Here is a 56,228-nt window from a genome sequence, read left to right on the forward strand (position 1 = left end):
AGTTTCCCCGCGACCGTTCGTCGTCGCGCGAGAAGAAGCTGACCACGCGTTCGCTCGAAGAGCTAGCCAAGGGCGACATCGTGTACCACGTCGTTCCGCGTCGACGCGCCGAGTAGCGTTCCGCGTCAGGTCCCCGGCGGTGCGTTTGTGTCCGCCGCCGGTGTGGATAGCTCCCTCCAGCCGCTAGCCGAGAGCCGCTCGCGCCCAAGCTATGCATCCTCTTCGGCCCTACTCCGGCGAACACATTCTCCTCGGCGTCACCGGGGGGATTGCCAGCTACAAATCCGCCTGGCTCGCGCGTCTGCTCACCAAAGCTGGCGCTAGCGTCGACGTCGTGATGACGCCGGCAGCCACGGAGTTCGTTGGCGCAATCACGTTCGAGGCACTCACCGGACGCCCTGTTCATACAGGGTTGTTCGACGCCGGGCGCGCGCTCGATCACATCAAGCTCGCGCGGGCCGCGTCAGCGATTGTCGTCGCACCGGCAACCGCGGACTTTCTCGCTCGCGCCGCCGCCGGTCAGGCGGACGATTTGCTCTCCGCGTGCCTGCTCGCGGCGACCTGTCCGGTCCTGCTCGTTCCCGCGATGAACGATCACATGTGGGCTCACCCGCAGACGCAGCGAAACGTCGCGCACCTGCGGGAGCTCGGGTATCAGATCGTCGATCCGGACGACGGCATGCTCGCCGCGGGCGAAGGGGCGGGTCCGGGCCGTATGCCAGAACCAGAAGTACTATTTGCTCATGTCGGACGATTGCTCGAGCGCGGCGACGGGTTGCGCGGCAAGCGTGTGCTGATCACGGCTGGTCCGACGCGCGAGCCAATCGATCCGGTTCGGTTCATCTCGAATCACAGCAGCGGCAAGATGGGTGTGGCGCTGGCCGCTGCGGCGTGGCGTCGTGGGGCGAGCGTCGACCTCGTGGCGGGTCCACTGAGTGTTGCCGCTCCGCCAGGCGTCACGATCGAATCGGTCGAGTCGACGGCTGACATGGCGGCGGCAGTTGGGCGGTTGCTCCCGCAGGCGGATATTCTCGTCATGGCGGCGGCGCCGGCCGATTTTCGCCCCGCGACGCCGGCCAATGCAAAGATCAAGAAAACGGCGTCGCCCGAGCCGCTCTCGCTTGCAGCGACGCCGGATATTCTGCTGACGACGAAAGGCGCGCGCCGCTCTGGCGCCGTGGTTGTCGGCTTCGCGCTCGAGACCAACGACGCAGTCGCTAGCGGCCGCAAGAAACTCGAGGCGAAAGATCTCGACATGATCGTCGTGAACGACGCGACCGAAGAGGGTGCGGGCTTTGGTGTCGACACGAACCGCGTCACACTGCTCGTGCGCGGCGGTGATGACGAGCGCCTTCCTTTGATGCCAAAGACTGACGTTGCCGACGCCATTCTCGACCGCGTGGAGAGACTGATTAGTGGACGCTAGAGAACAGCTGCGCCGGTATCTCGAGCAACGTCGCGACATGGGCGAGACGGAACTCGTGCTCGACAGCATGTCGGTGGACGACGTGCTGCGGATCGTTGGCGGAAAGGGAGAGGCCGCGGGCGGGAAGCGCGAGCAGCGCGCCGCAGAGGCGCCGCGCGACGCACAACCAACGCGCGCCGTCGATACTGCGCGCGAAATTCCACCCGCGCGCGAAGTACCGTCGCCACGTGAAAGCGCCATTGGCGAAGTCGATTGGCGCGAGGCGCTTCGGGCGACCGGCGCCGGTCCCGGCTTCACGAAGCCAATCACTCCTGCCCCCGCAATCACCGAGAGTCCTGCCGCAATGACGCCACGGCCCGACGCTGCTCCCTCGCTTCCTGCCTCGCGCGTTCTGCTTCCCGCCGGCTCCGACACGCTCGACGCGATCGCGAAAGAAGTCGCCGGATGCCAGCGATGCCCGCTCTATGCAACGGCGACCAATCCGGTGCCAGGCGAGGGCGATCCAAACGCCGATTTGATGTGCGTGGGCGAAGCACCGGGTGCCACCGAGGATGAAACGGGGCGGCCGTTTGTTGGCGCGGCCGGACAACTGCTCACAAAAATTCTCGAAGCGATTGATTTGCCTCGCGAGAAGGTTTTCATCTGCAACGTTTTGAAGCATCGGCCGCCCGGAAACCGCAATCCAGCGCCCGATGAGGTTACTGCGTGCAGTCCGTATCTCGTTCGGCAAATCCAGATTGTTCGTCCAAAAGTGATCATCGCGTGGGGCACGTTCGCGGCGCAGACGCTGCTTGACAGCAAGGTCCCGATCGGCAAGTTGCGTGGCCAGGTTCACAAGTATTACGGTGTTCCGTTGATCGTGACCTACCACCCCGCCGCGCTTCTCAGGAATCCGGCTTGGAAGAGACCCACCTGGGAAGATGTCCAGCTTGCCCGCCGAATACTCGATAGCCCCAGCGCTGGGGCGTGATCCATACCGCGATCGGCGTCCGCCGTATTCCGAAGACGCCGAACAGGCGGTGCTCTCGGCAATGCTGATCGACCAGGACGCGGTGATGCGTGCCGTCGAGCATGTCGACGACACGATGTTCTACGCGGAAAAGCATCGCCGGATCTTTCGCGCGATGGTCTCGGTCACCGAGCGCGGCAGCGTCGTCGATCCGCTCACGATCTCCGAAGAACTTTCTCGGCGCAGTGAGCTCGAAGCGTCTGGCGGCAAGGAATATCTCGGCTTTCTCGTCGACGTCGTACCGACGTCGGCGAACATCGAGTATCACGCGCGCATCGTTCGCGAAAAGGCGATTCTCCGCCGCCTCATCGAAGTGTCCACGGCCATCGTCGCCGAGGCGTTCGAGGGAAAGAGCACCGCGACCGAACTGCTCGATGAAGCCGAGTCGAAGATTTTCCAGGTCAGCCAGCAGCAGACCAAGGACGGCTTCACGCGCATCAAGGAGCTGCTCTGGCCCACGATGGAGCGCATCGAAGCGCTGCAGCGCGGCGGCAAGACGGTCACCGGTGTGGCGAGCGGTTTCACGGATCTCGACGAAATGACGTCCGGCTTCCAGCCGGCGGATCTGGTCATCGTCGCGGCGCGTCCGTCGATGGGCAAGACGGCGTTCACGCTCAACATCGCGCAGCACGCGGCAATCGAGCACAACACGCCCGTCGCCTTCTTCTCGCTCGAAATGAGCAAGGAATCCCTCGTTCAGAGAATGCTCACGTCCGAAGCGCGCATCGACGCGCAGCGGTTGCGTAAGGGCATGCTGCGCGACGACGACTTCCCGCGTCTCGCGCGCGCCGCCGGCATTCTCAGTTCCGCGCCAGTGTGGATCGACGACACGCCAGGCATCACGCTTCTCGAGATGCGCTCGAAGGCACGTCGCCTCAAGACGGATTCTGGCGTCGGCATGGTAATCGTCGACTACCTGCAACTCATGCAGGGGCCGGCGAACTCCGAGAATCGCCAGCAGGAAGTCAGTCAGATTTCGCGCGGACTCAAGGCGCTCGCGAAAGAGTTGAATGTGCCAGTGATTGCACTGTCGCAGCTCTCGCGCGCACCGGAACAGCGCTCGGGCGACGACAAGGGTCGTCCGCAGCTCTCCGATCTTCGTGAATCGGGCGCCATCGAGCAGGACGCCGATCTGATCATGTTCCTCTATCGGCCCGAGATTTACTTCGGCCAGGTCGATAAAGACGGCAACTCCCTCGAGGGAAAAGCCGAAGTGATCGTCGGAAAGCAGCGAAACGGTCCGATCGGCAACGTGAATCTGTTCTTCCAAAAGCAGTTCACGCGCTTCGAGAACCTCTCGCAGCGATAGGCGCTCCGCGCGCTCGCTCGATCACGTGCGGGGCGATTCGATGTCGCTGAATCGGCAAGTGCAGCGTTAGCTTACGTCGATGGCGAAAACCAAGACCGCCTATCGCTGCACCGAGTGCGGCGCCGAGCACACGAAGTGGCAGGGCCGCTGCGACACGTGCGGCGAGTGGAACACGCTCGTCGAGGAAACGGTCGCGCCCAAACTCGTGTCGGCGAGCGCCGCTGGGCGACGGATGGGCGGCGCCCGAACACTCGCGGAGGGCGGGAACGTTGCGCTCACGCCAAAGCTGCGTGACGTCGTTGGCTCGAGCGCCAAGCGCTGGGCCACCGGCATCGACGAATTCGATTTCGTGCTCGGCGGCGGCATCGTCCCGGGCTCCATGATCCTCGTTGGCGGTGAGCCGGGCATCGGAAAATCGACGCTGCTCCTGCAGGTTGCGGCGCGCCTCGAGCAGGCGGGGCACGCAACGCTGTACTCGTCTGGCGAAGAATCGGCGCTGCAGGTAAAGCTGCGCGCGGAGCGATTGAGCGACGCCGCCGGCGACGTATCGCTGCTGAGTGAGACGAACCTCGAGACAATTCTCACGACGTCGAGCGCCGTCACGCCGGATGTGCTGATCGTCGATTCGATTCAGACAATCTTTACGGCCGATCTCGAAGGCGCTCCCGGAAACGTTGGCCAGGTGCGTGAGTGTGCCGCGCGGTTGATGCGCTACGCCAAGGAGAGCGGCACGACCGTGTTCGTCGTCGGTCACGTGACCAAGGGCGGAGGTATTGCTGGTCCCAAGACGCTCGAGCACATCGTTGACACAGTGCTGTACTTCGAAGGTGAGAGTACGCTCGACCATCGCGTCCTGCGCGCAACGAAGAACCGCTTCGGGAGCGTCGACGAGATCGGCGTGTTCAGAATGTCCGAGCAGGGACTCGAGCCGGTCGCCAATCCGTCCGAGCTGTTCATGGGTGACCGCGCGACGCACGCGTCAGGCAGCGCAGTCACCGCGCTGCTCGAAGGAACTCGACCATTGCTCGTCGAGATTCAGGCTCTCGCAGCAAAAGCCGGGTTTGGAACACCGCAGCGCGTGGCCACCGGCTTCGACGGCCGACGACTCGCGCTGTTGCTTGCGGTGCTCGACAAACGCGCAGGACTTTCGTTCGCGCAGCTCGACGTATTTCTCAACGTCGTCGGCGGCATGCAACTGCAGGAACCAGCGGGTGATCTCGCCGTCGCGGCAGCGTTGGCGTCGAGCGTGTACGACGTCGCGCTTCCCGCCAATGCCATCTTCATCGGCGAACTTGGACTCGGCGGCGAAGTGCGCACTGTGTCGCAGGTCGAACGACGCATCGCCGAGGCGGCAAACATGGGCCTCGAGCGTGTGTATCTCGCGGCGCGCGGCGTTCCGAAGCGTGCGTCGCGCGACGTCGAGCTCGTCGGTGTGGCCACCATTCAAGAACTCTTACGACGGCTGTTCACATGAACGAGTCGCCGCGACCGGTTCGTCGCGACGTTGGCGTCGTCATCGTCGCGGGTGGGAGTAGCACGCGAACTGGCGGAACCGAGCTGAAACAGTTTCGCTGGGTCGCGGGAAAACCTGCGCTGCTGCACAGCCTGCAGACATTCATGGCCCGGCCCGACGTGGTCTCGGTGGTGGTCGTGTTGCCACAGGCGTATGCGGCCGACCCGCCGCCCTGGATCTTTCAGTGCGACATCGAGCGATTGATGGTATCCACGGGTGGTCGGACACGTACCGAGTCGGTGCGCAACGGCCTCGAGGATTTGCCGGACGAGGCGAGCATCGTGCTCGTGCATGACGGCGCGCGACCGTTGGTTGGCGACGAGACGATTGATCGCGTCGTAGCGTCGGTCCGCGAAGGCCATTGCGCCATCGCGGCGCTACCGGTCGTTGACACGCTCAAGGAAGTCGACGAGTCCGGTCTGATCGTGCGAACGATCGAGCGAGAGCGGCTGTGGCGCGCTCAAACCCCGCAAGGCTTTCCGCGCGACGTCATCGTCCGCGTGCATCGCGACGCGAAGAACGATCGCGTGACAGCAACTGACGATGCGGCGCTCTGTGAGCGACTCGGAATTCCAGTCAAAGTCGTACGCGGCAGCGAGCGAGCGATGAAGATCACGGAGGAGGGCGACTTTGCGCGCGGAGAAGCGCTGTTTACGCTTCCTGAATGAGAACGGACACCCTCACGATCCCGTTCTGGTCTGCTGAAGAGGTCGAAGGTGCGCTACGTCCCGCACTCGCTCACATCGAGGCGCGACGCGTTCTCGCATATCCCACCGAGACCGTCTACGGGTTTGGCGGTGGCATCGACAGCGAGTCGGTCGACGCGCTCGTCGAACTCAAAAGCCGTCCTCCGGCCAAGCCGTTTCTGTTGCTGATCGCCGGCCCTCACATGATTGAGCGGCTCAACCTCTCTGTCCCGAGCTACGCGACCAATCTGATCGCGCGACACTGGCCGGGCCCGCTCACGCTGGTGCTCTCGGGCGGCGAGCGGCGGGTGCCGGAGCGTCTCCGCGGACCCGAGGGCGGCGTAGCCGTGCGGTGGACGAGTCATCCCGGAATTTCGCGTCTCATTCGGGCGCACGGCGACGCGATCACATCCACGAGTGCGAATCGCCCGGGGGTTCCGCCGGCCAAGTCGGCCGCTGAGATTCTGGAACAGTGGGGCGACGCGGTGGCGCGCGGACGACTGCGAGTACTCGACGCCGGAATGTTGGTTCCGTCGCAGCCGTCCACCGTTCTCGACTGCACAGGACGCTTTCCGCGAGTCATACGCCCAGGCGCAATTGCCGCGAGCACGTTGCGAGAGAGCGTTCCCAATCTGATCGGAGATGCGTAAGGGCGTGAAGATCCTCTTCGTGTGCACCGGAAATACCTGCCGTAGTCCGCTGGCCGAGGCGATCGCTCGAAAGATCGCGATCGAGCGCGGACTGACCGACGTCGAGGCAATCAGCGCGGGAACGAGTGCGCACGACGGCTCTCCGGCCAGCGACGGCTCGCTACTCGTTGGGATGGAGCGCAACATGGACCTCAGCCTCCATCGTGCGCAGACTCTGACTCGCGATCTCGTTCGCGAGTCGGATCTGATTCTCGCGATGGGGCCACATCATCTCGAGCGAATCGAAGCACTCGGCGGAGCAGGGCGCGCGTTTCTGCTCTCGGACTATGCGTCGCGCGGCGCTTCGTTGCGGGCGATCAGCGATCCGATCGGCATGGAGCTCGATGTGTATCGCGCTACCGCAGACGAGCTCGAGGAGGAGATTCGTCGCGTCGTCGACCGCATCACGGCGGAGCGCGGCACGGGAGCAGCCTGATGCACCAGCCGGGACGGCTGGTGTTGCTCGGGCACCCAGTGGGTCATTCGCTGTCGCCGACCTTCCAGAACGCGGCGCTACGCGTGGCAGGCATTCCAATTCGCTACGAAGCGGTAGACGTCGACGGCGCCGACTTCGAGCGAACCGTCAGTCAGCTTCGCGCTGAGGGCACGTGGGGAAACGTGACCGTGCCCTACAAGGAGCGAATGCGCGATGCGTGTGACGCCCTGACGCCGCTCGCCGAGCGCGTGGGTGCGGTCAACACCTTCTGGCTCGACGAGTACGGGCGTCTCGTGGGCGACAACACGGACGTCGGAGGTTTCAGCACAGCGGTTGAAACGCTCCTCGGCGCCGCGCCGCGCGATCTCACCGTCGGCGTGATCGGCGCGGGCGGTTCTGCTGCTGGCGTCCTCGCGGCAATCGAAGCGTGGCCGGGGTGTTGGGCGCACGTCTACAATCGCACGCCGGAGCGTGCACAGCTGCTCTGTGAGCGATTTAGCGCCATCGCGGAACCGGTCGATGACATCGGAGCGATCGCGGGCGCGCAACTTATCGTGAACGCAACGTCGATTGGCCTTCGCGATGAGAGTTTTCCTATGGATCCAGAAATGATTGCGCCAGAAAGCGCGGCCATCGACCTCGTGTATCGGCGCGGGGAAACGGCGTGGGTGCGTGCCGTGCGTCGAGGCGGACGGCGTGCCACCGACGGCATCGTGATGCTGGTCGAGCAGGGCGCGTTGGCCTTCGAGCGATGGTTCGGCGTTGCACCCGATCGCACGGCCATGTGGGAGGCGATCAGCGCCATCGGCGCGTGATCGCGAGCGCCACCAGCGCGCGCTGGCTCCAAGCCACACGCGAATATGCGACTCGCTTCGCTCCATTCGCACGTCGAAACGGAGCCGCCGCACTCGATCTTCTCCTTCCGCGCAGTTGCGTCGTGTGTGAGCGGTTGCTCGACCCCGGCGAGCACGAAATGGCGTGCGGGCGATGCTGGGCTCGGTTGCCGTTGCTTCCCGCGCCGCGGTGCGATCGGTGTGGACATCCCACCAGCGGCCACGTTTGTCGATGGTGCGAACTATTGCCGCCCTATATTCGAGCCGCGCGTAGCGTGTGTTGGGCGACAGACGGAATCGGACTCGGAATCGTCCACGCGCTCAAGTACCAAGGATGGCATCGCGTTGCACGAGACATGGGAGTCCGTATGTCTCGACTCGATTGGCCCGCCGACGTCGTCGAGGAGCGCGCGGCGCTTGTTCCCGTTCCGTTGTCGGCAAAGCGCGAACGACAGCGCGGCTACAATCAGAGCGAACGTTTGTCGCGCGAACTGGCAAACCGGTGGCAGCTGCCTATTTGGACGGATGTGCTGACGCGAACGCGACATACCGAGACACAAACGCGGTTGACACCAGGGGACAGACTCCGCAACGTTTCGGGCGCGTTTCTGGCGCGTCCTACACCGCAGAACGCACTTCGCGGCCGTCATATCATTCTGGTGGATGATGTCGTGACGACTGCCGCCACTTTGAACGCGTGCGCTGCCGCGCTCTGCGATGGCGGTGCACGCATTGTTAGTTTTGTGACCTTCGGCGGGCGCCCGCACTCGGCGACCGGTGGTAACGACAAGGAGACCGACAGGAATGGGAATTCGGGTTGGAATCAACGGGTTCGGCCGCATCGGACGTCAGGTCCTGCGCGCGGCCAAGCAGCAGGGCGTGGCGGATATCGACTTCGTTGCAGTCAACGACCTGACCGACACGAAGACGCTCGCGCACCTCTTCAAGTACGACTCGGTGCATCGCACCTATCAGGGCGACGTCGAAGCCGGCGCGAATTCGATCACCGTCGACGGCGACGAGATTAAAATCTTCGCTGAGAAGGATCCGGCGGCGCTGCCGTGGAAAGACCTCGGCGTAGATATCGTGCTCGAGTCGACCGGCCGATTCACAAACGCTGATCAAGCCAAGAAGCACATCGACGGCGGCGCGAAGAAGGTCATCATCTCGGCGCCGGCAAAGGGCGAAGACCTGACGATCGTGCTCGGCGTCAACGAGACCAAGTACGATTCGGCAAAGCACACGATCATCTCGAACGCATCGTGCACGACAAACTGTCTCGTGCCGATGGTGAAGGTCATACGCGACAACTTCGGCTTCGTGCGTGGATCGATGGTGACGATTCACAGCTACACCAACGATCAGAACGTGCTCGATCTGCCGCACAAGGATCTGCGCCGCGCGCGCGCGGCCGGCCTGTCGATGATCCCGACGACGACGGGCGCCGCAAAGGCGACGTCGCTCGTGATTCCCGAGCTCAAGGGCAAGATCGACGGCATCTCCATTCGCGTCCCAACGCCGGACGTGTCACTGACCGATCTCGCTGTGGTGGTCGACAAGGCGGTGACGGCCGAGCAGATCAATGCAGCGTTCAAGGCGGCTGCTGACGGCCCGATGAACGGCATTCTCGCCTACAGCGACGACGAGCTCGTTTCGTCGGACTACATCGGCAACCCGCACTCCTGCATCATCGACGCAAAGAGCACCAACGTCGTTGACGGTTTGCTCATCAAGGTGTCGGGCTGGTACGACAACGAATGGGGCTACGCGTCACGCTGCGTCGATCTGCTTCGCTACGTCGGCGCACGACTGTAACTGACAGGGCAAAGGGTGAAGGGTGAAGGGTCGCGAACGTCGATCCTCACCCTTCACCCTTTTCACCTTTACCCTGACTTTGATGCAAAAGAAGACCATCGCCGACCTGTCGGACGAGACCGTTCGCGGAAAGCGGGCGCTCGTCCGGGTCGATTTCAACGTACCGCTCGAGAAGGGGATCGTTGGCGACGATACGCGCATTCGCGCGGCCTTGCCGACTATCAGGGCGCTGCTCGACCGCGGCGCGCGTGTCGTGCTGCTGTCGCATCTGGGACGCCCCAAGGGAAAGCCTGAGCAGAAATACACGCTCGAGCCCGTCGCACGTCGATTGGCTGAGCTGCTCGAGGGGCAGGAGATTTGTTTCGTCGAGAGCACGGATACCGACGAGGCCATCAAGGCGACGCACGATCCGGCCAACCACGTCGTGCTCCTCGAGAACACCCGCTTTCTCGGCGGTGAAGAGAGCAACGAGGAGCGTCTATCGCGCGGCCTCGCGCTGCTCGGAGACTTCTACGTGAACGACGCGTTCGGCTCGGCGCATCGGGCTCATGCGTCGACTGAAGGAGTTGCGCGGTGTCTATCACCAGCCGTCGCTGGCCTGCTCATGGAAAAGGAGCTCGACTACCTCGGCGGCGCGTTAGAGAATCCTCAGCGACCGTTCGTCGCGATTCTCGGCGGCGCGAAGATTTCGGGCAAGATCGACGTCATCGAGCAGTTGCTGCCGAAAGTGGATCGCCTGATCATCGGTGGTGCGATGGCATGCACGTTCTTCAAGGCGATGGGCTTGGAGACGGGCAAGTCGCTCGTCGAGGCCGATCGCGTCGACATGGCGAAGGAGCTGCTCAAGCGCGCTGGCGACAAGATTCAGCTGCCGACGGACGCACTCGTAGGGTCGGCGCTCGACGCGCCCGACACTGCACACGCCGTTGCGCGCGACGCCATTCCGGCGAACGAGGCGATGTTCGATGTCGGGCCGGCCTCCGCGGCAGAGTTCGCGAAGACCATCGAGAACGCCAAGACCGTCGTGTGGAACGGCCCGATGGGCGTGTTCGAAACCAAGCCGTTTGATGCCGGCACGCGAGCGGTGGCCGACGCGCTGGCGCGGGCAACGAAGGCCGGCGCTACGACGATCGTCGGCGGCGGCGACTCTGCGGCTGCCGTTGCAGAATTTGGCCTCGAGGCCGAGATGAGTCACGTGTCGACCGGCGGGGGAGCGTCGCTCGAATTCCTCGAGGGAAAAGAGCTTCCCGGTGTTGCCGCTCTCGACGACCGAGCCTAACACAACCCAATGCAACGACCCGTCTTCGCGGCAAACTGGAAGATGAATCTCGGGCCTTCGGAGGCCCGAGCGTACATGGCATCGTTTGCCGCGCGGACGACTCCGCGGACGAACCGCACGATCATCTTTTTTCCGCCGGCGATCTCGGTGACGTCGGTCGTGCACGCACTCGGCGCGCGGAAGGATCTCTGCGTCGGCATGCAGAACATTTCTCCCGAAGACAAAGGCGCGTTCACGGGTGAGACGTCTGCGCCAATGGCGCGAGATGCTGGAGCGCGATACGTCCTCGTTGGGCATTCCGAGCGGCGACACGTCTTTGGCGAGACAGACCAAGAGACGGCGAAGAAGTGCGCCGCCGCCGTGCGAAATCGTTTGACCCCGATCCTGTGCGTCGGTGAACTCCTCGAGCAGCGCGAATCAGGGGCGACGAACGAGGTGGTGCTTCGCCAACTGCGCGCAGGCCTTGGCGAACTAACGCCGAGCGTCGTTGCGTCGATGGCGATTGCCTACGAGCCAGTGTGGGCGATCGGGACTGGAAAAACGGCGACGCCAGCGGACGCGTCCGCCGTACACGCGGAGATTCGAAGCTTTCTCGCCGACAAGTTTCCGGGCGCGGAGCAGATTCCGATTCTTTACGGCGGAAGCGTGAATGCCGGGAACGCAAAATCGCTGTTGGCGGCGGAGGGCGTGGACGGATTGCTCGTGGGCGGCGCGAGTCTGGACGTGGAAGGATGGGCGTCGATCTGCGACACTTGACTGGATCCTCTAAGTGTCGTGATATTTAAGGCTTACATACGCCCACCTGAGTCGCCGAAATGCTGTACACCTTTCTGCTCGTCCTTCTCATCATCGACAGCCTCGTGCTGATCGTCGCGGTACTTCTCCAGTCCGGACAGGGCGGGGGAATGGCAGCGTCGTTCGGCGGCGTTAGCAGCTCCGCGAGTTCGTTTCTCGGCACGCGTCAGACCGGCAACCTGCTCACCAAGGCAAGCTGGTGGTGCGGCGGACTCTTCCTCGGACTGTCCTTCCTGCTCGCGCTCGCGTCAACGCGCAGCCGCGCGCCAAAGTCGGTTCTCGATCAGACGTTCTCGCCAGCACCGGTGAGCGCCCCGGCCAACGCCGCTCCGGCGAGCCCGAACCAGGCCATTCCGCTGTCGCCGGCGACACCTGCGCCTGCGACCACGGCACCTGCGACGGCGGCTCCAAAGACCGAAACCAAGCCGGCGCCCGCTACCACGACTCCGCCAACCAAGAAGCCATAGGGCAAGCGTGACCTCTCGTCGCGGAAATCCAGGGTTCCTCCTCCTCGAGGATGGGGCCCTTTTTCGTGGAAGATTGTTTGGTCGGAACACGCCGACCGTAGCCGAGGTCGTGTTCACCACGAACATGAGCGGCTACCAGGAAGTCTTCACCGACCCGTCGTACCGTGGACAGACCGTGGTGATGACCGCGCCGATGCTCGGCAACTACGGCGTGAACACATCAGATCCCGAGTCGTCTCAGCCACAGGTCGCTGGCGTCATCGCCCGCGAGCTGTCGCGCAGCTATTCGAATTGGCGAGCCGAAGGCTCACTGCTCGATTGGTTCGAATCGGCTCAAGTACCGGCTCTCGAAGAAGTTGATACGCGGCGTCTCACTCGCCACCTGAGAACCGTCGGCGTATTGCGCGGCGTGATCGCTGGCGGCACCGAACCGACGCGTGAAGTGCTTGCCGCGCTCGACGCATGCCCGTCGATGGAAGGATTGGATCTCGCGACGGTTGTCTCGACGCCTGAGCGGTATTCGTGGGGCAACCCACGCGCGCCGTTTCACATCGTGGCGTACGACTACGGCATCAAGCGCAACATTCTCCGGCTCTTTGCCGATCACGAGTGCCGCGTGACCGTGGTTCCCGCGGAGACCACCGCCGAGGAGACGCTCGCGCTAGAGCCGAACGGCGTGTTTCTCTCGAACGGCCCGGGCGATCCGGCCGCCGTGACCTACGCGCCTGAAACGGTTCGCACGATCGCCGACAAAGGCGTGCCGATTTTCGGTATCTGCCTGGGGCACCAGATCTTGGGCCTCACGTACGGCGCGAACACGATCAAAATGGCCTACGGGCATCGCGGCGGAAATCATCCGGTGAAGGAGCTGTCGACGGGACGCGTGTTGATCACGTCGCAGAATCACGGATTCGCCGTCGAAGGAGCAGAGGAGTCGATTCCTGGCGCGCCCGAGCTGCAGGTCACGCACGTGAACCTCAACGACGGCACCGTGGAAGGGCTCAAGCATCGCGAAAAAGCAATCTTCGCGGTGCAGTACCATCCCGAGGCTGCCCCAGGGCCGCACGACGCTCGCCCGTTGTTCAACGAATTTCTGGAAACGGTCCGCTCGCACGCTGCCAAGAAGTGACTCAAACTCTTGACACGTAAGAGTTAACGTCGCTAAGTTCGGTATGCGACCCCCACTTTTCGGGCGCCTGAACACGAGGCATTTCGGATGACCAAAGCTGACCTGGTCGAGCGAGTCACAACCCAGATTTCGCGCACCGCTGGGCCGATGATCTCCAAGAAAGACTGCGCTCGCGTCGTCGACGCCTTCCTCGAGTCGATCAAGGAAGCGTTGCAGGGCCAAAAAAACATCGAAGTGCGCGGCTTCGGCACCTTCAAGATCCGACATCGCAAGACGCGGATGGCGCGCAACCCACGGACGGGTTCGCCAGTGGAAGTTTCCGCGCGCCCGGTGCCGGTCTTCAAGCCGTCCAAAGAGCTGCGCGCCATGGTTGCCGGCCTCGACATCTCAGAGCTCGAGGATGATGACGTCGAGGAAATGACCGAGGCATAAGCACTTCGGTCCTCTGCTTTCACAAACGGCTCGATGCGTCTACGCGTCGAGCCGTTGTCGTCTTCCATCCGGCGCGCGAGAGGGGTACATCTTCGACATGACGGTGACGGTTCTCCTTTTTGCCTCGTACGCTGACGCGCTCGGAATGAAATCGATGTCGCTGGACGTAACGCCCGAGTTCACGGTGCGCGACGTCGTCAGCTACGTGCGCGCCCTGCCTGGTGCAAGCCGATTACCGTCGCAACCACTTGTCGCGGTGAACGAAGCCTACGCAAAGGCGGATCGAGTCCTTCGCGCCGGCGACGAGGTCGCAATCATTCCTCCAGTCGCCGGCGGCTGATGCGAACGGCTCTCGTCGATGCTCCGATCGATGTCGCGGCGATTGCGGCCGAAGTTGGGCGCGTCGCGAATGGAGCGACGCTGCTCTTCGTCGGAACGGTCCGCGACATCAACGATGGCCGGCCGGTCTCTGGAATGGAGTACAGCGCCTATCGATCGATGGCGGAGCGTGAGCTCGCGGCGATCGCTGGCGAAGCCAGCGTCGAGTTCGGCACCGACGACATCGTGATCGAGCACCGACTCGGCGTGCTCGCACTTGGTGAAGCGAGCGTCGTCATCGCCATCGCGCATCCGCACCGCGCGCCAGCGTACGACGCGAGTCGTTTCGTGATCGAGCAACTCAAACAGCGCGTTCCGATCTGGAAGCTCGAGCAGTACGTCGACGGCACGCGTGAATGGGTCGGGGCGGGAAGTATCGCCGGCGAGAGCCAGCCGCGATGATTTCTCCCCCGCGTCCCGCGACGGACCAATTCGGCCGGAGCATCGAGTATCTGCGCATCTCGGTCACGGATCGCTGCAACTTCCGTTGCGTGTACTGCATGCCCGAATCTGGCATGTCGTGGCTACCCAAGGCCGAGATCCTCTCGTACGAGGAGATCACGGAGATCGTTCGACAGCTCGCGCCGCTCGGGCTGCGTCGCCTGCGCATTACCGGCGGCGAGCCAACGATCCGGCCGCAGATTCACGAACTGATTCGAATGTTGCGGTCCGTTCCGCACATCGAAGACATCGCGATCTCGACCAACGGCGTTCGCCTGCCAGAGATTGGCTCGCTGTTGCGCGAAGCCGGCCTGGACCGCGTGAACATGAGCGTCGACAGCCTGCGCCAAGATCGCATCGTGAAGATCGCGCGGCGCGATCTCGGCTTCGATCCGGTGCGTTCGGCGCTCGCCGCGGAAGACGCTGGCCTCGATCCGATCAAGCTGAACATGGTCGTCATGCGCGGCGTGAACGACGACGAGGTCGAGGCCATGGCGCGGTTGACGATCGATCATCCATGGCACGTGCGGTTCATCGAGTTGATGCCGGTGGGCGATCTCCGCGAGCTCACGTGGGAGCATGTCGTGCCGAGCGACGAGATCCTCGCACGCCTGCGCACGATTGCGCCGCTCGTTGCAGCCGCCGCACCTGCCAAGAGCAACGGCCCAGCCGCGTACTACCGCTGGGAGGGCGCGCGTGGAAGCATTGGGGTCATCACGCCGATGACCCACACGTATTGCGAGTCCTGCAACCGTGTGCGGCTTACAGCCACGGGGCGACTGCGCACGTGCCTATTCGGCGATCACGAAGTGGATCTCCGGACGCCGCTCCGCAACGGCGAGCCGCTCGAAGCGCTGTTCTACGACGCGCTCGCGAACAAGCCGAAGGAGCACGAACTACTGCAGATGAAAATCGGCGGTTTGCGGGCGCTGTCCCAGGTCGGCGGCTAGCGACACGTTTCGTTGCACGCAATGGCGTGCGCAACCGTTTTCCCAGTCGTCTGGTCCAATTAAGTTTCGCTTCGAACCTCACCTTCCAAGCGAAACACTCATGGTCAACAAGATTACGGTCGTCGGCGCTGGCAACGTCGGCGCGACGACCGCGCAGCGTGTGGCCGAGAAGGAACTGGCCCGCACCGTCGTGGTCGTCGATGTCGTCGAAGGCATTCCCCAGGGAAAGGGCCTCGATCAGTGGCAGTCGGCGCCAATTGAAGGATTCGATTCGCGTATCATCGGCACGAACGGCTACGACGAAACGGCCGGCTCCGATATCGTGATCATCACCGCCGGCATCGCTCGCAAGCCGGGCATGTCGCGCGACGACTTACTCAACACGAACGCCGGCATCGTGAAGTCGGTGGGTGAGCAGATCAAGAAGACGTCGCCGAATGCGATCGTCATCGTCGTCTCGAACCCACTCGACGTCATGTGCTACGTCGCCAAGGAAGCCACGGGCTTCCCGCGCGAGCGCGTGCTCGGCATGGCGGGCGTGCTCGACACCGCACGCTATCGCGGCTTCCTCGCCGAAGCGCTCGACGTTTCGGTGCGCGACATCCAGGCGATGGTGCTCGGCGGCCACGGCGACACGATGGTTCCGCTGATCTCGTACACGAGCGTGAGCGGCATTCCGGTCACGCAGCTCATGGCGAAGGACAAGCTCGACGCGATCGTCGATCGCACGCGCAACGGTGGCGCCGAGATCGTGAAGCACCTCAAGACCGGCTCGGCGTACTACGCGCCGTCGGCGGGCGCAGTGCAGATGGCCGAAGCGATCGTCAACGATCAGCGCCGCATCCTCCCGTGCGCCGCGTGGCTGCAGGGCGAGTACGGCATGAAGGATCTGTTCCTCGGCGTACCGTGCAAGCTTGGCAAGAACGGTCTCGAGAAGGTGATTGAAGTCGAGCTCACGGCCGACGAACGCGCTGCGCTTGAAAAGAGTGCAGAGGCCGTTCGCGAGCCGATGCGCGCGATCAAACTGTAGGGAGATCTGAGGTCACGGGTCCGAGGCCGTTGGCGCCTCGGGCCTACCTCCTCAGAGCTGCGTTCATGTTTCTCCTGTCGTTCTACCGATCGACGATCGGTAAGAAAATCATCATGGCGGTCACGGGGCTGATCGGCGTCGGCTTCGTCATCCTCCACATGGCTGGAAACCTTCAGGTTTTCATCGGCCAGGCCAAGATCAATTCGTACGGTGCCATGTTGCACGGGCCGCTCGCTGAGCTGACCTGGCTACTGCGAATTGTGCTGATCGTTGCGGTCGTCTTGCACGTGACCATGGCCGTGCAGCTCACGCGAATCTCGGCCGCCGCGCGCCCGATCGGCTACCAACATCGAGAGCCGCAGGCGTCGACGCTCGCCTCGCGCACGATGAAGTGGGGCGGCTTCCTGCTGCTCGTCTTCATCGTCGTCCACATTCTGCACTTCACCACCGAACGCTTCGATCCGGGCGGATGGCGCGGCATGACCGACTCGCAGGGGAACCGCGACGTCTACGGAAACATCGTCGCGAGTTTTCGCATCTGGTGGGTGGCAGCGTTCTACATCGTTTCGATGATGGCGCTGGGACTACACCTCTTCCACGGTGCGTGGAGCTCGGTACGTACGCTCGGCTACGCTAAACCGTCGGCCAACCCGCTGCACCGTCGCGTGGCACTGGCGATTGCGGCGATCGTATGGCTCGGATTCACGCTCGTTCCCGTCGGCGTCATCGTCGGCATTGTGCGCTAAATGATTGACCTCAAGTCGAAGGTTCCGTCGGGTCCGCTCGAGCGAAAGTGGGACAAACATCGCTTCGAGATGAAGCTGGTGAATCCCGCGAACAAGCGGAAACACACCGTCATCGTGGTTGGCTCCGGTCTCGCCGGCGGCGCAGCCGCGGCGTCGCTCAGCGAGCTTGGCTACAACGTCAAGTGCTTCTGCTTCCAGGACTCTCCGCGGCGCGCGCACAGCATCGCGGCGCAGGGCGGCATCAACGCGGCGAAGAATTATCAGAACGACGGCGACAGTGTGTATCGCCTGTTCTACGACACCATCAAGGGCGGTGATTTCCGCGCCCGCGAGGCGAACGTGTATCGTCTCGCGCAGGTGAGCGTGAACATCATCGATCAGTGTGTGGCGCAGGGCGTTCCGTTTGCGCGTGAGTACGGCGGCTTGCTCGCCAATCGCTCGTTCGGCGGTGCGCAGGTATCGCGCACGTTCTACGCGCGCGGTCAGACCGGCCAACAGCTGCTGCTTGGCGCCTATCAGGCGCTCGAGAAGGAAATCGCCAAGGGGGGCGTCACGATGTATCCCCGCGACGAGATGCTCGATCTCGTGGTCGTCAACGGCCGAGCGCGGGGCATCATCAGTCGCAACATGGTCACGGGCGAGATCGAAACGCATCTCGCCGACGCAGTCATCCTGGGCACCGGCGGCTACGGCAACGTCTTCTACTTGTCGACGAACGCTAAGGGCTCGAACGTCACGGCCATCTGGCGCGCATACAAGCGAGGCGCCGCATTCGCGAATCCGTGCTTCACGCAGATTCACCCGACGTGCATTCCCGTCAGCGGCGAGCATCAGTCCAAGCTCACGCTCATGAGCGAATCGCTGCGCAACGATGGACGCGTGTGGGTGCCGAAGCGGAAGGAAGATTGCCCGAAGCCACCCGCTCAGATCGCTGAAGCAGATCGCGACTATTACCTCGAGCGAAAGTACCCGAGCTTCGGCAACCTGTCGCCGCGCGACATCGCGTCGCGCGCCGCGAAAGAAGTGTGCGACGAAGGGCGTGGCGTTGGACCCGGCGGCCGCGGCGTGTATCTCGATTTCGGCGACGCTATCCGCCGACTCGGCCAGGACAAGATCGCCGAGCGGTACGGCAATCTCTTCGAGATGTATCAGCGCATCACGGACGAGAATCCGTACGAAGTCCCGATGCGCATCTATCCGGCGGTGCACTACACGATGGGTGGGTTGTGGGTGGACTACAACCTCATGAGCACCATCCCGGGGCTGCACGTGATCGGCGAAGCGAATTTCTCCGATCACGGCGCGAATCGTCTTGGTGCCAGCGCACTCATGCAGGGATTGGCCGACGGCTATTTCATCGTTCCGCTCACGATCGGCGACTATCTCGGCTCGAATAAGCTCGAGCCGATCACGGCAGACAATCCCGCCGTGAGAGCGACCGAAGCCGCGGTGCGCGAGCGGACCGAGAAGCTTTTGGCGGTGAAGGGAACGCGAACGGTTGCGTCGTTCCACCGTGAGTTGGGACGCACGATGTGGGAATACTGCGGCATGGCGCGCACGGCCGAAGGACTCAAGAAGGCCCTGGAGATCATTCCACGTCTCAAAGCAGAGTTCTGGAAAGACGTTCGCATTCCTGGCACGGGCGCCGAGCTGAATCAGTCGCTCGAGCACGCTGGGCGCGTCGCCGATTTCTTCGAACTCGCCGAGTTGATGTGCCTCGACGCGCTACATCGTGAGGAGTCGTGCGGGGGGCATTTCCGCGTCGAGCATCAGACGCCCGACGGTGAGGCGCTGCGCGACGACGAGCATTTCACGTACGCCGCCGCGTGGGAGTTCGCGGGAGAGGGCAAGGCGCCGGTGTTGAACAAGGAGCCGCTCGTGTTCGAGAACGTCGCGCTGTCCCAGCGCTCGTACAAATAGGCGCATACAGAGAGTAGCGATGAATCTCACTCTGCACGTTTGGCGACAGGCGTCGGCGAAGTCGGCGGGAAAAATGGAGCGATACGAGGCGCGCGACATCAGCCCCGACATGTCGTTCCTCGAGATGCTCGACGTCGTGAACGAAGGGCTCGTCGAGAGCGGACAGACTCCGATCGCATTTGATCACGACTGCCGCGAAGGTATTTGCGGGTCGTGCGGCGTGATGATCGACGGCGTCGCACATGGGCCGATGAAGGGCACGGCGACGTGTCAGCTGCACATGCGCAGCTTCTCCGATGGCGCCACGGTCTACATCGAGCCGTGGCGTTCCGGTGCGTTTCCAGTGATCAAGGATCTCGTCGTAGATCGCGGCGCGCTCGACCGGATCATCGCGTCGGGTGGCTACGTGAGCGTTGCGACCGGTGGCGCGCGAGACGCCAACAATCTCCCGATCGCGAAGCAGGATGCCGATGGCGCGATGGACGCAGCGGCGTGCATCGGCTGTGGTGCTTGCGTCGCCGCTTGTCCCAACGGCTCGGCGTCGCTCTTCACCGCCGCCAAAATCTCACACCTCGGCTTGCTGCCGCAGGGACAGCCGGAGCGGAGTCGTCGAGCGGGCAAGATGGTCGCCCAAATGGACGACGAGGGCTTTGGGCATTGCACGCTCTATGGCGAGTGTCAGGAGGCGTGCCCCAAGGGCATCAGCATCGACACGATCGCTCGAATGAACCGTGACTACATCGTGTCGACGGTTAGCGCGCGCGAGGAAAAACAGTTGGGCGGGACTGGCTGACTTCCACTTCGCGCAAGTTCGATCTGGAGTGGCCGGACCTGCGCAAGCGCGCGGGCCGGCCACTCGACGTTCTGGGACTCAGATTTTCGGGAGCGTGACGCCGACCTGACTCTGGTATTTGCCGCCCTTGTCCTTGTACGAGACTTCCGGCTCTTCTTCACCGCGGAAGAACAGCACCTGCGCGATGCCTTCGTTCGCGTAGATCTTGGCGGGCAGCGGCGTCGTGTTGGAAATCTCGAGCGTCACGAAGCCTTCCCACTCCGGCTCGAAGGGCGTGACGTTGGTGATGATGCCGCACCGGGCGTACGTCGACTTGCCGACGGTCACCGTCAGAATGTTGCGCGGAATGCGGAAGTACTCAACCGAGCGAGCCAACGCGAAAGAATTGGGCGGGACGATGCAGACGTCGCCCTCCCACTCGACGAATGACTTCGGATCGAACGCCTTTGGATCGACGATCGAGTTCAGCACGTTGGTGAAGATCCGGAACTCGCGCGCAACGCGCATGTCGTAGCCGTAGGAGCTCACCCCGTAGGAGATGACGCCCTTACGAACCTGGCGATCCTCGAATGGTTCGATCATCGCGTGCTCACGAGCCATGCGGGAGATCCAGCGGTCGGACATGATCATGGGAGGATGCAGAGAGGCGGGTCGGAGGAGGGAGTAGCGGAGGCCGCGGGAAGATACCGTGCCGCACGCGGAGTCCAAAGGCCAGGTCCGAGGTCTCTGGTCACAGGTCACAGGTCTCTGGTCACAGGTCTTTGGTCTCTGGGGAAACGGCGTCACGCGGTTGATGGCAGTTTCCCTGTGACCTCAGACCAGAGACCTGTGACCTGTGACCTGTGACCAGAGACCCCTTCAATCCAGAACTCCCCACTCGGGATTAGCGCGCGCCAAACGACACCCAACCTCAGTCGTTGCTTCTCGTTACTTATCCCGATAATTTTCCCGTGCTGGACTTAGTGAAAGTTTTCACGAAGTTGGGAGACACATGCTTCATACGTACTTCCCAGTCCTGCTCCTGCTCGGCTTCGTCATCGCTAACGCGGTGTTGATGCTTGGGCTCTCCCACCTCACGCTTCGCCCTCGGCCGTCCCCTGTAAAACAAACCCCGTACGAGTCGGGCATTCCACCGCTCGGAGACGCGCACGAGCGCTTCTCCGTGAAGTTCTACATGGTGGCCGTGCTGTTCATCATTTTCGACATCGAAACGGTGTTCATGATCCCCTGGGGCGCCTACTACAGGCAGCTCTCGTGCACGGTGCCGCTCGCCAATGGCGTGTGCCCGTCGGGACAGGTGTCGTTCTTTGGGCTGGGTGAAATGCTCGTCTTCATCGCGATTCTCGTGGTGGGATTTGTCTACGTGTGGAAGAAGGGAGCACTCCAATGGGATTGAGCCCGCGCCCCGAGCGAGACATTGTCGAAACCACTGGCGACGAGCCGTGGATCACGACGAAGCTCGACGCGTTCGTAAACTGGGGCCGCAAGAATTCGCTGTGGCCCATGCCGTTTGGCACGGCGTGCTGCGCGATCGAATTCATGGCGACGGCCGCGAGCAAGTATGACCTCGCGCGCTTCGGCATGGAGCGACAGGCATTCTCGCCGCGCCAGGCCGACCTTCTGATCTGCGCCGGCCGCGTGCCGTTCAAGCTTGCGCCGGTGCTGCGTCGCATCTGGCAGCAGATGCCGCAGCCCAAGTGGTGCATCTCGATGGGTGCGTGCGCATCGAGCGGCGGCATGTTCGACAATTACGCCGTGGTGCAGGGCATCGACAGCATCATTCCGGTCGACGTCTATGTGCCCGGCTGTCCGCCGCGGCCTGAAGGTCTGCTCTACGGGATCATGATGCTGCAGCGCAAGGTCGGCGCCGAGCGTTCGAGCGACAAGTCGCTTCGCAACGAGATGGAGCCGGATCCAAAGAGCCAACTGTACATCGCGCCCTCGGTGATCGACGAAGTGTCGGAACCGTTCGGCAACTCCATTCATCAGACACGTTCGGGCTTGTGAGCACGAGCTTCACACCGGTCGTCGCGGGCCACGCGCTCGGCACCAATGCCGCGGCGCCGGCGACGCCAAAGAACGTTCCGAATCGCGGCGGCGCGATGAATCCGTCGGTCGATGCGCTACGCCAGAAGTTCGGCAACGCCGTCCTCCGCGCCGACGTCGTCTGGGGCGAGACCACGGTGATCGTGGATCGCTCGCAGGCGCACGACATCATCGAATGGCTGCACGATGATTCCACGCAGCGCTACGACTATCTGTCCGACGTCACCGCGGTGGAGTTTCGAGATCTCGAACAGCCACTCGAAGTCGTGTGGCATCTTCGGTCGCTGCCGTTCCGTCGCTTCCTTCGCGTGAAGATTCAAATCGTGAAGGGCACCGCGCTGGAAGCGCCGAGCGTGTGGGACGTGTACAAGAGCGCCGATTGGCTCGAGCGCGAGTGCTACGACATGTTCGGCATCTCGTTCACTGGGCACCCGGATCTGCGCCGGCTCCTGATGTGGGAGCAGTACAAAGAGGGCTATCCGCTGCGAAAGGACTTTCCGCTGCGCGGGCGCTTCAGCCGCTCCGAGCAGCTGCGTCAGGCCCTCGCCGCCAATCCTGAAGCGCGCTACTCGAGAGACGAACTGTCGATCGCTGACGCGTTCGAGGATCTGCCTGACGACATGAAGCGCCGGCTCGGTACCGGCGAGAAGACGGGAGAGTAGACATGTCGACCAAGAAACGGACGGTCGAAGTCGAGCTCTCCACGACGGGCCTGGATGCGCAGGGGCGTCCGCGCCGCGTACCGCTGGTCGTGGACGAGAGTGGCGCGCCGGTGGCCGTCGAGGCGCCGCCATCGATCGAGCCCGATCTGTCGAGTGAGCACATGCTCATCAACATCGGTCCGCAGCACCCGGCAACACACGGCGTGTTGCGTCTGGTGCTCGAGCTCGACGGTGAGACCGTGGTGCGCTGCATTCCGCACATCGGCTATCTGCATTGCGGCTTCGAGAAGATCGGCGAGTATCGCCAGTACAATCAGATCATCCCGTGGACCGACCGTGAGGATTATCTAAACTCGCCCGGCAACAACGTTGCCTTCGCGCTCGGCGCGGAACGGTTGTTCGGGATCGAGATCACGGAGCGCTGCAAGGTGCTTCGCGTGATTGCGTGCGAGATGTCGCGCATCATCTCGCACCTCGTATGGCTCGGCACTACCTGCATCGACATCGGCGCATTCACGCCGTTCCTCTGGGCGTTCCAGCAGCGCGAGAACATCTACGACGTTCTCGAGGACTGGATTGGCGGCCGGCTCACGACATCGCTTACGCGCGTCGGCGGCATGGGTGCCGATCTGCCGGACAACGGCCTCGAGAAGCTCAACAGCTTCCTCAACGGCTTCCCCAAAGTCCTCGGCGAGATCGATCGCGTCGTGACGCGCAACGGCATCTGGGTCGGCCGCACGGTCGGACTCGGAGTGATGTCGCCGGAGGAAGCGGTGAACTACGGACTGTCCGGCCCCATGGGCCGCGCGTCGGGGGTTGGCTTCGACGTGCGAAAGGACTTCCCGTATCTCGACTACGAGACGTACGACTTCGACGTACCGGTCGGCACGAACGGCGACGTCTACGACCGCTATCTCGTCCGCATGGAAGAGCTGCGGCAGTCGCATCGGATTCTCGTGCAGGCCGTGAAGCGTTTGCCCGACGGTCCGGTGAACGTCGATGACCATCGCGTCATTCTGCCGCCCAAGAGCAAGGCGACGAGCGACATGGAATCCATGATCCATCACTTCAAGCAGGTGATGGAAGGTCCGCGTCCGCCGATCGGCGAAGCATACGTCGCCGTCGAAAGTCCCAAGGGGGAGAAGGGCTACTACATGGTGTCGGATGGATCGTCCAAGCCGGTGCGTTGGCGCATTCGTCCGCCGTCGTTCGTGAACCTTTCGGCAATTCCGCGCATGGTCGAAGGACACTTGCTGTCGGACGTCATCGCGATCAACGCGTCGATCGACATCGTGATGGGAGAAATCGACCGATGACGGACAGTACGCCAGAATATTTTCGCGCGCCCGCTGACTGGGCGCCGTCTGACGGAAAGGGTTTCGAGACGGATGGTGGTGCGCACGGTGGTCATGGCCACGCGGCGTATGTGCCGGTGTTCGCGTCGGGTAGTGCGCGTCGCAAGGAGCTCGACGAGCTGCTGACGCGCTACCCAACGAAGATGGCCGCGCTGCTGCCAGCGCTGTGGATGGTGCAGCACGAGCGCGGCTGGGTGAGCGACGAGGGCATGGCCGAAGTGGCCGGGCTGCTCGAGATCACGCCGGCGTACGTGAAGGGCGTGGTCACGTTCTACACGATGTACCACCAGCATCCCGTCGCGAAGCATTTCATTCAGGTTTGCACCACGTCGCCGTGCAACGCATGCGGCGCTGAAGCGGTCGTCGACGCGTTCCTGCGCCAGACCGGCTGCCAGGAGCTCGGCCAGACGTCGCCCGATGGCAAGTTCGGTGTGATCGAAGTCGAATGCCTCGGCGCGTGCGGCTTTGCGACGCCCGTGATGATCAACGAAGACTTTGTCGAATCGGTCACGCCGGAACGCGTGCCCGAAATTCTCGCGGGACTTAAATGATTTATTGCTTCTCCCCTCGACGCTTCGCGTCTACGGTCGAAGTTCCGACGTTCGAGAGCTAACGCATGGGATATCCGCACAAATCACACCCGCGCGAATCGGTCCTCCTCTCCAAGTACTTTGGAGACGCCGAGGCCATTACGCTCGACGGATGGAAGAAGCGCGGCGGCTACACGGCGCTGCAGAAGGCGCTGAGCATGGCGCCGGGCGATATCGTGAACATCGTGAAGGATTCTGGCCTGCGCGGTCGCGGCGGCGCCGGATTCCCGACCGGTATCAAGTGGTCGTTCATGAAGCCGGGCGACGGAAAGCCGCACTACCTCTGCTGCAACGCCGACGAATCCGAGCCGGGCACGTTTAAAGATCGCGAAATCATGCGCTGGACGCCGCACGCCCTGGTCGAGGGCTGCGCGATCGGCGCGTACGCGATTGGCGCCGAGACGGCGTACATCTACATCCGTGGCGAGTTCACCGAGCCGATCGTTAGGGTCGAGAACGCGATCAAGGAAGCGTACGCCGCTGGCATTCTCGGTAAGAACGCGATGGGCACCGGCAAGACGGTCAACGTCTGGGTGCATCGCGGCGCCGGCGCGTACATCTGCGGTGAAGAAACCGCGCTCATGAACTCGATCGAGGGCAAACGCGGGAATCCACGCATCAAGCCGCCGTTCCCGGCGGTGTCTGGCGTGTTCGCGCAGCCCACGACGATCAACAACGTCGAAACGCTGGTCGCGGTGCCGCACATCCTCAACAACGGCGCCGACTGGTACAAGCAGTGGATGCGGCCGGATAACCCGAAGAGCACGGGCACCAAGCTCTATTCGGTGTGCGGCAACATCGCGAAGCCTGGCAACTACGAAGTGCCCATGGGCTTTCCGTTCAAAGATTTCTTATACGATCTCTGCGGTGGGCCGCTGCAAGGCCGAAAGTTCAAGGCGATCATCCCTGGCGGCATCTCGGTGCCGATTCAGACGGTCGAAGAAGCCGAAGCGAGTCTCATGGACTACGAGGGCTTCGTCGCCAATGGCACGATGCTCGGCTCCGGCGGCGTAATCGTTTTCGACGACGCGCAGAATCTCGTGAAGCAAATCGCTCGCGCTGCGCGCTTCTTCGCGCACGAGAGCTGTGCGCAGTGCACGCAGTGCCGCGAAGGCACGGCGTGGACGACGAAGATCCTCGAGCGCATCGTTGCAGGCGAGGGAACTCCAGAAGACCTCGACACGCTGCTCGACATTGGCGAGAACATGACCGGCAAGACGATCTGTGTCTTGAGCGACTCATGCGCCACGCCGGTTTCCAGTGGCATCAAGAAATTCCGCGCCGACTTCGAGGCGCTGATCAAGAAGAAGAAGCATCACCTCGTGCCGGCGGTCGCATAAATGGCTGACACACCGATGGTGAACCTGACGATCGAAGGACGCGCAGTCAGCGTTCCCGCAGGGACGTCGATTCTCGAAGCGGCGAAGTATGCCGGCGTGCTCGTGCCGCACTACTGCTACCATCCGGGACTGCCGGTGGCCGGCGTGTGCCGCATGTGTCTCGTGGAAGTCGAGAAGGCGCCCAAGCTCGCTCCATCGTGCGCGACAGCAGTCGCCGAGGGGCAGGTCGTCCACGTTCACACCGAGAAGGCGCTCGAGGCCCGCAAGGGCGTGCTCGAGATGTTGCTCATCAATCATCCGCTCGACTGCCCGATCTGCGATCAGGCTGGCGAGTGCGAGTTGCAGGACTACACGTACCAGGAAGGACGCTCCGAGGGTCGCTATCGCGATCCCAAGCGCTTCAATCCGGTCGAAGATTTTGGCGGCGACGTGATGTACACGCCGAACCGCTGCATTCTCTGCACACGCTGCGTGCGCTTCATGGACGACGTCGCGCACGATCCCGTGCTCAACGTCAGTGAGCGCGGCGACCGTGCCTTCATCGGCAAGTTCGAAGGCAAGGACATGACGCATGCGTGGGCCGGCAACGTCATCGACCTGTGCCCGGTCGGCGCGCTGCTCTCCAAGGATTCTCTAAACAAGGCGCGTGCGTGGGAGCTCGACCGCACCGCGTCGGTCTGCCCCGGCTGTTCGCAGGGGTGCAACATCATCATCGAGACGCGCGACAACACGGTCATGCGCCTCCGCCCGCGTCCGAACGACGACGTCAACAAGTATTTCATGTGCGACCACGGTCGCTTGAACTACCGCTGGATGAACCGTCAGGACCGCGTCGACGTGCCGATGGTACGTCAGGGCGCAACACTCGCCGGCACGGATTGGTCGCTCGCGATCGCCGAAGCCGCCAAAGTGCTGCGCGGCAAGAAGGCGTTCGTGCTCGCATCGCCGTCGCTGTCGAACGAAGCGCTGTTCCTGCTCGCCGAGTTGGTCAAAAAGACGGGCGGTTCTGGTGCGTATCGCGTGGAGCAGGGTCCGGAAGCGCCGCTACCTGGCGTCGAAGATCTCTCGCTTCGCGCCGATCGCGCCGCGAACTCGAACGGCGCCGATCTGTTTGGTTTTACCCGCAGCGACAAGCCGCTGTCATCGCTCGGGAATGGCGATGTTCTGATCGTCGCCGACGAGGAGTTGGCTGGCATCGACGCGCCTGACGTAGCCAAGGCTGGTGCGATCATCGTCATCGGTACGACGCTGCCCGCGTGGGCACGCCACGCCGCAGCCGTGATTCTGCCAATCGCGAACTTTACGGAAGAAGAAGGCACGTTCACCAACATCCGCGGCCGAGTGCAACGCTTCATGCAGGCCAAGGCAGCGCCTGGGTTCGCGCGGCCGAGTTGGTACGCGCTGTCCGATCTCCTCGCCGTGCTCGGTGCCGGCACGCACTTCTCGTTGGCCAGCGAAGTGTTCGGCGCCATCGCGAAGTCGCACCCTGGCTTCGCCGGAATGAGCTATGACACGCTGGCCCTCAAGGGCCGCACGATTGCCGGAGCGACCGCGGGAGCTGCGTCATGACGCTCTTCGCGCTTCTCCAAACGGCAGCAGCCGTACCGCAGGCCGCGCTGGAACACCTGCCGCAGCCGCCGAGTGAAGGCTTCTGGTTTTTGATGACGCTCGTGAAGATGCTGATCACCTTCACGATCTATATGGTCGGCGTCATGATGGTGATCTGGCTCGAGCGTCGCGTCTGCGCGTTCATCCAGGATCGTCGCGGACCGAATCGCGTTGGGCCGCACGGGCTGCTGCAGTCGGTGGCCGACGGCGTGAAGAACATCATGAAGGAAGAGACCTACCCGGGCGAAGCGAACACTCCGCTGTTCATCCTCGCGCCGGTCATCTCCTTCATTCCGGCGTTGCTCACGTGGGCCGTGATCCCGTATGGTGCGTCGTGGGATTCCAAGTGGGGCACGATCGACATGGCGCTCGCGCCGCTGCCAATCGGCTTCCTGTACATCCTCGCCATCGGGTCGCTCGGCGTATACGGCATCGTGCTCGCCGGCTGGGCATCGAACAACAAGTACTCGCTGCTCGGCGGACTTCGCTCGAGCGCGCAGATGATCTCGTACGAAATTGCGATGGGCATGTCGACGATCCCGGTGCTGATCCTCGCCGGCAACGTGTCGCTCAGCCAGATCGTGAAGCAGCAGGGCGGACACGGATTGCACTGGAACGTCATCAATTGCACGATCGCGTTCTTCGTCTTCATGGTGGCGGCGTTCGCGGAGACGAATCGCCTGCCGTTCGATCTTCCTGAGGCCGAGTCCGAGCTCATCGCCGGATATCACTCTGAGTACAGCGCGATGAAGTTCTCGATGTTCTTCATCGCCGAGTACGCGAACATGATGACGGCGAGCGCGCTGATGGCGACGCTGTTCTTCGGCGGGTGGGACATTCCGTTCACGCAGTGGGACAACGTCGCGCCGCATCTCTTGATCAAGACGCTGGCGACGTTCCTGTTCTTCTGGCTGAAGATCATGCTGTTCGTGTTCGTCTTCATCTGGATCCGCTGGACACTGCCGCGCTTCCGCTACGACCAGCTCATGTCGCTCGGCTGGAAGTTCATGCTGCCGACGTCGCTGGCGTACATCGTCGTCGTGGCAAGCGCCACGCTCGGCATGTCGATGGCGGGGATCCAGTACGACAGCTGGCAGTTCGCGCTGATCATGCTGGCGATCAACATCGTGCTCGTCGTGCTGCTGTTCGGTGTTCTCGATCGCGGACGCCTGATCAGTCCCGCGTATTCTCGACTCGACAAACAGAATCTGGCCAAGGTACGCGCGACTCGGTACGAGCGCATACCTCTGAAGCCGGCAACTACGGAAGGGGGAGCCGACTGATGGCCATCGGCGTAAAGGTGCTCGAACGCCCGATCGCGGAGACCAGCTACGTGCGCGCCACGCTCAAGGGCATGGCGCTCACACTGAAGCATCTCCTCGATCCTCAGAAGGTCACCGTTCAATATCCGGACGAAAAGGCTCCGCTGTCGCCGCGTTGGCGCGGCACGCACCGGATGCTCACGACGGAAGACGGCAAGGCGAAGTGCGTCGCGTGCGGCCTATGCCCAACGGTCTGCCCGGCAAACTGCATCAAGCTGGTGCCCGGCGAAGACGAACTCGGGAACCGCTATCCCCTCGTGTTCGAGATCGACGAGTTCCGCTGCATCTTCTGCGGCTACTGCCAGGAAGTCTGCCCAGAAGAGGCGATCCACGTCGGCCGGCACTATGAGAACTCTGAATACAGCCGCGAAGGATTCGTCTATGACCTGGAGCGGTTGATGGCCCAGACACATCCGGTGTGTGAGATGTGGGATCCCGCTGACCCGAAGGGCGAGTGATGCAAGCGAACGTCATGCCGCACGGGACGCTCCCGCTGCTTTACACGTTTCACTTTTATCTCTTTGGCCTCATCGCCATCGTCTCGTCGGTGCTGTTCGTGACGAGAAAGAGCCCAGTCGCCGCGGCACTGTGGCTCGTGACGACGATGTTTTGCCTCGCCGCACTGTACGTAATGCTCGACGCCCAGTTCATCGGCGCCATTCAGGTGCTGGTATACGCCGGCGCGATCATGGTCGTATTCCTGTTCGTGATCATGTTGCTCAACCTTGGCAAGGGCGAAGCGACCGACATGCGCGGGCTGGGATGGAAGATTGCCGCCGGCGGGGTTGGGATAGGCATTCTCGCTCAGGTCTTCGCGCTAACGCGCGCCAAGACGCCGGTGATGCTCACGCTGCCGGCGGGGTTGGTCGCCGAACAGGTGAAGCAGTCTGGCGCGATCGCGCCGATCGCCGGTCCGTTGTTCAATGAGTATCTGCTGGCGTTCGAGGTGACGAGCATTCTGCTCCTCGCTGCGATCGTTGGGGCGGTGGTGCTGGGCAAGCAACGCGGGGAGGGCGGCCATGTTAGCTGAAGCAATTTTCTTCTCGGCCGTGCTATTCGTGATCGGCGTAATCGGCGTGCTGATTCGCCGTAATGCCATCATCGTGTTCATGTGCGTGGAGCTGATGCTCAATGCCGTGAACCTCAGCTTCGTGGCGTTCGCGCAGGCCTACGGCGTCGCCGGTCAGGTGTTCGTGTTCTTCGTGATGACGGTGGCTGCCGCTGAGGCGGCGGTCGGTCTGGCAATCATCATCGCCCTCTTCCGTCATCGACAGACGGTCAATCTCCAGAACATCAACCTGCTCAAAGGCTGATGCTGCTTCCTTTGCAAGACGTGGCCGTCGCGACGCACCCGCTCGCCGGGACCGCTGCCCAGTGGCTTTGGGCAGTGCCGCTGCTGCCATTCCTCGGTTTCCTCATCAATGGCGCGCTGTCGCTGGGCGACGCGTTCCACAAAGGACCGAGCGACCCGACCGGGCAACATGGCGACGACCATGGCGCGCACGAAGAATTCATCGGACACGAACACGATCACGACGGTGATCATGACGCGTCGCACACACCGGTCCGCCACAAGTTCGCGAACCTGACGAGCATCGTCGGACCGGGCGTGCTCCTGCTGTCGTTCATTCTGACGGCAATGATCTTCTTCGCGATGCGCGGAGCGGGGGAGATCCACACGCCGTTCGTTCAGCGGTACTTCTCATGGATGCCGGCCGGCGATCTCAAGATCGACGCCGCGTTCCAGTTGGATCAGCTCTCGATGATGATGATGCTCGTCATCACCGGCGTCGGCACGCTGATCCACCTGTTCAGCGTCGGGTACATGCAGGACGACCCGGGCTATCCGCGATACTTCGCGTATCTGAATCTGTTCGTCTTCTTCATGCTCGTGCTGGTGTTGGGCGGCAACTATCCGCTGCTCTTCGTCGGCTGGGAAGGCGTCGGACTCTGTTCGTATTTGCTCATCGGCTTCTGGTTCAGCGAAAAGGCGAACGCCGACGCGGGCAAGAAGGCGTTCATCGTCAACCGCATCGGCGATTTCGGCTTCCTCGTCGCGATGTTCCTGATGTTCGCCAACATGGGAACGTTGGACTTCGGCGGCGTTCGCGAAGCGGCTTCGTCGCTCGCGTTCAGTGGCCCTGTGGTCACGGCCATCTGCCTGTTCCTCTTCCTCGGCTGCGCCGGTAAGAGCGCGCAGATTCCGCTGTACGTCTGGCTGCCGGACGCCATGGCTGGCCCGACGCCGGTTTCGGCGCTCATCCACGCCGCGACGATGGTTACAGCCGGTGTGTACCTCATCGCTCGTAGCAGCACGCTGTTCTCGATGGCGCCGATCGCTCAGATCGTCGTAGTCGTCATCGGTGCGCTCACGGCGGTGTTCGCGGCGTCGATCGGATTGAAGCAGTGGGACATCAAGAAGGTCCTCGCGTATTCGACCGTCTCGCAGCTCGGCTACATGTTCGTCGGCGTTGGATCGGGCGCATATGTGGCAGGGGTGTTCCACCTCGTGACGCACGCGTTCTTCAAGGCGCTGCTGTTCCTCGGATCGGGCTCTGTGATCTACGCGATGCACCAAGCGTATCATCACACGGGCAACCATGACGATGCGCAGGACATGCGCAACATGGGTGGGCTCAAGCAGTACATGCCCGTGACGTTCGGCCTGATGTGGATCGCGACGCTCGCCATCGCCGGCATTCCGCCACTCGCCGGATTCTTCTCGAAGGACGAGATCCTCGGCTCCGTGTTCGCGCGAGCGCACGAAGGTTCGACGATCGCGTCGGCACACCTGTTCGGAATTCCGGGTAGCGCTTGGCTGTACTTCGCCTACGCGCTCGGACTCGCCGCTGCGCTCATGACGGCGACGTACATGACGCGCATGATGATCTACACCTTCCACGGCCCAAACCGGTCCGGCGAGAAGGAGCGCGGCCACCTGCACGAGGCGCCGTGGATCATGACCGGTCCGCTCGTGGTGCTGGGGTTGGCCACGGCATTCGGCGGATGGCTGAACATTCCGGAGTTTGCAAAATTCCTCGGCCCGGTCGGCGGTTTGGAGCATTGGCTCGAGCCCGTCGTCGGCGAGGCAACGACTCGCGTCGTTCCTGGCGGGGCGCACCTGCCTGAAGGCCTCGAGCTCGCGCTCGTCGGCGTCGCGGTGCTCATCGCAGTCACTGGTATCGCGATCGCCTGGACGCGGCTCAAGCCGGAAGCACTCGTGCCCAAGGCTCAGGCGCCGCAGGAAGAGGGCTTCGAGCGCGTGCTGCTCGACAAGTACTACGTGGACGAGATCTACGACGCCGCCATCGTGACGCCGGTCGTGTCGACGTCGCGCGGCTTGCTCTGGCGCGGGATCGACACTGGCCTCATCGACGGGCTTGGCGTGAACGGCAGCGCCTACCTGTCGCGCTTCATCGGGTTCCTTGGCTCACAGTTGCAGTCGGGCCGCATGGGCACCTACGCATGGGTCTTGACGCTCGGCGTTCTAGCAGTCCTCGGCGCGTTTAGCCTCCGTTAATTCCGATTCTCGAATTCATGAACTCTCTGTTGACGTCCATCGGTTATTCCCACTGGGTGCTGATTGCGCTCCTGGTGATCCCGCTCGTTGGCGCGGGGATCATCTGGATGCACGGCGCAACGGCCACGGTGGCGGAGGGCGACGAGGTCGGCAGCGGCGCCGCCAACGCGCCGCGCATGCTCGCGCTGCTCACCTTCGCCGTGGAGTTCGTCGTTTCGCTCGGGCTCTGGTGGAGCTTCGATCCGGCAAACGTCGATTGGCAATCGGTGATCGACCTGGCGTGGATTCCGTCGTGGGGCATCCGGTTCACGCTCGGCGTGGACGGCATTGCCGTCATGATGATTCTGCTCACGACGTTCATCATGCTGCTGTCGGTCGGCGGCAGTTGGACGAGCATCCGTGCGCGCACGCACAGCTACTACGCGCTATTGCTCGTGCTCACCACCGGCATGCTCGGCGTCTTCATGGCGCTCGATCTCTTCCTGTTCTACGTGATGTGGGAAGTGATGCTCGTCCCGATGTACTTCATCGTCGGCATCTGGGGCGGTGATCGGCGCATCTACGCCAGCCTCAAGTTCTTCATCTATACCATGGTCGGGTCGCTGCTCATGCTCGTGGCGATCGTGTACCTCGGTATGGCGAGCCGCAATCCGGGCACTGGCGCGCCGAGCTTCAATTACGACTTCATTCTTGCGAATGCGGCGGTGACGCCGACCGCGGCCAAGTGGCTCTTCGGTGCCTTCTTCCTCGCCTTCGCGGTGAAGGTGCCAATGTTCCCGTTCCACACCTGGCTGCCGGACGCGCACGTCGAAGCGCCCACGGCCGGTTCGGTGGTTCTGGCGAGCATCATGCTCAAGCTCGGCACCTTCGGATTTCTGCGCCTCGCCGTTCCGCTCTTTCCGGCGGCCGCGATGAGCCCGGCGATTCGTTCAGCCATCTTGTGGCTGGCCGTCATCGGCATCGTATACGGCGCGCTCGTGTCGCTGGTTCAGCCAGACTTCAAGAAGCTCGTCGCATATTCGTCGGTCAGTCACCTTGGCTTCGTCATGCTCGGCATCTTTGCACTGACCGTGCAGAGCGTGCAGGGCGCGCTGATGGTGATGATCAATCACGGTATCTCGACGGGCGCGCTGTTCTTCCTGATCGGCATGATCTACGAGCGCCGTCACACGCGCTTGATCGAGTCGTACGGAGGCATCGCGAGAGTGGTCCCGATGTTCGCCGCGCTGCTCACGATCGTATCGTTGAGCAGCATTGGCGTGCCAGGTACCAACGGATTCGTCGGCGAGTTCCTCGTGCTCATCGGTGCGTTCCGCACCGAGCCGGTGCTCGCCGTGATCGCCTCGACCGCCGTCATCATTTCCGCAGCGTATCTGCTCTGGGCAATTCAGCGCATTCTGTTCAACGCGCTCGACAAGCCTGAGAATATGCACATACCGGATCTGAATCGACGCGAGCTTGCGGTGATGATCCCGCTGATCGCGTGCATCGTGTGGCTCGGTGTGTACCCGGCGCCGGTGCTTCGACGCATGGAGGGCGCGGCCACCAAGTTCGTCACGATGGTGAACGCTCGACGTGACGTCATGACGCAGCAGCAGCTTTCGGAGGCGGGCCGGTGATAACGACTCTCGATATCTCGGTTCCGTCGCAGCTGATGCTCGCCCTGGTGCCCGACCTCGTGCTCATGGGCGGAGCAATGATCCTGCTCGTGATCGCCGCGTGGTACCCGGAGAGCGACACGCATCAGCGCAACATCGGCATCCTCAGCATCCTGCTCGCCGGTGTCACGATCCTGCTGTGCCTGACCTGGGTTGGCCGATATCAGGCCGGCCCAGGACCGATTGCCGTCGATAATTTCCGTTGGTTGGTCGACGTCATCATTCTGCTCGGAACCGTGTTCGCGATCGCGCTGAGCATGGACGACAACATGCGCACGCGGATCAAGACGGCTGAAACCCACGTGCTGATTCTGCTCGCATCGTCGGGCATGATGCTCCTCGCATCGGCACGCGACCTGATGATCGTCTTCCTCGGCGTCGAGCTGATGTCGATCTCGGTGTACGCGCTCGCTGGCATCAACCGCCGCAGCGAGCGCTCGGCCGAAGGCGCGCTGAAATACTTTCTGCTTGGTGCGTTCTCTACGGCGTTCCTGCTCTACGGTATCGCCCTCGTTTATGGTGCCACGGGAACGACGAATCTCACGTTGATCGCCGGACGCATCGCGGTCTACAATCTCGCTACGAGTCCGCTGCTGCTGGCCGGCGTCGCGATGATGCTGATCGGATTCGGCTTCAAGGTTGCGACCGTTCCGTTCCACATGTGGGCGCCGGACGTCTACGAGGGCGCGCCCTCGCCGATCACCGCGTACATGGCGGCGACGGTCAAGGCGGCTGCTTTCGCTGCCTTCATTCGCATCTGGCTCGAAGCGTTCCCACTGGCGTTCACCAGTTGGCAACCGGTCCTGAGCGGACTCGCGATCGCCACGATGGTCTTCGGCAACGCAATCGGTCTCGCGCAGAAGAACCTCAAGCGACTGCTCGCATACTCGAGCATTGGCCATGCCGGATATCTGCTCGTCGCCATCGCCGCCGGGACCTTCCAGGGTTTCTCGGCGATGCTGTTCTATCTGTTCGTCTACACGCTCGCCACGTTCGGCGCTTTTGCGATCGTCGTGACGCTCACGCGAGAGGGTGAAACCGGTGTGATGCTCGAGGAGTTGACCGGTTTGTGGTCGGAGCGCCCATGGCTCGCCGTGTCGATGGCAGTCATCATGCTCGCCATGCTCGGCTTCCCGATCTTTGGTGGCGCTGGCTTCTTCGCGAAGTGGTACGTGCTTCAGGCGGCGCTTCAGGCTCCAGTGCAGCAGACGACACTGGCGATTGTCCTCGCGCTCACCACAGCACTGTCAGCAGGCTACTATTTGCACGTCGTCATGCTGATGTTCATGCGTCCCCGACCCGAGAACGCACTGCGCATCGAACGCTCGGGCGGCCTCACGCAAATGGTGTTGGCCGTCACCGTCGCGTTGATCCTCATCCTCGGGTTCTCGCCCGACTACCTCGTGCGCGTGGCGCGAAACGGACGCCCGCGTATGGAGATCGAAGGGTCCATCACACAGCTGCCGACACGATCGGCGGTCGCTCCGCCCGACTCGGCTCAGCACGTCGCTGATACGCGAGCCGCCGAGCGAAGCCGCTGATCCAACGGGGCCGCAACGCGGCCCCGTTCACTTTCGTGGGGGAGAGAGGATCGATGCCGATTGCAGCAGGGATCTTTCGCCAATACGACATTCGCGGGATCGTCGACAACGATCTCACGACCGAAGCTGCCTACGCAATCGGCGGAGCATACGCCGCGTACATGGTCGAGCACTCGATCGCCGGAACGGTCGTCGTTAGCCGCGACAATCGTCCGAGCGGGGCCGCGCTGCGCGACGCGCTCGTGGGTGGATTGAATGACGCTGGCGTCGACGTCATCGACGTTGGCGTCGTGCCGACGCCGCTCAACTACTGGTCGCTGCACCATCTTCCCGTCGTCGGCGGAATCCAGATCACGGGTTCGCATAATCCGCCTGAGTACAACGGCTTCAAGCTGTCGGTCGGTACGGCCTCGATGCACGGCGACGAGATCCTTCACCTGTACGATCTCACGCAGCAGCAGCGCGCCAAGGCGGCGAAGAAGGGAAGCGTGCGCGAAGAGCCCGTCATCGAACGGTATATCGATGACGTGATGCAGCGTATTGGAAAACTCTCACGGCCCATGAAGGTCGTGTACGACTGCGGGAATGGAGCGGGCGCGCTCGTGGCGCCGCAGCTGTTCGCGCGCCTCGGCACTGAAGGGCGCGGATTGTTCTGCGAGAGCGACGGAACGTTTCCGAATCACCACCCGGATCCGACCGTCCCCAAGAACCTCGAAGATCTGATCGCGGCCGTGAAGGCCGACGGCGCCGAGATCGGCATCGCCTTCGACGGCGACGCGGACCGCATCGGGGTCGTAGACGCGAAGGGCGGCATCGTTTGGGGCGACCGCATTCTGATTCTCTATGCGCGCGACGTCCTCGCGCGAACGGGACGCGGCCAGCCCATCATTTTCGACGTGAAGTGTTCGCAGGCTTTGCCGACGGCCGTCGAGAACGCCGGTGGAAAGCCCGTGATGTGGAAGACGGGACACTCGCTCATCAAGGACAAGATGCGCGAGATGAAGGCGCCGATTGCCGGCGAGATGTCTGGGCACATGTTCTTCACGGAAGGATTCTACGGCCACGACGATGCGCTGTACGGTGCAGCACGTCTCCTGCGCATTCTCGCCGACTCCGGCCGTACCGTTGAGCAAATGCTCTCGGACGTTCCCGACTTCGTATCGACACCGGAGTTGCGTATCGATGTGCCCGAAGAGCTCAAGTTTGGTCTCGTCGAAAAGGCGGTGAAGCATTTCCGCTCTAAGCACGACGTCATCGACGTTGACGGCGTTCGCGTGCTCTTCGGCGACGGGTGGGGATTGATCCGCGCGTCGAACACACAGCCAGTGATTGTTGCCCGCTACGAAGCCACCACGCAGGAGCGTCTCGACGCCATCCAAGGCGAGATGGAAGGGTGGCTGCGCGAGCAGGGCGTGCGAGTGTGACATGACCAAGCGGCGGTGGCTGATGCTCGCGTTGGGGACCGCCGCGGTCCTGCTGATCGTCGGCCGCGCCGTGGCCGGTGTGTATGCCGACTACCTGTGGTATGACTCGCTCGGAGCCGCGGCGCTCTGGCGAACGCGCCTTGGCGCCATCAGCGCGCTGCGCATTGGATCCGTACTCGGCGCCGGGCTGTTCGCGTTTGCGAACCTCTACGCCGTTCGACAGTCCGTGGTGTCGCTCGTGTTCCCGCGACGCATTGGAAATCTCGAAATCGGCGAGGAGGTGCCTGGGCGATACCTGATGGGTATCGCCGTCGGCATGTCGCTCGTACTGGGGATTCTGCTCGCGCTGCCGCAGCAAGACTGGACGTCGGTCGTGCTCGCGATGTCGGGGCGGCGCTTCTCCGAATCCGATCCGTACTTCGACACGGACCTCGGGTTCTTCGTCTATCGGCTCCCGCTCGAGAACGCGTTGTGGACGTGGGCGTTCCTGGCGGTCATCGTCGTCATCGTCACGGTCATCGCGCTCTATGCGCTGACGCCGAGTCTCAAGTGGCAGCGCGGGTCGTTATACGCGTCGACGTACGTGCGGCGTCACTTCACCGTGCTCGTCGGCGTGCTGCTGCTGATGTTGGCGTGGAGCTTTCGTCTCGACATGTACGCGCTCCTGCTCGACGGCAGCGGCGTCGATGGCGCGTTCAGTTGGGTCGACTATCGCGTCGGGATTCCTGGCAATCTCATTCTCGCACTCACCACACTGGCCGCGGCGCTGATCGTGCTGTGGGCCGGATTCGTCGGTCAGCTGCGGCTCGCTGGTATCGCGGTGCTCAGTGTCGTCGGCCTATCACTGCTCATTCGTGAAGTGGCACCGGCCATCGCTCAACATTCCGGAAGCGACGCCGCACGCACCCAACGTGAGCTGGCGTTTCTCGGAACGCGCGCGACCTATACGCGTCGTGCCTTTGCCGTCGATCAAGTTCCGCGTGCCGATTCGACAATCGCCTTTCCGTCGCTCACGGCTGCACTGCCATGGGTACCGGCGTGGGATCCGCCGGCCTTGGCGCGCGCAATCGACGGTGGTCGCGCCGGCGACGTTCAGAAGGTGAAGATCGGCTGGCGCTGGTCGGAGAACGGACTGCTGGCCGACGTCGTGGATCCGCCGCCGCCTGGCGCATCGGTGCGAGCGCCGTGGACGCTCGCGCGCATCGTCGCCGCGACGGCAGACGACCGCGGCGCACCAGTACGGGTGGCCGGAGCTGCCGCGTCGGCAATCGACGATACGCCGATCGAAGCGCCGCTCATCTATCCGGGCGCGCCTCCGTACACCGTCATCGCCGACTCGCTCACGCATAGCGCCGGCACGTCGCTCGAGCCCATCCTCGCCCGCTTGGCGAATGCGTGGTCGTTACAGAATTTTAGAATTCTCTCAACGGATTCAGCGCAGCCGCATCCGACGATCATCGCGCACCGTGACGTTCGCGATCGAATCGCGTTGCTCGCGCCGTTCTTTGCACAGGGGCGGCAGCTCGAGCCACTGCTCGCCGGCGACTCGTTGTACTGGGCCGTCGACTTGTACTCCACGTCGTCGACATATCCGCTCAGTCGCCACATCAACTTCGCCGGCGAAGATCGCACGTATCTGCGCCACGCCGCCGTCGCCATCGTGCAGGCGTCGACGGGAGAGATCAGCATCGTTCCGGACTCGACGCTCGATCCGATCGCGTCGACCTGGGTGCGGCGCCTGCCGTCGATCTTCGCGACGTGGAACGCTCTACCGCCGCGACTGAGCACGCTCCTCGCTCCGCCGATCGATGGACTCGGCGCGCAGGCCGTCGCCTTCGGTCGATACGGCGCGCGCACGGACACCGATCCGGTGCGACACGTGCCAACGCTCGATGGCGCCGACACGAGCCTCATGACCGATCCGCTGCCGATGGTGCTTCCTGGAACGAAGACCACGGCGATCGCCTTGCCGCTCGTTGACGAGACCGATCGTCTGCGCGGACTGTTGATCGGAACAGGCGGATCGGCGCGTCGGCTGATGTGGTATCCGCTCGCAGCGCCTGGGCCACGCTGGAGCCCTGTGCTCGACCGCCTCCGCTCCGTCGACAGTTCCGGCTCCGCTGCGCGCGAAGGCGTGCTGGCGCCCGGCCGCGTCCGCGCTGTGCCGATTCGCGGTGGCATTGGCTTCGTGCAACCGAAGTATCGTTGGCGCCCGCAGACCGTTCCCACGCTCAGTCGAATCGCACTGTTCGCCGGAGACACGGCGCGATCGATCGTTCCGGGCGCCGGACTGCCGACGCGACCGAACGAAGCCCCCGTGGTTGCTGGCGACCTTCGGACCACGGTCGGCGGGCTCTATTCAGCGATGCGCGCCGCGCTACAGCGGGGCGACTGGGTCGCATTCGGCCGCGCGTTCGACGCGCTTGGCCTTGCACTCGGCAGGAGTGTCGTTAACCCAGGAAGTACTCCGCCATGAGCGCCTCGCGCGCCGACCATCGTCATCGACGGACCGCCGTGATTGCGCTCGGCGGCAACGCGCTCGCCCCAACAGGCGAGCGTTCGACCGTCTACGACCAGTTTCGTCATACGCGCGAGAGCCTTGGCCCGATCGTCGAACTAGCGCTCGCCGGTTGGAGCGTGTGCGTCGTCCACGGCAACGGTCCGCAGGTGGGCGATGAGCTGGTGCGCAACGAGATCGCACGCGACGAGGCGAGTCCGCTGCCATTGGGCGTGCTCGTGGCCGCGACCGCTGGCTGGATTGGCTACATGATCCAGCAATCGTTGGAGAACGCCCTCCGCAAAGCGAATAGCCCGCGGAGCGTGGCGACGATCATCACGCAGGTGGTGGTCGATCCCGCCGACCCGGCGCTTCGGCACCCGACGAAGTTCATCGGCCGGGAGCTGACCGCCGAGCGCGCGAAACAGTTGGAAGCGGAGGGCTTCATCGTGAAGCCCGATGGTCACGGCAAACTCCGTCGGGCGGTTGGCAGCCCAGCGCCGCAGGCGATTCGCGAGCTGCGCGTGATCAGGGCGCTCGTTCGAAAGGGGGCGCTCGTCATCGCCGCGGGTGGCGGTGGGGCGCCCGTCTACGAGCATCCTACGCTAGGTTGGGAGGGCATCGACGCGGTGGTCGACAAGGATCTCGCAGCTGCGGTCCTGGCGCGCGATCTCGGTGCAGAGCTGCTACTGATTTTGACGGACGTCGACGCGGTCTATGTCGACTGGGGCACGCCGCAACAGCGGCCTGTCTCGCGGCTGTCGGCTGACGCCGCAACGCTAATGGATACGCAGGGAGTATTCGGAGAGGGCAGTATGGCGCCGAAGATTCGCGCGGCGGTGGATTTTGTCCGCCGCACGAAGGGACGAGCCATCATCACGTCGCTGAGCCAGGGCCGATTGGCTGTTCGTGGCAAGGCGGGAACGACCATAACCGCAACCGCGGAGAACGAGTGAACATCCACGAGTATCAAGCGAAGGACATCCTTCGAAAGGAAGGCGTGCCGATTCCGCCGGGTGAAGTGGCTGGCACGCCCGAGGAAGCCGAGGCAATCGCCAAGCAGTATGGTGGAACGGTGGTCGTGAAGGCGCAGGTGCACGCGGGCGGTCGCGGTAAGGCCGGCGGCGTGAAGCTCGCCAAGAGTCCCGCCGAAGCCAAGGAGATCGCGACGAAGATTCTCGCGCTCCACATCAAGGGACTTCCAGTGCAGAAAGTGCTCGTGACGCCAGCGGCGGACATCGCCTCTGAAGCGTACGTGGGCATCATTCTCGATCGCGCGTCGAAGAAGCCGGTGTTCATGGTCAGTCCGGCCGGCGGCATCGACATCGAAGAAGTTGCCGCGACGACGCCTGAGAAAATCCTCAAGATGCCGATCGACACGCGCTACGGTTTGCAGCCGTACCAGGCGAGTCGCCTCGGCTTCTTCCTGTTCGACGACGTGAAGAAAGTTCGCGCCGCCGCGAAGATCATGCAGCAGCTCTATTCGGCATTCATGAAGAGCGGCTGCTCGCTCGCCGAGATCAATCCGCTCGTCACGACGCCGGCGGGCGACGTCGTTGCGCTCGACGCCAAGATGGTCATCGACGACAACGAGCTCGATCGCCACACGGAGATTGCCGCGCTCCGCGACGAAAGCGCCGAAGCGCCCAGTGAAGTCCTGGCGCGCAATGCGAACCTCACGTTCATCAAGCTCGATGGCGACGTCGGTTGCGTCGTAAATGGCGCCGGTCTCGCGATGGCGACGATGGATCTGGTGAAATACTACGGCGGCGAGCCGGCCAACTTCCTCGACATCGGCGGTTCGTCGAATCCGGAAAAGGTCGTGAACGCGCTGAAGATCATTACGGCTGATGCGAACGTGAAAGCGATTCTGTTCAATATTTTTGGCGGAATCACGCGAACGGATGACGTCGCAAATGGCATTGTGACCGCGACGAAACAGAATCCACTCAAGGTGCCGATCGTCATTCGGCTCACCGGAACCAACGAAGAGATCGCCATGCAAATCCTGAAGGACAACGGCTTCTCGGCGTCGTCCGACATGGATGAAGCGGTGCAGAAGGCCGTGGAGCTCGCGAAGGGAGGAAAGGCCGCGTGAGCATCTTCATCGACGAGAACACGACGCTGATCGTGCAGGGCATCACGGGCCGCGACGGCTCGTTCCACACGAAGCAGATGATGGAGTACGGCACCAAGGTCGTTGGCGGTGTCACGCCCGGAAAGGGCGGCCAGAAGTTCGAAGAGAAGGTTCCGATCTTCAACACGGTGGCCGATGCGGTCGATGCGACCCAGGCCAACACGTCGGTGATTTACGTGCCGCCGATGTTTGCCGCCGATGCCATTCTCGAGGCGGCGGACGCGGGCATCAAGTTGATCGTCGCGATCACGGAAGGAGTGCCCGTGCTCGACATGACGCGCGTCTATCCGTACGTAAAAGAAAAGGGCGCCCGACTCATTGGACCGAACTGCCCAGGACTCATTTCCCCAGGGAAGTCCAAGGTTGGCATCATTCCGGGACGCATCTGCACGCCGGGTAACATCGGCGTCGTCAGTCGTTCAGGAACGCTCACCTACGAAATCGTATATCAACTTACTAGTGCCGGACTCGGACAGTCGAGCTGCGTCGGTATTGGCGGCGATCCGATCAACGGCACGAACTTCATCGACTGCCTCGCGGCGTTCGAAGCCGATCCGAACACGAAGGCCGTCGCGATGATGGGTGAAATCGGCGGCACCGACGAGCAGGAAGCAGCCGAGTACATCAAGAAGCACATGAAGAAGCCGGTCGTTGGCTTCATTGCCGGGCAGACGGCTCCTCCAGGACGCCGCATGGGCCACGCCGGAGCGATCATTTCCGGTTCGTCAGGCACGGCGGCTGAAAAGATCGCCGCATTCGAAGCCGCGGGCATGGGCGTCGCCAAGCGCCCGATCGACTTCGTCGGTCTGCTCAAGGCTCGTCTGTAAAGGAAGGTGAATCGTGCGACCGGCGCGGGTAAACCGCGCTGGTCGCCGATTCGGCCACGTGTTGCGGCCCGCTACATTTACGGACCTCTTCACCTCGACCTGCTTTCGTGAGACTTGCTGACTACCTGGCGCCGTCGCGGGCGCTGGTGCCTCTGGCCTGCGACACGCTCGGCGACGCGCGCGCGGCGCTCCTTGAGCGCTTGAGCGCGTCGGGTGCGATCGAGGATCTGGAGCGGCTCAGTGGGCGACTCGCGGAAGAGCGAGGCGAGGATATGGTCGCGATCGCCGATCGCGCATTCCTGCTGCACTATCGGACCGACACGGCGTCGTCGCTCCAGGTTGCCATTGGCGTCTGCCCCGATGGCGTTCGCCGCATGCTCGACGACGGATCCGAGCAACGCGCGAGCGTCGTCGTGATGGTCGTCGGCCCGCCGCGCTCGGCGGCGCGGCAGCTCCAGGTGGTTCGCGCGTTCGCGCGACTACTCCCCAAGGAAGAGGTGATCGACGCCCTCGTCGCGTCACCGAGCCCTGAGGCGGTGGTTACGCTGTCGACGTTCAGCGAATACGAGATGCCGGAGCAGTTGCTCGTCCGCGATCTGATGACCGAGCGTCCGCGCACGACGAGGGGTGACGTGTTGCTCCCGCGCGCAGCGCGCGAGCTGATTTCCACGGGGCTCGGTGCGCTGCCGGTCGTGGACGACGATCAGCGTCTGCTAGGTATGTTGAGCGAGCGCGAACTCATGCGACATTTGTTGGTCACGGAAGTGCTGTCGGATGGGAATCTCCGGCACGCCGCTCCCGTGATGCACACCAAGAAGACAGTGCGCGACGCGATGACGCGCCAAGTATTATGCGTCGCGCCGGAACAACCGGTCGCCGAAGTGGCGGCTTTGATGGCAAACAAGGACGTCGAACGCGTGCCCGTGGTTCACGAGGGAAGACTCGTGGGCTTCCTCACCCGCGGTGACATCGTTCGCAAACTCATAGGATCCTGAGCATGGCTGGCAATTACACGTTGACGATCATCAAGCCCGACGCCTTCAACTCTGGCAAGGCTGGCAAAATCATTGGCCATCTCGAGGCGCAGGGATTCAAGGTCCTCGCCGCGCGCGTGATGCACCTGTCGCAGGATCAGGCCGGCGAGTTCTACGCCGTGCACAAGGAGCGGCCGTTCTACGGTTCGCTCGTATCGTTCATGACCTCGGGTCCGTGCATGCCCATGGTTCTCGAAAAGGCTGACGCGGTCGCCGCGCTGCGCACGGCAATCGGTGCGACCGATCCGGCCCAGGCCGATGCGGGGACAGTTCGGAAGCTGTTTGCCGAATCGAAGGAACGGAACGCGATTCACGCCAGCGACAGCGACGAGAACGCCACGCGCGAGTCGCGCTTCTTCTTCTCTGAGACGGAGCTGTTGGCCGCGCGCTAGGGCGCTGCAGGTCTCTGGTCACGGGTCCCAGGTCTGAGGGAAAGGACGACTGTCCGCTCAGACCCGAGACCTGAGACCAGGAGTGCCTCCGCCGCCGCCCAACTCCATTACTTACACGGACTTGTAGCGACCCAGAAATCCGAGTAGTTTTCCGGGATGTTGTCCTTTGACATTCGGTCGCTCGAGTCGCATGCTGTCGTCGTTGACGAGGATCTTCCGGCCAGCGATGACGTGTGGGAAGCGGGTGATCCGAAACCGATCGGCGCGGTGCACGTGACCGGCCGTCTGTCGGCTGCAGGGCCGGGTCGATTTTACTGGCACGGGCGAATCGAAGGGGACGTTGCTCTCGAGTGCAATCGGTGTCTCGCAGACACTCAAGCCCACGTGAGCGACGAGTCACACGTCATCTTCGTCGAAAGCGGAGATGAAGACATCGATGATCCTGACGTGTATGAGCTCGACCCAAAGAATCCGGAACTCGATCTGAGGCCGGCTCTCCGGGAGGAGTGGCTACTCGTCGCTCCAACATTTGCACTCTGTCGGGAAGACTGTAAGGGGCTGTGCCCGCGCTGCGGTGTGGATTTGAATGACGGTCCGCACAACTGCGCTCAGCCTGAAGTCGACCCGCGCTGGGATGGTCTGACAAAGCTCGATCGCTCGGGCAAGTAGTATCGCACTCACGCTTTTTTCGTATTCACGTACTCACGTACTCACGCAAATAGTCCCATGGCCGTCCCGAAGCGAAGAACCTCGAAACGGAAGAAGCGCGCTCGCAACACGCACAAGACTGCGCCCGCCATCGCGATCCAGAAGTGCCCGCGATGCCAGGCGATGAAGCGCCCGCACCACGTATGTGAGGAGTGTGGGTATTACGCCGGTAAGCAGCGGGTCGAAGCCAGGGAAGCGTAGCCTTGGCGCGCATCGCGTTGGACGCCATGGGGGGCGATTTCGCTCCCCGGGCGACCGTTGCCGGCGCGTTGCTCGCCCTCGGCGAGCTTGATTCGACACACTCCATCCAGCTCGTTGGGCGCACCGCGGTTATCACCGAGCAGCTCGACGCGCTTCTCAATGACGCGAACGGCGAGTATTCGGCGCTGCGGGACCAACGTGGCCGCCTAGAGATCGTCGAGGCGCCCGACGTCATCGAGATGGCCGACAAGCCAGGGTCCGCCATCCGTAGCAAGCCAAAAAGCTCCATGATCGTCGGCCTCAAGCTCCAGGCCGACGGGGAATCCGACGCGTTCGTCTCCGCCGGCAACACCGGCGCACAGATGGCCGCGTCGATGTTCGTGCTCAAGCTGCACGCCGGACTCAAACGTCCCGCCATCGCCACCGTATTCCCCACGTCGCGTCAACCCGTCGTCGTGCTCGACTCTGGCGCAAACGTCGATTGTGGCGCCGAAGAGCTCGTGCAGTTCGCGCAGCTCGGCGTCGTCTACGCCGAGGATCTGCTCGGGCGGCACAATCCGGCCGTGGGACTGCTCAGCATTGGCGAGGAAGCGGAGAAGGGCAACGCCGTCGTGAAAGAGGCGCATCAACTGCTCCAGTCGGCAGGCCTCAACTTCGTCGGCAACGTCGAGGGACGCGATCTTCCGACCGGCCAGTGCGACCGCGGACCGATCGACATCGTCGTCTGCGACGGATTCGTCGGCAACGTGGTGCTCAAGTTCTTCGAGGCAATCGCACCGTTCATCATCGGCATGCTGGCCAAATCCGGCATCGATGAGAAAACCATGATGAGCGCCCTCAAACAGCTCGACTACTCCGAGCACGGCGGCGCGCCGCTGCTCGGCGTCAACGGCGTCAGCATCATCTCGCACGGAAAATCCTCACCTCGCGCGATCAAGAACGCCGTCAAGGTCGCCGTGCAGGCCGTCGAGACGAAGATGGACGAACACATTGGTCGCCGTCTCGGCGAAGGGAAGGGATCCGCATGAAGCGACCGATCGCCTACTTCGCCGGCACTGGACGACACGTGCCCTCGACGGTGTTCACGAATTTCGACTTTGCGAAAGTGGGCATCGAGACGACCGATGAATGGATCGTCGAGCGCACCGGTATCAAGCAGCGGTACATCGCCAAGACCGAGTCGGCCACCGACCTCGCGGCCGGCGCGGCGATGAAGGCCATGGAGCGCGCCGGCGTGCAGCCCGGTGAACTCGACATCATCGTGCTTGGCACTGCCTCGCCGGATCGCCTGCTGCCCAGCGCAGCCGTCGATCTCCAAGCGGCGCTTGGTGCAGGCCGTGCCGCGGCGTTCGACGTTGGCGCAGCGTGTTCCGGGTTCATCTACAGCGCCACGATCGCCGAAAGCATGATTGCGATGGGCAATGCCGACACGGCGCTCGTCGTCGGCGTCGAAAAGCTCAGCGCAATTACTGACTGGACCGACCGCTCGACGTGCGTGCTGTTTGGCGACGGCGCTGGCGCGGCCGTGCTCAAGCGTTCCAAGCAGCACAAGGGAATCATCTCCACGTTCCTGCGCAGCGACGGAACGCTCGGCGATCTGCTGTGCCGTCCCTCCGGGGGCGCGGCGCGCCCATTCAGCGAGGAAGTGCTGAACGAGCGGTCGCAGTACATCAAGATGAACGGCCGCGAAGTGTTCAAGAATGCGGTTCGCTCGATGTCGGAAGCCGCGACGCGCGCGCTCGATTCCGCGAAGCTCACCGGCGCCGACATCGACCTGATGATTCCGCACCAGGCGAACATTCGCATCATCGAAGCGACCGCGAAGCACGCGAACATCCCGATGGACAAGGTCTACGTGAACGTCGATCGCTTCGGCAACACGTCCGCGGCATCCATTCCTATTGCGCTCGACGAAGCGCTGGAAAACGGAGTGATCGGCGAAGGCGCAACGGTGCTGCTTGTGGCATTTGGCGCCGGGTTCACGTGGGGCTCTATGGTCATCCGGCTCTAGCATGGACGTCGTACTGTTGTTTCCGGGCCAAGGCTCTCAGAAGCCGGGCATGGGGAAAGACCTAGCCGACGCGTTTCCGGCGGCTCGCGACGTCTTTGAGCGCGCGGATGCTGCGCTGGGCGCTCCGCTCAGCCGCCTCTGCTTCGAGGGTCCCGAAGAAGAGCTGACGCTCACGCACAACGCGCAACCGGCTCTTCTGACCCACAGCGCTGCCGTCTGGGCGGTCACCAGAGCGACGATCGGTGCGTCGGTCATGGCAGCGGCAGGGCACTCGCTCGGCGAGTTCACAGCGTACCACGCGGCCGAATCGCTGAGCTTGGAGGACGCGGTGCGGATCGTCCGCCGCCGTGGCGAGCTGATGCTCGAGAGCGGCGTCAAGCGCCCCGGCGCCATGGCGGCGATCCTTGGCGAAACGAATCGGCCCATCGAAGAGATTTGCGCCGAGGCCACGCGCGAAGCCGGACTTGTCGTTCCGGCGAACTACAACTGTCCGGGGCAGCTCGTCATCAGCGGTGAAGAGGCGGGCGTCGAGCGCGCGATGGTGTTGTGCAAAGAGGCCGGCGCCAAGCGCGCCATGCGCCTCAAAGTAAGCGGCGCGTTCCATTCGCCCCTCATGGAAAGTGTAGCCGGTGGACTCGCCGAAGCGCTTGATAAAGCGTCATTTGACGATCCGCATTTCACGGTTTACGCGAACGTGAATGCCGAGGCCGTCACGACCGCCAATCGCGCGAAGGTGCTGCTGCTCGATCAACTCTCAAAGCCCGTCCGCTGGATCGACGAGATCACGACGATCACCGCTCGATTCCCGGACGCGCTGTATCTCGAGATGGGGTCGGGAACCGTGCTCGCCGGGCTCGTCAAGAAGATCGCGCCGAACGTAAAAACTGCGCCCTTCGGAACCGTCGCCGACATCGAAAAAGCTCAGGAGTTGGTGGCCGCGTGAAGATCGATCTGTCGGGCCGTTCGGCCCTCGTCACCGGCAGCACGCGCGGGATTGGACGTGCCATCGCCGAGTCGCTTACCGAGGCTGGGGCGCGTGTTGGCGTCGTCGGGCGCGATCTGGCGCGCGCGGAAGAAGCCGCGGCAGCCATTTCGTCGGACGCGCGCGGCTTTGCCTGCGACGTCAGTGATCCGGCCGCGGTCACAGCGTTGGTCGAGAACGCAGAAAAGGCATTTGGCGCCGTCGACATTCTCGTCAACAACGCGGGACTCACGCGTGATAACATCCTTCTTCGATTGAAGGATGATGATTGGGATGCCGTACTAGACGCGAATTTGCGCGGCGCATTCGTCGCCATTCGCGCGGCCACGCGCGGCATGATGAAGCGCCGCTGGGGACGAATCATCAACATCGCCAGCGTCGTTGGCCTCGTTGGCAACAAGGGTCAAGCGAACTACGCCGCGAGCAAGGCGGGATTGATCGGCTTGACCAAGTCTGTTGCGAAAGAATTCGCGTCGAGAAACATCCTGGCGAACGTCGTCGCACCGGGCTTCATCGAGACCGACATGACGGCGGCCATGACGGACGACGCGAAAAAAACGCTGTTCACGCAGATCCCGCTCGAACGACTCGGACAACCCAAGGATATTGCGAGCATCGTGACGTTCCTGTCGTCCGATCACGCCGCGTATATCACGGGTCAGGTTTTCGTCGTCGACGGCGGCATGGTGATGTGACAAGCCCTGCCGTTCCAAGCTAGATTAGAGACTCAAATCACCTTCACAGTAGAGAGGAACGTTTCCCATGGCCGACAACGCTCAGAAGGTCCGCGACATCATCGAGAAGGAGCTCGGTGTGGAGCGTGAGAAGCTCACCGACGAGGCCAGCTTCATCGAGGACCTCGGCGCCGATAGCCTCGACATCGTCGAGCTGGTCATGGAGTTCGAGAAGGAATTCAACATCGACATCCCGGACGAAGATGCGGAGAAGCTTCGCACCGTCGGTGATGCGATCGGTTATTTGAACACGAAGATGGGGAGCAACGCGTAATGTCCTTGAAGCGTCGGGTCGTCGTCACTGGAATGGGGGCGATAACGCCAGTCGGCAACGACGTGGCGGCGACCTGGCGTGCGATCACGCAGGGCGTGTCTGGGGGCGCTGATATCACGAAGTTCGATCACAGCACCTTCCCGGTTCATTTCGCGTGCGAAGTCAAAGGCTTCGAGCCGCTGCTCTATCTCGAGCGCAAGGAAGCCAAGCGCGCCGACCTCTTTGCGCAGTATGCGATCGCCGCATCCGTGCAGGCGATGGCCGATGCGGGATTCACCGATCAGACGAAGTACGACCCCGAGCGACTCGGCGTCATCATTGGCAGCGGCATCGGCGGACTCAAGACGTTTGAAGAGCAGCACGACGTCTATCGCGAGCGCGGACAGAGCAAGATCAGCGCGTTCTTTATCCCGATGTTCATCTCCGACATCGCCGCGGGTCTCGTGTCCATGCGCTTTGGCGCGAAGGGACCGAACTACGCGACGATTTCGGCATGCGCCACGAGCGCCCATGCGATCGGCGATGCGTTTCGCACGATCCAGTATGGCGACGCGGACGCAGTGATCACCGGTGGTTCCGAAGCGACGGTCACGCCAATGGCGATCGGCGGCTTCGCGAACATGAAGGCGCTGTCGGAGCGCAACGACTCCCCGGCCACGGCCTCGCGTCCATTCGACAAGACGCGTGATGGTTTCGTGATGGGTGAAGGCGGCGGCATCGTGATTCTCGAAGAGCTCGAGCATGCGCGAAAGCGCGGCGCGCGCATCTACGCCGAGATCGTCGGCTATGGCGCAACGGGCGACGCGTATCACCTCACGGCGCCGGCGCCCGAAGGGGAAGGTGCTCAGCGCGCGATGCGTATCGCGATGAAGGATGCCGGCCTCACGCCCACCGACATCGATTACATCAACGCGCACGGGACCTCCACGCCGGCCGGCGATCTCGGCGAGACGCAGGCGATCAAGAAAGTGTTCGGCGAACACGCGATGAAGCTCAACGTCAGTTCGACCAAGTCGATGACGGGACACATGCTCGGCGCCGCCGGTGCAGTGGAGTTCATCATCGGCGCGCTCGCGACGCGCGACTCGATCATTCCGCCAACGATCAATTACGAAACGCCGGATCCCGAGCTCGATCTCAACTACACGGTGAACACCGCGGTGCAGCGCGACGTGCGCTATGTGTTGAGCAACAGCTTCGGCTTCGGCGGCCACAACGTCACGCTCGCCATCAAGAAGTACGAGGAGTAACCGTGCCCATGTCAGTTCGACTCGAGCGTTCGTTGATCAGCGATCCGTCGCTCCAGCCGATCGCCGACAAAGTCGAACGCGGCGAACGGCTGTCGGAAGCTGACGGCGTCGCGTTATTCGAGAGTTCTGATCTCGTCGGCCTTGGACATATGGCCGACGCGGTCAATCGCGCCAAGAACGGCGATCGCGTCACCTTCGCGGCGAATCAGCATATCAATCCCACGAACATCTGCACGCTCAGAAAGACGTGCGTCTTTTGTTCGTACGCGCGCTTGCCAAAGGAAGACGGCGCGTATCGGTACACGATGGATCAGGTGTGGGCTGAAGCTGCGACGGCGAACAGCACGCTGACGCGCGAGTTCCACATCGTGGGCGGTCTCGACATGAAGGCCGGCCTGGCCTACTACAGCGAGATGTTTCGCGGGCTCAAGGAACGCCATCCGCAAGTGCACATCAAGGCGCTCACGGCGGTCGAGATCGCGCACATCGCGCGCATCGAAAAGATGACCGTTCGCGATACGCTGATCGCACTGCGCGAGGCGGGACTCGACACCATGCCAGGCGGCGGCGCGGAAGTGTTCAGCCCGGGAGTGCGTGCAACGATTGCCGACAAAAAGCTGTCGGGTGACGAGTACATCAACGTGCATCGCGAAGCGCACAAGCTCGGCATTCGCACGAACTGCACGATGCTGTATGGCCACGTCGAGACGTTCGCCGATCGCATGGCGCATCTCGCGATGCTGCGCGATCTCCAGGACGAGACGGGAGGCTATCTCGCATACATCCCGCTCGCGTATCATCCGGACAACAACGAGCTCGGCGAGACCTTGCATCGCACGGGAACAGCGACGACGGGCTTCGACGACCTCAAGAACCTCGCGGTCGGACGGCTGTTCCTCGACAACTTCCAGCACATCAAGTCGCACTGGATCATGGTCACGCCGTTCGTGTCGCAGATGTCGCTGGCGTTTGGCGTGAATGATCTCGAGGGCACCGTGGTGCGCGAGAAGATCTACCACGAGGCCGGCGCGCACACCGCGCAGGCCATGACACTCGATCAGATCCTTCGGCTCATTCGCGGCGCGCGACGCGTGCCCGTCGAGCGCGATGCGTTCTATCAGGACATTCGCACGTTCGAGGACGACGCACCCGTCGCAATCGAGGCCGCGTAGCCATGCGCGTTGGACGCATTCCGTACATCAACTGCTATCCCGTGTACGGCGCGGTGGACCGCGGCGTCGTCAGCGTGCCCGGTGAGTTGGTCGACGGCGTTCCGACAGCACTCAACCGCGAAATGGCGCAGGGCACGCTCGACGTGAGCGTCATCTCCGCCGTCGAATACGCACGCGACGCGACCAAGTACCTGTTGCTGCCCGATCTCTCGATCTGCAGCGACGGTCCGGTGCGCAGTGTGGTGCTGTTCTCCAAGCGACCCGCATCTGAGTTGCACGGCCGACGCGTGCTCGTGAGCCGTAGCTCCATGACGAGCGTGGCACTGCTCGAGCTGTTGTTCGAGAACGTGTGGGACGCAAAGCCTGCGTTCATTCCGAGCAATTCGGAGCTGGTTGACGTCGCGCGCTTTGGTGAAGAAGAGCACGACGCGCGCCTCGTCATTGGCGATGCGGCGCTGCACCTCTGGTCGCGTTTGCGCTCGCCCGAGTTGTATCCCGCCGACGGCGGACTCTCAGACTATCGGTACGCGTACGACCTCGGTGGTGAGTGGAAACAGTGGACAGGACTTCCGTTCGTGTTCGCAGTGTGGGTGGCACAGCGCACGACGCCAGTGGCCGAAGCGCTTGCGGTGCACGCCAGCCTCATCTCGTCGCGCAACTGGGGACTGCAGCACCTCGAGACGCTCGCGGCTCAAGCGGCGATCGCGACCGGTGTTCACAAGCAGGTTTGCCTGGAATATCTCTCCGGGCTCGACTACGGCCTCTCCTACCAGCATCTCGCGGGATTGACCGAGTTCTTCCGCCGGCTTGTGGCCGCCGGTAAAGTTCCAAATGGGTCGTTGGCGTTTCTGCCGGCGGCGTGATTGTCATCCTCTGCTCGCGAAGCGAGTGGAGGACCTATCGTCCAAGGTTAGTGGCTTGAGTTGTCGGCAGGCTTTCAGGCTCCCAATCGGGCCACAACGAATTCACAGCAGATTCTCTGCTCGCTTCGCTCGCGAGAATGACTGACATCCTCGACTTTTATACCAACGCCTCGCTCCTCGAACTCGGGGCTGAGGCCGACCGCATTCGTCGCGAGAAGCACCCGCACAACACGGTCACGTACATCGTCGACCGCAACATCAACTACACGAACGTCTGCGTCGCCGATTGTGGCTTCTGCGCGTTCTATCGTCGCCCGAAGCACAACGAAGGGTGGACGCTCTCGTACGAGCAGATCGGCGCCAAGATCGAAGAGACCAAAGCGCTCGGCGGCGTGCAGATCCTGATGCAGGGTGGGCACAACCCCTACATCCCGTTCGATTGGTATCTCGATCTGCTCAGGTACATCAAGAAGTACCACACGATTCACATTCACGGCTTTAGCCCCAGCGAAGTCGACTTCTTCGCGAAGACGTTCCGCATGGACGCGCGCGACGTCATTCGCGAATTGATGAAAGCCGGTCTCGACTCGATTCCCGGTGGCGGCGGTGAGATTCTCGTCCAACGCGTGCGAGATCAGGTCGCGAAGAAAAAGGCCGGCGCTGATCGCTGGCTGGAGATCATGGAGATCGCGCACCAGGAGGGCATGAAGACCTCCGTGACGATGATGTATGGCATCGGCGAAACGCTGGCCGAGCGTGTCGAGCATCTCGAGCGTGTGCGTGAAGTGCAGGCGAGAACGAATGGCTTCACGGCATTCATCTGCTGGCCGTTGCAGCCGGAGAACACGCCAACGATGTCGCACATGCAGAAAACCGACGCCGTGACATATCTGCGCACGGTCGCGCTCGCGCGCATAGTGCTCGACAATGTCCCAAACCTGCAGGCCAGTTGGGTGACGATGGGCATGAAGGTCGGTCAGACGTCGCTGCGCTTCGGCTGCAACGACTTCGGCTCGCTCATGATTGAGGAGAACGTCGTCAGCGCCGCGAATACCACCCATCGCACGACGACGCACGAGATCGAGCGCCTGATCACCGACGCGGGCTTCAAGGTCGCGCGCCGTCGACAGGACTACAGCATCATCCCTGGGCAGGGCCTCGTCGGGCATGGTCTGCAAGAGACCAAAGCGGCTGAGGGATCAGCCGCAGCGTGACAGACCATCCTGAAAACCGCGCCCCGCTTGCCGCTTCCCGCGTAGGTATCGGGTACGATTCGCACCGCTTTGCGCCGCCGGGACCTCTCATCCTCGGCGGCGTTCCCATTCCGAGTGACGTCCATCTCGAGGGCCATTCCGACGGCGACGCGGTCGCGCATGCGCTGACTGATGCGATTCTCGGCGCGGCGGGCGCGGGCGACATCGGCGAGATGTTCTCCGACCGCGATCCGGCGAACAAGGGCAAGGATTCGATCGAGATGCTCCGGGCGGCCGTGGCCCGAATTGCAGCTCGCGGATGGCGCGTCCAGCAGGTCGACGTCGCCATCATCGCCGAGAAGCCGCGCGTCTCAGGGCACCGTGAGCTGATGCGCCATCGCCTCTCAGGCGCGCTGGGCGTGAGCGTCGACGATATCAGCGTCAAGGGCAAGACCAACGAGGGAATGGGCTGGATCGGCCGCGCAGAGGGCATCGCGTGCATCGCCGTGGCCACCATCGTGTCTTCCGAGTCGTGAGCCGCGAATGCTGGATGAAGGCGTCACCCTGCGATTCCATCTCGGTCCGTTCGACGACTTCCTGACGCTGGAGCAGGGCACGTCGCCGCTGACCGTCGAGGCCTATCGGCGCGACATCGAGCGGCTGGTCGACTACGTACGCGTCAAAGGCGCGGCCTCGCCGGTGGACATCACCAGCCGGATGCTCCGCGACTTCGTGTACCACCTCAAAGACATCGGGCTGGCGCCGTCATCGATACGCCGCAGCATCTCGGCGTCGCGCACCTACTTCAAATTCCTGCTGGGCGAGGGGTCGGTCGTTCGCGATCCGAGCGAGCGGCTGGAAACTCCCAAGCGCTGGAGAACGCTCCCCGAGGTGCTGAGTGTCGACGAGGTGTCTCGGCTTTTGGCTGCACCGACTCTCGACGATCCTCTCGTCTTTCGCGATCGTGCGATGCTCGAGTTGGCGTACGGCGCCGGGCTTCGCGTCTCGGAATGGATCACCCTCGGCGTCCGCGACATCATGCTCGAGGACAAGCTCGTGCGCGTCTTCGGCAAGGGCAGTAAGGAGCGACTCGTTCCGATCGGACGGTCGGCGATCGGAGCAGTCGCGACGTACGTTCGAGAGCTGCGACCGCGACTCGAAAAAGGGAGCGGGAAGGGCGTTCTCTTCTTGAACGCTCGCGGCACGCCATTGTCGCGAATGGGCGCGTGGAAGATCTTGGCGAAGTACGTCGAACAGGCGGGTATTCAGAAGCACGTCTCACCGCACACGCTGCGACACTCGTTCGCCACACACCTACTCGAGGGCGGCGCCGATCTTCGTGCGGTGCAAGAAATGCTTGGGCACGCTGACATCTCGACCACGCAGATTTACACGCACGTGGATCGGGAGTACCTCAGACAGGTACACAGGCAGTATCATCCGCGAGGCTAACCGTCCCGCGGGGTTTCGCCGAACGCAAGCGCCGAATTCACTCAACACCAAGCACGTAAAGCATGCTCCTGGTTATCGATAACTACGACTCCTTCACGTACAATCTCGTCCAGTATCTCGGCGAGCTTGGCGCCGACGTCGTCGTGAAACGCAATGACGCGATCAGCGTCGACGACATCGAGACGCTCGCGCCGTCGGCCATCGTGCTCTCGCCAGGACCGTGCACGCCGAAAGAAGCGGGCATCACGGTGGACGTCATCAAGCGCTGGGGAAGCTCCATCCCCACACTCGGCGTCTGTCTCGGACATCAGGCCATCGGCGAAGCCTATGGCGGCGAAGTCGTGCTGGCCGACCGCGTCATGCATGGCAAGACCTCGAAGATTCAGCACGACGGAACGGGTGTGTTTGCTGGCTTGCCGTCGCCCATGGAGGTCATGCGGTATCACTCGCTGATCGTCGGACGCACGAGCATTCCGGACAGTCTGGAAATCGTCGCCGTCGCTCAGGATGATCCGAGCGAGGTCCACGCGGTCAAGCACCGCGAGCACCCAGTGTACGGCGTCCAGTTTCACCCCGAATCCGTGATGACCCCGAACGGCAAAGCGCTGCTGAAGAATTTCCTGGAGCTTGCTCGGTGATCCTTCGCGGACTGATCCTCGCCCTCCTGTGGGGCGGGGTTGCTCGCGTCCAGGCACAGACAATTCGCGTTACTGATCTCGGGCCGGGCGAAGGACCCAAAGCCCTCGCCCGAGTACTCGCCAAACCGTACACCGTCGTGCCGCCAGGCTCCACGCCAGCCACCCTGCCGCGCGACAGCACATACCAGCACGGCATCGTCGTGCTCGGCCGCGATGTCGCTGTTTTGGGCTCGGTGCATGGCGACGTTCTCGTCATCGGTGGGAATCTCTTCGTTCGACCCGGCGCGGCGGTCACTGGACGCGCAATCGCCATCGGCGGCGGCGTCTACGAATCCACGGTTGCCATCGTCGACGGAGGGGTCGTCTCGCATCGCGACTTCACGTACGACATCGCGCCAACGGCGACGGGCTTTTCGCTTCGCTACCGATCGCTGGTCGATGTGCCCATTCCGACGTTTTCGCTTCCGGGTATCTACGGCGTTCGCATTCCGAGCTACGACCGCTCGAACGGGCTCTCACTCGCATTCTCGCCGCGCATCTCGCTGGGCGCCGATCGTTTCGTCGTCGAACCCCGAGTGACGTACCGCTCGCAGCTCGGTGTCGTCGATCCAGGCGGCAGCGTGGTCGCGAAGGTCGCCGAGTTCACGCGAGTGCGCGCGGACGTAGGTCGAGGGACGTTCACGAACGAAGGCTGGATCTGGCACGATCTCCTCAACAGCGC

59 protein-coding genes and 1 pseudogene (2 of these 60 only partly in view) are annotated in these 56,228 nt (G+C 62.9%); 59 read left to right on the top strand and 1 reads right to left on the bottom strand.

Annotated features, from left to right (window positions below):
- From AC6H4Z_RS13180 to AC6H4Z_RS13290, 23 genes and pseudogenes are all read left to right on the top strand, one after another.
- Positions 1–116, top strand: the 3' portion of a protein-coding gene (locus AC6H4Z_RS13180) for a DNA-directed RNA polymerase subunit omega (RefSeq protein ID WP_497542427.1). Its footprint begins 94 nt before the window's first position; the window shows 116 of its 210 coding nt (coding positions 95–210); the start codon falls outside the window, past its left edge; its stop codon occupies positions 114–116.
- 95 nt (positions 117–211) lie between these two features.
- On the top strand, positions 212–1,426 hold the full coding sequence (gene coaBC / locus AC6H4Z_RS13185) for a bifunctional phosphopantothenoylcysteine decarboxylase/phosphopantothenate--cysteine ligase CoaBC (protein ID WP_497542428.1): 1,215 nt from the start codon (positions 212–214) through the stop codon (positions 1,424–1,426).
- Positions 1,416–2,396, top strand: a complete 981-nt coding sequence (locus AC6H4Z_RS13190) for a uracil-DNA glycosylase (protein ID WP_497542429.1) — start codon at positions 1,416–1,418, stop codon at positions 2,394–2,396. The genes coaBC and AC6H4Z_RS13190 overlap by 11 nt, the downstream gene beginning before the upstream one ends.
- Positions 2,347–3,744: a replicative DNA helicase gene (gene dnaB, locus AC6H4Z_RS13195; RefSeq protein ID WP_497542430.1), complete on the top strand. Its 1,398-nt coding sequence runs from the start codon at positions 2,347–2,349 to the stop codon at positions 3,742–3,744. The genes AC6H4Z_RS13190 and dnaB overlap by 50 nt, the downstream gene beginning before the upstream one ends.
- 79 nt (positions 3,745–3,823) lie before the next feature.
- Complete coding sequence (gene radA / locus AC6H4Z_RS13200; RefSeq protein WP_497542431.1) at positions 3,824–5,218, top strand: DNA repair protein RadA; 1,395 nt, start codon at positions 3,824–3,826, stop codon at positions 5,216–5,218.
- Positions 5,215–5,925, top strand: coding sequence for a 2-C-methyl-D-erythritol 4-phosphate cytidylyltransferase (gene ispD, locus AC6H4Z_RS13205; RefSeq protein WP_497542432.1), 711 nt, complete (start codon positions 5,215–5,217; stop codon positions 5,923–5,925). Before radA ends, ispD begins: the two co-directional genes overlap by 4 nt.
- Positions 5,922–6,593, top strand: coding sequence for an L-threonylcarbamoyladenylate synthase (locus tag AC6H4Z_RS13210; protein WP_497542433.1), 672 nt, complete (start codon positions 5,922–5,924; stop codon positions 6,591–6,593). The genes ispD and AC6H4Z_RS13210 overlap by 4 nt, the downstream gene beginning before the upstream one ends.
- A gap of 4 nt (positions 6,594–6,597) precedes the next feature.
- Positions 6,598–7,068 carry a low molecular weight protein arginine phosphatase gene (locus AC6H4Z_RS13215; RefSeq protein ID WP_497542434.1) on the top strand — a complete coding sequence of 157 codons (471 nt, stop codon included), beginning with the start codon at positions 6,598–6,600 and terminating at the stop codon, positions 7,066–7,068.
- Positions 7,068–7,883, top strand: coding sequence for a shikimate dehydrogenase family protein (locus tag AC6H4Z_RS13220; RefSeq protein WP_497542435.1), 816 nt, complete (start codon positions 7,068–7,070; stop codon positions 7,881–7,883). Before AC6H4Z_RS13215 ends, AC6H4Z_RS13220 begins: the two co-directional genes overlap by 1 nt.
- Positions 7,820–8,659, top strand: a pseudogene (locus AC6H4Z_RS13225) (ComF family protein); the annotation flags it as partial. The gene AC6H4Z_RS13220 and the pseudogene AC6H4Z_RS13225, both read left to right, overlap by 64 nt.
- Positions 8,660–8,705: 46 nt before the next feature.
- Complete coding sequence (gap, locus tag AC6H4Z_RS13230) at positions 8,706–9,716, top strand: type I glyceraldehyde-3-phosphate dehydrogenase (RefSeq protein ID WP_497542436.1); 1,011 nt, start codon at positions 8,706–8,708, stop codon at positions 9,714–9,716.
- An 82-nt stretch (positions 9,717–9,798) separates the two neighbouring features.
- The gene (locus AC6H4Z_RS13235) at positions 9,799–10,995 is read left to right on the top strand and encodes a phosphoglycerate kinase (protein WP_497542437.1); all 1,197 of its coding nucleotides are present in this window, start codon (positions 9,799–9,801) and stop codon (positions 10,993–10,995) included.
- A gap of 9 nt (positions 10,996–11,004) precedes the next feature.
- A complete protein-coding gene (gene tpiA, locus AC6H4Z_RS13240; RefSeq protein ID WP_497542438.1) occupies positions 11,005–11,751 on the top strand; it encodes a triose-phosphate isomerase in 747 nt (248 codons plus the stop codon).
- Positions 11,752–11,810: 59 nt separating this feature from the next.
- Positions 11,811–12,257, top strand: a complete 447-nt coding sequence (secG, locus tag AC6H4Z_RS13245; RefSeq protein WP_497542439.1) for a preprotein translocase subunit SecG — start codon at positions 11,811–11,813, stop codon at positions 12,255–12,257.
- A 7-nt stretch (positions 12,258–12,264) separates the two neighbouring features.
- On the top strand, positions 12,265–13,386 hold the full coding sequence (gene carA / locus AC6H4Z_RS13250; RefSeq protein ID WP_497542440.1) for a glutamine-hydrolyzing carbamoyl-phosphate synthase small subunit: 1,122 nt from the start codon (positions 12,265–12,267) through the stop codon (positions 13,384–13,386).
- Between the two features lie 87 nt (positions 13,387–13,473).
- Entirely contained in the window at positions 13,474–13,818 is a 345-nt protein-coding gene (locus AC6H4Z_RS13255) for an HU family DNA-binding protein (protein ID WP_497542441.1), read from the top strand.
- A 103-nt stretch (positions 13,819–13,921) separates the two neighbouring features.
- Positions 13,922–14,158, top strand: coding sequence for a MoaD/ThiS family protein (locus AC6H4Z_RS13260; protein WP_497542442.1), 237 nt, complete (start codon positions 13,922–13,924; stop codon positions 14,156–14,158).
- Entirely contained in the window at positions 14,158–14,598 is a 441-nt protein-coding gene (locus tag AC6H4Z_RS13265) for a molybdenum cofactor biosynthesis protein MoaE (protein ID WP_497542443.1), read from the top strand. Before AC6H4Z_RS13260 ends, AC6H4Z_RS13265 begins: the two co-directional genes overlap by 1 nt.
- Positions 14,595–15,587, top strand: a complete 993-nt coding sequence (moaA, locus tag AC6H4Z_RS13270; RefSeq protein WP_497542444.1) for a GTP 3',8-cyclase MoaA — start codon at positions 14,595–14,597, stop codon at positions 15,585–15,587. Before AC6H4Z_RS13265 ends, moaA begins: the two co-directional genes overlap by 4 nt.
- A 100-nt stretch (positions 15,588–15,687) precedes the next feature.
- Entirely contained in the window at positions 15,688–16,617 is a 930-nt protein-coding gene (mdh, locus tag AC6H4Z_RS13275; protein WP_497542445.1) for a malate dehydrogenase, read from the top strand.
- A 65-nt stretch (positions 16,618–16,682) separates the two neighbouring features.
- Positions 16,683–17,363, top strand: a complete 681-nt coding sequence (locus AC6H4Z_RS13280) for a succinate dehydrogenase cytochrome b subunit (RefSeq protein WP_497542446.1) — start codon at positions 16,683–16,685, stop codon at positions 17,361–17,363.
- Complete coding sequence (locus AC6H4Z_RS13285) at positions 17,364–19,283, top strand: fumarate reductase/succinate dehydrogenase flavoprotein subunit (RefSeq protein WP_497542447.1); 1,920 nt, start codon at positions 17,364–17,366, stop codon at positions 19,281–19,283. It begins immediately after the preceding gene.
- A gap of 19 nt (positions 19,284–19,302) precedes the next feature.
- Entirely contained in the window at positions 19,303–20,076 is a 774-nt protein-coding gene (locus AC6H4Z_RS13290) for a succinate dehydrogenase/fumarate reductase iron-sulfur subunit (protein WP_497542448.1), read from the top strand.
- A 78-nt stretch (positions 20,077–20,154) separates the two neighbouring features.
- Here the strand turns inward: AC6H4Z_RS13290 and dcd are convergent, their stop codons facing one another.
- Positions 20,155–20,706 carry a dCTP deaminase gene (gene dcd, locus AC6H4Z_RS13295; RefSeq protein ID WP_497542449.1) on the bottom strand — a complete coding sequence of 184 codons (552 nt, stop codon included), beginning with the start codon at positions 20,704–20,706 and terminating at the stop codon, positions 20,155–20,157.
- A gap of 424 nt (positions 20,707–21,130) precedes the next feature.
- On the opposite strand from dcd, the gene AC6H4Z_RS13300 reads away from it, so the two are divergent.
- From AC6H4Z_RS13300 to AC6H4Z_RS13475, 36 genes are all read left to right on the top strand, one after another.
- Complete coding sequence (locus AC6H4Z_RS13300; protein ID WP_497547044.1) at positions 21,131–21,472, top strand: NADH-quinone oxidoreductase subunit A; 342 nt, start codon at positions 21,131–21,133, stop codon at positions 21,470–21,472.
- Positions 21,463–22,083 (top strand): NADH-quinone oxidoreductase subunit B, encoded by a 621-nt coding sequence (locus AC6H4Z_RS13305; RefSeq protein ID WP_497542450.1) that lies wholly within the window; start codon positions 21,463–21,465, stop codon positions 22,081–22,083. Before AC6H4Z_RS13300 ends, AC6H4Z_RS13305 begins: the two co-directional genes overlap by 10 nt.
- Entirely contained in the window at positions 22,080–22,784 is a 705-nt protein-coding gene (locus AC6H4Z_RS13310) for an NADH-quinone oxidoreductase subunit C (protein ID WP_497542451.1), read from the top strand. Before AC6H4Z_RS13305 ends, AC6H4Z_RS13310 begins: the two co-directional genes overlap by 4 nt.
- Positions 22,785–22,945: 161 nt before the next feature.
- Positions 22,946–24,100 carry an NADH dehydrogenase (quinone) subunit D gene (gene nuoD / locus AC6H4Z_RS13315; RefSeq protein ID WP_497547045.1) on the top strand — a complete coding sequence of 385 codons (1,155 nt, stop codon included), beginning with the start codon at positions 22,946–22,948 and terminating at the stop codon, positions 24,098–24,100.
- Complete coding sequence (locus AC6H4Z_RS13320) at positions 24,097–24,690, top strand: NADH-quinone oxidoreductase subunit NuoE family protein (protein WP_497542452.1); 594 nt, start codon at positions 24,097–24,099, stop codon at positions 24,688–24,690. Before nuoD ends, AC6H4Z_RS13320 begins: the two co-directional genes overlap by 4 nt.
- A gap of 65 nt (positions 24,691–24,755) precedes the next feature.
- Entirely contained in the window at positions 24,756–26,069 is a 1,314-nt protein-coding gene (gene nuoF, locus AC6H4Z_RS13325; protein WP_497542453.1) for an NADH-quinone oxidoreductase subunit NuoF, read from the top strand.
- The gene (locus AC6H4Z_RS13330; RefSeq protein ID WP_497542454.1) at positions 26,070–27,638 is read left to right on the top strand and encodes an NADH-quinone oxidoreductase subunit G; all 1,569 of its coding nucleotides are present in this window, start codon (positions 26,070–26,072) and stop codon (positions 27,636–27,638) included.
- Positions 27,635–28,960: an NADH-quinone oxidoreductase subunit NuoH gene (gene nuoH / locus AC6H4Z_RS13335; RefSeq protein ID WP_497542455.1), complete on the top strand. Its 1,326-nt coding sequence runs from the start codon at positions 27,635–27,637 to the stop codon at positions 28,958–28,960. The genes AC6H4Z_RS13330 and nuoH overlap by 4 nt, the downstream gene beginning before the upstream one ends.
- A gap of 71 nt (positions 28,961–29,031) precedes the next feature.
- Positions 29,032–29,457, top strand: a complete 426-nt coding sequence (locus tag AC6H4Z_RS13340) for a NuoI/complex I 23 kDa subunit family protein (protein WP_497547046.1) — start codon at positions 29,032–29,034, stop codon at positions 29,455–29,457.
- Positions 29,457–30,029 (top strand): NADH-quinone oxidoreductase subunit J family protein, encoded by a 573-nt coding sequence (locus tag AC6H4Z_RS13345; protein WP_497542456.1) that lies wholly within the window; start codon positions 29,457–29,459, stop codon positions 30,027–30,029. The genes AC6H4Z_RS13340 and AC6H4Z_RS13345 overlap by 1 nt, the downstream gene beginning before the upstream one ends.
- Positions 30,019–30,312, top strand: coding sequence for an NADH-quinone oxidoreductase subunit NuoK (nuoK, locus tag AC6H4Z_RS13350; protein ID WP_497542457.1), 294 nt, complete (start codon positions 30,019–30,021; stop codon positions 30,310–30,312). Before AC6H4Z_RS13345 ends, nuoK begins: the two co-directional genes overlap by 11 nt.
- Complete coding sequence (gene nuoL / locus AC6H4Z_RS13355) at positions 30,312–32,519, top strand: NADH-quinone oxidoreductase subunit L (RefSeq protein WP_497542458.1); 2,208 nt, start codon at positions 30,312–30,314, stop codon at positions 32,517–32,519. Before nuoK ends, nuoL begins: the two co-directional genes overlap by 1 nt.
- 17 nt (positions 32,520–32,536) lie before the next feature.
- Positions 32,537–34,138: a complex I subunit 4 family protein gene (locus AC6H4Z_RS13360; RefSeq protein ID WP_497542459.1), complete on the top strand. Its 1,602-nt coding sequence runs from the start codon at positions 32,537–32,539 to the stop codon at positions 34,136–34,138.
- Positions 34,135–35,718, top strand: a complete 1,584-nt coding sequence (locus AC6H4Z_RS13365; RefSeq protein WP_497542460.1) for an NADH-quinone oxidoreductase subunit N — start codon at positions 34,135–34,137, stop codon at positions 35,716–35,718. The genes AC6H4Z_RS13360 and AC6H4Z_RS13365 overlap by 4 nt, the downstream gene beginning before the upstream one ends.
- 53 nt (positions 35,719–35,771) lie before the next feature.
- Positions 35,772–37,142 (top strand): phosphomannomutase/phosphoglucomutase, encoded by a 1,371-nt coding sequence (locus AC6H4Z_RS13370; RefSeq protein ID WP_497542461.1) that lies wholly within the window; start codon positions 35,772–35,774, stop codon positions 37,140–37,142.
- 1 nt (position 37,143) lies between these two features.
- On the top strand, positions 37,144–39,618 hold the full coding sequence (locus AC6H4Z_RS13375; RefSeq protein WP_497542462.1) for a UPF0182 family protein: 2,475 nt from the start codon (positions 37,144–37,146) through the stop codon (positions 39,616–39,618).
- The gene (locus AC6H4Z_RS13380; protein WP_497542463.1) at positions 39,615–40,595 is read left to right on the top strand and encodes an amino acid kinase family protein; all 981 of its coding nucleotides are present in this window, start codon (positions 39,615–39,617) and stop codon (positions 40,593–40,595) included. The genes AC6H4Z_RS13375 and AC6H4Z_RS13380 overlap by 4 nt, the downstream gene beginning before the upstream one ends.
- Positions 40,592–41,737 carry an ADP-forming succinate--CoA ligase subunit beta gene (sucC, locus tag AC6H4Z_RS13385; RefSeq protein WP_497542464.1) on the top strand — a complete coding sequence of 382 codons (1,146 nt, stop codon included), beginning with the start codon at positions 40,592–40,594 and terminating at the stop codon, positions 41,735–41,737. Before AC6H4Z_RS13380 ends, sucC begins: the two co-directional genes overlap by 4 nt.
- Positions 41,734–42,603 carry a succinate--CoA ligase subunit alpha gene (gene sucD, locus AC6H4Z_RS13390; RefSeq protein ID WP_497542465.1) on the top strand — a complete coding sequence of 290 codons (870 nt, stop codon included), beginning with the start codon at positions 41,734–41,736 and terminating at the stop codon, positions 42,601–42,603. Before sucC ends, sucD begins: the two co-directional genes overlap by 4 nt.
- A 107-nt stretch (positions 42,604–42,710) precedes the next feature.
- Positions 42,711–43,598, top strand: a complete 888-nt coding sequence (locus AC6H4Z_RS13395; protein ID WP_497542466.1) for a CBS domain-containing protein — start codon at positions 42,711–42,713, stop codon at positions 43,596–43,598.
- Positions 43,599–43,600: 2 nt separating this feature from the next.
- Positions 43,601–44,029, top strand: coding sequence for a nucleoside-diphosphate kinase (ndk, locus tag AC6H4Z_RS13400; RefSeq protein ID WP_497542467.1), 429 nt, complete (start codon positions 43,601–43,603; stop codon positions 44,027–44,029).
- A gap of 156 nt (positions 44,030–44,185) precedes the next feature.
- On the top strand, positions 44,186–44,698 hold the full coding sequence (locus tag AC6H4Z_RS13405; protein WP_497542468.1) for a YceD family protein: 513 nt from the start codon (positions 44,186–44,188) through the stop codon (positions 44,696–44,698).
- A gap of 57 nt (positions 44,699–44,755) precedes the next feature.
- Positions 44,756–44,938 (top strand): 50S ribosomal protein L32, encoded by a 183-nt coding sequence (gene rpmF, locus AC6H4Z_RS13410; RefSeq protein ID WP_497542469.1) that lies wholly within the window; start codon positions 44,756–44,758, stop codon positions 44,936–44,938.
- Between the two features lie 2 nt (positions 44,939–44,940).
- A complete protein-coding gene (gene plsX / locus AC6H4Z_RS13415; RefSeq protein ID WP_497542470.1) occupies positions 44,941–45,966 on the top strand; it encodes a phosphate acyltransferase PlsX in 1,026 nt (341 codons plus the stop codon).
- Positions 45,963–46,949, top strand: a complete 987-nt coding sequence (locus AC6H4Z_RS13420; RefSeq protein WP_497542471.1) for a beta-ketoacyl-ACP synthase III — start codon at positions 45,963–45,965, stop codon at positions 46,947–46,949. The genes plsX and AC6H4Z_RS13420 overlap by 4 nt, the downstream gene beginning before the upstream one ends.
- A 1-nt stretch (position 46,950) precedes the next feature.
- Positions 46,951–47,892, top strand: coding sequence for an ACP S-malonyltransferase (gene fabD, locus AC6H4Z_RS13425; RefSeq protein ID WP_497542472.1), 942 nt, complete (start codon positions 46,951–46,953; stop codon positions 47,890–47,892).
- 2 nt (positions 47,893–47,894) lie between these two features.
- Positions 47,895–48,626: a 3-oxoacyl-[acyl-carrier-protein] reductase gene (fabG, locus tag AC6H4Z_RS13430; protein ID WP_497547047.1), complete on the top strand. Its 732-nt coding sequence runs from the start codon at positions 47,895–47,897 to the stop codon at positions 48,624–48,626.
- A 67-nt stretch (positions 48,627–48,693) separates the two neighbouring features.
- Entirely contained in the window at positions 48,694–48,939 is a 246-nt protein-coding gene (locus AC6H4Z_RS13435; protein WP_497542473.1) for an acyl carrier protein, read from the top strand.
- Positions 48,939–50,189, top strand: coding sequence for a beta-ketoacyl-ACP synthase II (gene fabF / locus AC6H4Z_RS13440; RefSeq protein ID WP_497542474.1), 1,251 nt, complete (start codon positions 48,939–48,941; stop codon positions 50,187–50,189). Before AC6H4Z_RS13435 ends, fabF begins: the two co-directional genes overlap by 1 nt.
- Positions 50,190–50,197: 8 nt before the next feature.
- Positions 50,198–51,361, top strand: a complete 1,164-nt coding sequence (mqnE, locus tag AC6H4Z_RS13445) for an aminofutalosine synthase MqnE (RefSeq protein ID WP_497547048.1) — start codon at positions 50,198–50,200, stop codon at positions 51,359–51,361.
- A 2-nt stretch (positions 51,362–51,363) separates the two neighbouring features.
- On the top strand, positions 51,364–52,224 hold the full coding sequence (locus AC6H4Z_RS13450; protein ID WP_497542475.1) for a menaquinone biosynthetic enzyme MqnA/MqnD family protein: 861 nt from the start codon (positions 51,364–51,366) through the stop codon (positions 52,222–52,224).
- A gap of 137 nt (positions 52,225–52,361) precedes the next feature.
- Positions 52,362–53,438 (top strand): cyclic dehypoxanthinyl futalosine synthase, encoded by a 1,077-nt coding sequence (mqnC, locus tag AC6H4Z_RS13455; RefSeq protein WP_497542476.1) that lies wholly within the window; start codon positions 52,362–52,364, stop codon positions 53,436–53,438.
- On the top strand, positions 53,435–53,953 hold the full coding sequence (gene ispF / locus AC6H4Z_RS13460) for a 2-C-methyl-D-erythritol 2,4-cyclodiphosphate synthase (protein ID WP_497542477.1): 519 nt from the start codon (positions 53,435–53,437) through the stop codon (positions 53,951–53,953). Before mqnC ends, ispF begins: the two co-directional genes overlap by 4 nt.
- Before the next feature lie 7 nt (positions 53,954–53,960).
- A complete protein-coding gene (xerD, locus tag AC6H4Z_RS13465; protein WP_497542478.1) occupies positions 53,961–54,869 on the top strand; it encodes a site-specific tyrosine recombinase XerD in 909 nt (302 codons plus the stop codon).
- Positions 54,870–54,931: 62 nt separating this feature from the next.
- Positions 54,932–55,507 carry an anthranilate synthase component II gene (locus tag AC6H4Z_RS13470; protein ID WP_497542479.1) on the top strand — a complete coding sequence of 192 codons (576 nt, stop codon included), beginning with the start codon at positions 54,932–54,934 and terminating at the stop codon, positions 55,505–55,507.
- Positions 55,504–56,228 carry the beginning of a hypothetical protein gene (locus AC6H4Z_RS13475; protein ID WP_497542480.1) on the top strand. 793 nt of this gene lie beyond the right edge of the window, so 725 of the gene's 1,518 nt are visible here — the first part of the coding sequence; its start codon is at positions 55,504–55,506; the stop codon falls past the right edge of the window. Before AC6H4Z_RS13470 ends, AC6H4Z_RS13475 begins: the two co-directional genes overlap by 4 nt.

It is taken from the genome of Leucogemmata humicola (genome assembly GCF_055379415.1).

What these genes read in the sequence shown, in the direction of transcription:
- coaBC (WP_497542428.1), top strand. Translation starts at nt 212, where the DNA reads ATGCATCCTCTTCGGCCCTACTCCGGCGAACACATTCTCCTCGGCGTC.
- dnaB (WP_497542430.1), top strand. Translation starts at nt 2,347, where the DNA reads ATGTCCAGCTTGCCCGCCGAATACTCGATAGCCCCAGCGCTGGGGCGT.
- radA (WP_497542431.1), top strand. Translation starts at nt 3,824, where the DNA reads ATGGCGAAAACCAAGACCGCCTATCGCTGCACCGAGTGCGGCGCCGAG.
- ispD (WP_497542432.1), top strand. Translation starts at nt 5,215, where the DNA reads ATGAACGAGTCGCCGCGACCGGTTCGTCGCGACGTTGGCGTCGTCATC.
- AC6H4Z_RS13210 (WP_497542433.1), top strand. Translation starts at nt 5,922, where the DNA reads ATGAGAACGGACACCCTCACGATCCCGTTCTGGTCTGCTGAAGAGGTC.
- AC6H4Z_RS13220 (WP_497542435.1), top strand. Translation starts at nt 7,068, where the DNA reads ATGCACCAGCCGGGACGGCTGGTGTTGCTCGGGCACCCAGTGGGTCAT.
- gap (WP_497542436.1), top strand. Translation starts at nt 8,706, where the DNA reads ATGGGAATTCGGGTTGGAATCAACGGGTTCGGCCGCATCGGACGTCAG.
- AC6H4Z_RS13235 (WP_497542437.1), top strand. Translation starts at nt 9,799, where the DNA reads ATGCAAAAGAAGACCATCGCCGACCTGTCGGACGAGACCGTTCGCGGA.
- tpiA (WP_497542438.1), top strand. Translation starts at nt 11,005, where the DNA reads ATGCAACGACCCGTCTTCGCGGCAAACTGGAAGATGAATCTCGGGCCT.
- secG (WP_497542439.1), top strand. Translation starts at nt 11,811, where the DNA reads ATGCTGTACACCTTTCTGCTCGTCCTTCTCATCATCGACAGCCTCGTG.
- AC6H4Z_RS13255 (WP_497542441.1), top strand. Translation starts at nt 13,474, where the DNA reads ATGACCAAAGCTGACCTGGTCGAGCGAGTCACAACCCAGATTTCGCGC.
- AC6H4Z_RS13265 (WP_497542443.1), top strand. Translation starts at nt 14,158, where the DNA reads ATGCGAACGGCTCTCGTCGATGCTCCGATCGATGTCGCGGCGATTGCG.
- moaA (WP_497542444.1), top strand. Translation starts at nt 14,595, where the DNA reads ATGATTTCTCCCCCGCGTCCCGCGACGGACCAATTCGGCCGGAGCATC.
- mdh (WP_497542445.1), top strand. Translation starts at nt 15,688, where the DNA reads ATGGTCAACAAGATTACGGTCGTCGGCGCTGGCAACGTCGGCGCGACG.
- AC6H4Z_RS13280 (WP_497542446.1), top strand. Translation starts at nt 16,683, where the DNA reads ATGTTTCTCCTGTCGTTCTACCGATCGACGATCGGTAAGAAAATCATC.
- AC6H4Z_RS13285 (WP_497542447.1), top strand. Translation starts at nt 17,364, where the DNA reads ATGATTGACCTCAAGTCGAAGGTTCCGTCGGGTCCGCTCGAGCGAAAG.
- AC6H4Z_RS13290 (WP_497542448.1), top strand. Translation starts at nt 19,303, where the DNA reads ATGAATCTCACTCTGCACGTTTGGCGACAGGCGTCGGCGAAGTCGGCG.
- dcd (WP_497542449.1), bottom strand. Translation starts at nt 20,706, where the DNA reads ATGATCATGTCCGACCGCTGGATCTCCCGCATGGCTCGTGAGCACGCG.
- AC6H4Z_RS13300 (WP_497547044.1), top strand. Translation starts at nt 21,131, where the DNA reads ATGCTTGGGCTCTCCCACCTCACGCTTCGCCCTCGGCCGTCCCCTGTA.
- AC6H4Z_RS13305 (WP_497542450.1), top strand. Translation starts at nt 21,463, where the DNA reads ATGGGATTGAGCCCGCGCCCCGAGCGAGACATTGTCGAAACCACTGGC.
- nuoD (WP_497547045.1), top strand. Translation starts at nt 22,946, where the DNA reads ATGCTCATCAACATCGGTCCGCAGCACCCGGCAACACACGGCGTGTTG.
- AC6H4Z_RS13320 (WP_497542452.1), top strand. Translation starts at nt 24,097, where the DNA reads ATGACGGACAGTACGCCAGAATATTTTCGCGCGCCCGCTGACTGGGCG.
- nuoF (WP_497542453.1), top strand. Translation starts at nt 24,756, where the DNA reads ATGGGATATCCGCACAAATCACACCCGCGCGAATCGGTCCTCCTCTCC.
- AC6H4Z_RS13330 (WP_497542454.1), top strand. Translation starts at nt 26,070, where the DNA reads ATGGCTGACACACCGATGGTGAACCTGACGATCGAAGGACGCGCAGTC.
- nuoH (WP_497542455.1), top strand. Translation starts at nt 27,635, where the DNA reads ATGACGCTCTTCGCGCTTCTCCAAACGGCAGCAGCCGTACCGCAGGCC.
- AC6H4Z_RS13340 (WP_497547046.1), top strand. Translation starts at nt 29,032, where the DNA reads ATGGCGCTCACACTGAAGCATCTCCTCGATCCTCAGAAGGTCACCGTT.
- AC6H4Z_RS13345 (WP_497542456.1), top strand. Translation starts at nt 29,457, where the DNA reads ATGCAAGCGAACGTCATGCCGCACGGGACGCTCCCGCTGCTTTACACG.
- nuoK (WP_497542457.1), top strand. Translation starts at nt 30,019, where the DNA reads ATGTTAGCTGAAGCAATTTTCTTCTCGGCCGTGCTATTCGTGATCGGC.
- nuoL (WP_497542458.1), top strand. Translation starts at nt 30,312, where the DNA reads ATGCTGCTTCCTTTGCAAGACGTGGCCGTCGCGACGCACCCGCTCGCC.
- AC6H4Z_RS13360 (WP_497542459.1), top strand. Translation starts at nt 32,537, where the DNA reads ATGAACTCTCTGTTGACGTCCATCGGTTATTCCCACTGGGTGCTGATT.
- AC6H4Z_RS13370 (WP_497542461.1), top strand. Translation starts at nt 35,772, where the DNA reads ATGCCGATTGCAGCAGGGATCTTTCGCCAATACGACATTCGCGGGATC.
- AC6H4Z_RS13375 (WP_497542462.1), top strand. Translation starts at nt 37,144, where the DNA reads ATGACCAAGCGGCGGTGGCTGATGCTCGCGTTGGGGACCGCCGCGGTC.
- AC6H4Z_RS13380 (WP_497542463.1), top strand. Translation starts at nt 39,615, where the DNA reads ATGAGCGCCTCGCGCGCCGACCATCGTCATCGACGGACCGCCGTGATT.
- ndk (WP_497542467.1), top strand. Translation starts at nt 43,601, where the DNA reads ATGGCTGGCAATTACACGTTGACGATCATCAAGCCCGACGCCTTCAAC.
- AC6H4Z_RS13405 (WP_497542468.1), top strand. Translation starts at nt 44,186, where the DNA reads ATGTTGTCCTTTGACATTCGGTCGCTCGAGTCGCATGCTGTCGTCGTT.
- rpmF (WP_497542469.1), top strand. Translation starts at nt 44,756, where the DNA reads ATGGCCGTCCCGAAGCGAAGAACCTCGAAACGGAAGAAGCGCGCTCGC.
- AC6H4Z_RS13420 (WP_497542471.1), top strand. Translation starts at nt 45,963, where the DNA reads ATGAAGCGACCGATCGCCTACTTCGCCGGCACTGGACGACACGTGCCC.
- fabD (WP_497542472.1), top strand. Translation starts at nt 46,951, where the DNA reads ATGGACGTCGTACTGTTGTTTCCGGGCCAAGGCTCTCAGAAGCCGGGC.
- AC6H4Z_RS13435 (WP_497542473.1), top strand. Translation starts at nt 48,694, where the DNA reads ATGGCCGACAACGCTCAGAAGGTCCGCGACATCATCGAGAAGGAGCTC.
- fabF (WP_497542474.1), top strand. Translation starts at nt 48,939, where the DNA reads ATGTCCTTGAAGCGTCGGGTCGTCGTCACTGGAATGGGGGCGATAACG.
- mqnE (WP_497547048.1), top strand. Translation starts at nt 50,198, where the DNA reads ATGTCAGTTCGACTCGAGCGTTCGTTGATCAGCGATCCGTCGCTCCAG.
- AC6H4Z_RS13450 (WP_497542475.1), top strand. Translation starts at nt 51,364, where the DNA reads ATGCGCGTTGGACGCATTCCGTACATCAACTGCTATCCCGTGTACGGC.
- mqnC (WP_497542476.1), top strand. Translation starts at nt 52,362, where the DNA reads ATGACTGACATCCTCGACTTTTATACCAACGCCTCGCTCCTCGAACTC.
- xerD (WP_497542478.1), top strand. Translation starts at nt 53,961, where the DNA reads ATGCTGGATGAAGGCGTCACCCTGCGATTCCATCTCGGTCCGTTCGAC.
- AC6H4Z_RS13470 (WP_497542479.1), top strand. Translation starts at nt 54,932, where the DNA reads ATGCTCCTGGTTATCGATAACTACGACTCCTTCACGTACAATCTCGTC.